This window comes from Merdimmobilis hominis, from assembly GCF_900104615.1.
In the GTDB taxonomy this organism is placed as follows: Bacteria; Bacillota; Clostridia; order Oscillospirales; family Ruminococcaceae; genus Merdimmobilis; species Merdimmobilis hominis.
Genome location: NZ_LT629939.1, coordinates 1,514,628 through 1,559,215, shown reverse-complemented (window position 1 = coordinate 1,559,215; position 44,588 = coordinate 1,514,628). Strand labels below are relative to the sequence as shown.

The window sequence follows — 44,588 nt, the reverse complement described above, 5'->3', positions numbered from 1 at the left end:
TTCTCATGCCACTTCTGGCACTGTTTCAAAATGTCCATATCAGGGTCCTCCTCGTCCTCATCCGATTTCCAGTCTTTGATCTGCTGGAACACGCCGTTCTCATCCCGCTCAAAGGCGCAGGGGGCGGGGGTGTTCAGCAGAGGGATGATGTCGGGATCGTCGTTGCAGATTGTGTTCAGCTTGTAAATCCCGGCGTTGTTGGGGTCGTCCATGTACGCCTCGCTCTCATCCCCGGCGGTGAAGCGCCAGCCGCTGTCCCAGCCGCCGTCCGGCTCCTCCCGGTAGCAGTAGCCAACCTTGCAGCCCTCCACCGTGATGCGGTTGGTGGCAATGCAGCCATCGGCACCTTCCCAGTCGGGAAGCAGATGTTTCACATCTTCCGCCTTTACATGGTAATCCCGGTTGCGGCCAGCTGCCTCGTACAGCTCCCTCCGCAGGGCCTCCACATCCCGAGCCATCTCCTGGATCTCCTCGTCGTCCATCATCTCACTGAGGTCATATTCCAGCGGGTTCTGGGTAAAATCCTCCAGAGCCTTGTTCATGGCGTCGTGTTCCTCTGGCGTGGCGGTGATGCGGATGCGGCGGGAGGGGGTGTTGTACTCGTCCAGATCGTGGAGGTTCACACTGCCGCTGACGCTGCACTCCAGCAGGATGGCGGCCAGGTCGGTGACCACATCAATGGCGAAGTGGAAGTCCATCTCCACGCCATTGGAGTGGGTGAACTCCAGATACTCCACGGTCTGGCGGAAGTCCCAGTTCTGTTTGTCCAGTCCGATTTTGGCGAAGATCTCGCTGAGGGGGATTTCCTCCTTTTTCTGATCCTCTAAAAATGCCACAAGGTTCAGGCTGTCATCGGAACCTCCAATAAAGTTGCCCCAGTATTTTTTGATATACATTCGTCACGCCTCCTTTTATTCCGGCCACTCATCGCCGTCACAGCGGCTGATGAAGTCATAGTGCAAACTCTCAAAATAGTCGTTGGAATAGGCTTCACCGTCCTGATGAAGCTCCAAACCATCCAGATCCATCATTTTATTGATATAAGCAAGGGCAGTATGGATACCCGCAATATGTTCGTCCTGAAGCATCTCGGCTATTATACCTTTCTGTTCTGGGGTCAATGTGGCGAGAAGCTCGTTTTTCGCCTTATTGTCCTCCGTCTTGGGGAAACCATCGCCCTTGACCCACCGGGCTGTCATACTGTCTTTCCGCTCCACAAGACCGTCAATAAATATCTTATATAGTTCAAGTTCCTTACTCATGTTAAATCCTCCATTCCCAAGTAATAAAATTGGCTCTCCCAATTGGCCTCAAATTCCGCTTTCTCTATGACGCAGGCGTGGAATTCCTCGCCCCAGACATGGGCGTTCAGTTCCTCCACAGTGGGGACGGGCGTGATCTCGATGGCACCGTCGTAAAGGTCGGGGATATTGCGGGTGCGTCCATCTGCAAAGATGTCGATGGAGCGGAGGGCCAGCCGCTCATTTTCGGTATCCACTTCATAGAGGATGACCGGTGGTTCTCCCTCTGGTGCGCTCTCCCAAAAGAGTTTGATGTACTCGATCATTCCATTTCCCTCATTTGAACCAATGCCACCCCGTCATGGTGCCGGTTACCTCATCTATCTGTATTGCAATATCATAATTGCCACGACAGCCCAGCAAGGCCGCGAGATGATTGTTTTCCATAAACAAATCACAAAACTCAACCGCTATACCTTGGAATTCCTTTGGAATCTCCAGCGCGGCAAAGAAATCCACTGACTGAGCATTTTGGAAAAATTCAATGGCCGTTTTACTGCATTTTACTATAATCCCTGTTTGAGTGGTCAACTCTTTCATGCTTTCGCTGCCTCGCTCATGTTCAGATACATCCCCATCGTTTTTTCATCGGCACAGGCCGCCCGGATCATTTTGGCCAGCATCATCAGGTCGTCGATATATTGGGAGTAGACACAGAACACATCCTCGTCGGAGTCGAAGTGAAACAGATCCTCGCCGCTGTTGCCTTCCTCGAACTCCCGGATCACACCCCGGGCCAGCCGTTCCCAGTCTCCGCTGCTGCCGGTCAGCCCCAGCCGGCAGAATTCTTCTACCCGAAATCCGTCGCTGATTTTCAGCAGAAGGGAGATGGCATAGGGGTGGTGGGGAATGAGAAAGAATGGCGCGATCTGCTCCGGCTTCACCCAGATTTTGAAGGGCGGGCGCGGATCAGGTATCCAGAGCAAGATTTCCCATTCGTCCTCCGGCCGGTTTCCGTATTGGCAAAGGTCTTTCATAGTGTTCTCCTCATTCAATGTCGCTTAGTTCTTCTTTCACATCCAGTGGAGCACCGTCCAGAGATGTGATCTGTGCCAGCTCTGTTTTAGTCAGATTTTTCAGGAAAATGCAGTATTCGTCCGGGTGGCCTCCCACAAATTCCATTTTAGGCATCTCGATCTGCTGTGGGTCGGTGATCCACAGGCAGGGCTCTCCCGTTGCCCAAAAGTGAGTCAGAGTAAGAATTTGGCCGTTATAAATAACTTTCTGCTCCGTCCTCAACCCTCCTGTAACTTCTTCAGCAGCTTCACGATCTGCTCCCGGTTTTTTGCGGTTTTCATGAAGGTGGGGAGATGGTCGGCCTGAGTCTTTTTCGCTCTTCCCGGCGGCTTTTCCCGCAGGTCGGTGCTGAGATAGCCGATTAGATAGGCAAGGTGCTCCCGGTTGAGTGCCCAGACCGGCTTGCCCTGGAAGGAGGTCAAAAACCACAGCTCCAGGCCAAAATAAGGTTCCCGTCCGTTCTGAATCTCAGCAGTATAGGAAAATGCTTCAGCTGTTTTATGAACTTCTCCCGACATGGTTGTCCCACAATAGGGACAGGCCACATGGAGAACGGAAAAGTGCTGCCTTTCCTCATCTTCAATATCCACCCGATAGTATCTGCCGCAGTTTTTGCACTGGTTATGGACATCATAGCGGTAGATCGTCCGGTCGCGGGTCTCCTGATGGCCGCAACTCAAACAGCGGAAATAGGCGTTATCCTCATCCGCTGTCACCACACCCGCGCCGTGGCACTTGGGGCATTTCACCTGAATGCCGGAGGTCAGGGCGTTGTATGCACTGTATGTAAAGTAGGGTTTATCGACGATTCGGCTCATGCGCCCACACACTCCTTTCATCCGTCTTTCTCTAAATAAAATCCCCATACGCAGTTGGAGAACTCTCCAGTAGCAAAGCGGTGGATCTGCCCATCAATCTCTACCTGCCAGACCTCGAAGGTATGGTCTTGGTGATAGATGGGGTCTTTGATTTTTACCCGCTTGCCGGTGGTTTGCCAGTCGTAGTCAAAGATGTTCACACCGAACAATTTGCATTGACCGTCCGGGCCAAAGGTTTCATATTCCCAAGCCATGTGATGCCTCACAATTCCGTGCGCTGCCAGCCGTTCAGCCGCTCCTGCACCGCATCAATCTTCCAGCCTTCGCCCACACGCTTCATAAGAAAGCGGCGGTCAAAGCCGGTGTGTTTCTCTCTGGTGTAGATGTAGAGCTTGTTCTTGGTGATCTGCTCCGCGTCCAGGAACTGCTCCCCCTTGTAGGTGCCCTGGGCACTGTACGAGAGGCCCAGGGGCCGGTAGCCCGGACGGGGCTTTTCACTCACATACTTCTTCCAGATCTCCAGCAGGCGGGGCGTAGCCTCGGCATCTTCAAACTCAACCTGCTCCATGTACTGCTCCCATTCTGTCATCTCGGCAAAGAAAGCGGACAACACCCTGCGGCATTCCTCCGCAGCCTGCTCGTTCAGCTTGGCGGGCTTTTTGGCCCTTTCCCGCTGGATTTGGGAGAAGTATTCCATCTGCTCCTTGGTGAATTGCACATGGGCCACCGGCTTGATGTAGTTGTTGCCGGCGATGGCCAGCAGGCCCTCATAGGTAACAGCGGTATGGTCGATCTGGATGTGGGAGAGTTTGGGGATGGAGGCCGCCTGGAGAAGACCGGCATCGTCCAGCCCGGTGCGGTTGAGGGTCAGAAGGTCCAGCTTGCAGCCTTGCAAGGCGGACAGACCGCTGCCGTGGATGGCGGCATTGCCGTCCAGCAGCAGATAGCGCAGCTTGGGCATAGCGGAAAAGACGGGGAAACAGGCGTCGGTGAGTGCGCCGTTCTCCACGCCGAAGTTGGCCATGCTTTTGTGCCCGGCAAAGGGGGCAAGCAGTTCATCGGTCACCGGATAACCTTTCACATGGAATCCCACCAGGGTGTAACCGGCCAGCCGCTCCATGAGTTCCATGGTCAGCTCTGGGATCTCAAATTTCTTTTCTCCGTCTAAGGTCAGGACACCGTTTTCCCAGTCCGCTGTCCGCGCCCGTTTTGGCCATTCCATCGTTGTAAGTCTTCCTTTCCAGGGATGTCATCTCTGCTCCACAAAGTGAACAGGCGTTCCTCCGATTTCAAATTCCAACTTTACGCCATAATCATCCGCCCAGGGCTGGCACTTGCTGAGTAGCTCCACCACCAGCTGGTCGGGTTCTTCATCAAAAGTGACCCGCAAAATTACAGACCATTTCCCATATTCCTTCTGAAATTCTTCGCTCTGTGTATGATTTAGGTAACCTTCCATCTTGTCCAGCAGGGCCTTTTGCGTTTCCGGAGAGCCGTCAATAAAGCCATTGCAGACCAAAACCATTAATACTTCATTGCTTTCGCGTTTCTCCGCCAGAATGTCGATCTTGTGCAGATCCCCGAGCATATCTTCAATCGTCATTGTTATTACCAGTCCCTTTCCCGAATAGCCTCCTCGGTGTCAATGGGGATGCCAAACCACTCCAGAATATAGGCCACGGTTGACGCGATACATTCCCGTGCCACCGTTTCAATCTCACTGTCGTTCTCGTCAAACTCCTCCTGGAGATCATTGATACCGCAGACCGCCTCATCCAGCGTTGCCTGTATCACTTCGGTATCGGTTTCGCCGCTCTCCAGCAGGCCGATGACCTTCTGGAGTTCGTCCTTTACCTTGTCCACCAGAAAATCGGGGTAATAGCCGTCCTGGTACATCTCGTCCAGCAGCTTATAATTGGGGTCAAATGTTTTCATCGTGATTTCTCCTTTCTCATTCAAACATCAAACCGTATGATTCGGTCAGGCTTCCGTCGTCCTCGTGAAATATACACTGATACAGAGGCTCACGCTGGGTTGCTTTGCGGAATCGCTCCAGAACCAGAGCCAGCGGCTCACCGGTAGGGATACCAAGCGCATCAGACACCCGCCGCAAGCTGTCCACATCCATATCTTCCAAGTTGGTGTTACGCTGTCTCTGCCCATATTCCTCCAGTGTTTTGGAATCCACATACTCCTTTGCATCACAGCAGTCGTGCCAGCAGATGCAGCTCACGATCAGTGAAAAAAGGTCATCCATGCTCTCAGCCAGACGGCCTGTCTCACCTTCGCTGCTGTAATATCCAATGGAGCCATCTTCCAACAGGTGGTATTCTCCGCCGGAGCCATCTCTGGCAAACGCCATGCCGGGCAGGGAGAAGGTGCATCGGCCTTCTGCGTCATCCCGCGGGGACAACTCATTCAGCAGGAAGAAGTCAAACAGCGAATCAAATTCCTCTGCCAAATCAGGGTTTTCATGCAATATCTTCAAATAGTCCATAGCCGTTTTCCTCCGTTTACGGTTCTTGGGTCATTTTGCGCAGCTGTTCCAGCCACTGTGTTTCTTCCATTATCTCATCGTTCTGGTAAAAGTGGTCTTTATCGCGGGCCAAATGGTCAGCGAGCAGAGGTGCGTCCAACGGGGTGCAGACTGTGAAACTGTCCCGATCCGCCCCCTTGATCTCACGGTTGAGGTAGTACACTCGTTTGGCATCGCGGGAATACCAGTGCCCAATCAGTTCCCAGGAAGTCAGCTCTGCTTTGGGAAGCTGCTTGCCGTAGGCATAGATCCGTTTCTCATCTCTGGCAAAATAGGTGTCGCCCAATGAGCGGAAAGAGGAAACTTCCGCGCCCTTGATGATCTTCACCTTGCCGTCTCCGTTGTGGAAGTAGACTTGCCGGCTGTCCTTTGCATATCCCTGGGGCGCACCCGAATCGTTCTGGCCGTTGTCTAATACCTGGAAGGCTGCCAGCTCTACATCTGGGATTCTCCCGCTGGTGGTGTAGACGGCTGTTTTGTCCATCGCGTAGGCATAGTTTAACACCCGAAACGATGCCGGGTCTGCTCCACGCAGGCGAATCCCACCGAGAAAGCAAGCCGTAGAGGATTTGCCCCAGTAATGCCAGCAGCAGAAGTCTTTGGGCGCAACACCCTTCAAAAGGCCGTTTTCATATAGGCCGGAGAAGTAAACCGCTCCATCCTTGAGGAAAAACTCGTTGTCCACCGGCTCTGTGTTGGTGATCGGTTGGAGCATTTCTTCGTGCTCGGCTGTGATGCTAAACTCGATCTCATCGTCGCTGTAAATTAAGTAGAGCCCATGATGGGATTTCCCACCGAAATGCAGTTCAATGTCATGGTATTTGAGGATCAAAGGCTTCCCGCCGCTTCTCATGGTGGAAACGGCATCGGGATTCCCGAAGATCTCTATGACCTCATCCTGCGATATTCCGAATTTCAGCGGTGAAATGTCCCGCGGATTCTGCAATATTTGATTGCGCCAAATAGTAAAGTCCTGTTTCATAGTTTTCCGTCCAGTGCCTCCACAGTTTTCATGGCAGCGGAATCAAAGTTGCACTGCCGCAGTTCCCGTTCGATCAGGGCAAACACATCGGGAAAGCACTCGATCTCGTCCTGATACTCATATTTCGCATACAGTTTCCCGTGCTCTGAGATCCAGACCTCTGCCGGGTAGTAGTAGCCGATATGGCCGATGGGCTGGCACTTCTGACCAGCTGTCTGCTCAATTTCCGCCAGCTCACAGCCGGACATATCCCGGAAATAGGCGTCCTCCAAATGGTTTTTGATTCCATTGACCAGGTAAGGAAACAAAGCAAACTCAAAGTCAGCCGCCCATTTCAGCTTTTTCTGCGCCAAGTACCACTCACAGCACAGGCCGAAATATTTGCGGTAAAACCGTTGGGTGGTCTTCATCATCGGGACGTCATGGTCGGCGTAATATTTCTCCGCAATGGAGATGTCCACTTTTCGCCCTTCCTGCCACCCGGCGTACTCCATCAGCTGCTTGACCTTGCTGCCCAGATCGCCGGAGATGAGGATGCGTTCTTTCGTCATGGGGTACCACCTCAGCTCTCATGAGTAATACAAAAAATCTCCTTCTTCAAATCAAAGTAGATTACCATCAGCTCGTCGGTAATCTCCGGGTTGAAGGACAGATCCAGAATGAAAACTTGCTGATTCATCTCGCTATCCACCAGACTGCCGAACCGCTTGAGCTTCAAAAAGTCCACCATCTCGGCAAAGGACAGCTTGGATGGATCGGTTCCCGGAAAAAGTTCCGCCGCAATATCCGGGCCTACATCGTCCCGGTGGAACTCCATGAAAAATGTCACAACGCTATGGTAGCGGCTGTCCTCGTCCGCCAGCGCCGCTTTAATGGCGGATTTGGCCTTTTCCGCCAATTTCTCCGCCTCATCCAGCATTTCTCCCACCGCATCCATGGCAGCAGGATCGCCGGTCAGTTCTTCCTCTACATCGAAGATAAAGGGCAGTCCCGATTCCTCGGGAAAGTTGAAGATTTCCTCGCCGGGTGTATATATAAAATCAATGCGTTTACAGTTCAGCTTCATCTCTGCTCCTCCTTACTCATGCCAGCTCCGCGTCCAAGATCTGGACTGGTTTTCCTTTCTCGTTCACATAGTAAAGGGCGATATAGTCGATGCCGTCCCGCTTGACCTGTTCCCACGGCATCCGTTCACCGTTGATCAGTTCCACGGTATCCGCCTCGTCCGGTTCGAAGTCCTCTTTTTCGTCCTCATAGTCAACGCTGTACCCCAGCTCCAGCACCAGTTTGGAGGCAGGGATCTCATACCGCTTGAGGGGACGGTGCTCCAGTTCGGCTGGATCGTGTTCATCGCAGAACATATTATCGTAGCCATGCCGTCCACCGTCAAAGATGATGAACTCCTCGCCGCTCTCCGGGTCACGGGCTGTCACCAGTCCGGGAGCCGCATCGCCATCTACAATATAGGATTGGGGCTCTCCTTTCACCGTGAGCAGATCTCCATAATACCAAACCTCCAGCAGTTCATTGCCGGTGGTGGAACAGAGTGTCACAGTGGGCAGACGCTTCTCCGCCCATTCTTTCACATGGCCGGTGAGCCAGGTGGGATATTTCTCAGTCATCATAGTCTTTCTCCTCCTATTTCAATTTCAGCACAAATCCCCAGATGCTCACTACAATCAGGAGGACACCCAACAGGAAGAAAAGCACACGCCGGTATCCTCTGCTGTGACGGTGGGCATCCCGCGTACCAGTGGGGTTACAGAGCCAGCTCCAGTTACGGATCGCTCCAAGCAAAATCGCTGTGCCAATCATCACCGAGGCAATATACCAATGCTCCTGTAAAAAAGCCGTGATCTGCTCGCTGTTCATTTAGGTTTCCTCCTCTGCTTATCCCTGTATATCAGCGTCAACGGGACCTTTTTTCAGTGTCCCATCCACAGTGACCACATGGCCCCAGAACATATCGTCGTCCTCATACCAGACGGTAAATCGCCCGCCAGGAGATACTGTAAACTCGGTGAGTAGGATGCGCCGGGCGAACTCATCCTCAGTGATGGGGTCTTTCTCCGGGTTCCGGTCGGTCTGGTCATTGTCGGCCAGCCATTCGTTGGCCAGAGCGGTGAGCTTTTGGGCAGCCATCGCCCGCAGGGACTTGTCCCAGACTTCCTGATCTGCCAGCAGTTTCTTCATCACATTGGTGACACGAGTCCAGGACGCTTTCTTTTCAATCTCCACATCCAACGAAATCCGGACTTCTTTTCCCATCCACTTGCAGGTTCCATCGAATGTGCTCATCTCACGATCCAGGGTGAGGGTTCCCAGCACTGCATCTTCCAGAAGAATGGGCTTTGTGTATTCCGTCCAGATTTCCTCCAGTGCCGGGCAGGGGACACCTTCCTCCAGTACCTCCGTGACATACCACTGAGGTTCGCTGAAGGCATCACCTTTCCAGCCGCGGGCTTTGATTCGGTAGACCTGGCCCTTGGCAAACAGCTTGGAATAGTCTCCGGCTTCCCGTTCCTTGTCTGTCAGCGGCCAGCTCAGGTAGCAGTGGCCGGAGATTACCTGTCCGCTCTGGACATCCGCCATGGCGAGAGCATGGTTATGCGCCGTCCAGAAAGTATCCAGAAAGGTTTTGTCCGCGCTGGTGCCGCTTTGGATCAGTACCAGCTTTTCCTCATCTTCTGATGCGTAAAGGGCAATAAAGTCTTCGATTTTTCTTTTTTCATGGTGTCCTCCCTTAAACATTCAGATAACAAAAATGCCCCACGCCGCACTGTCATAAAGACAGGCTGACGCAGGGCATGAAGAAGCCGCGTTGAAGGAGCTACATCTACCGGCAGATGCAGTTTCTTCAACAATCAAAATCTTTTTTTCGCATCTTAAAACAGCAAGGTGCTGTCCAATATATTTGTTCATAGCGACACCATTTGTTCTGAGCATAATTAGAATTTTATTATATCACAACGCACCTTCAATGAAAATATTTTGTGTAAAATGCAAAAGGAAATTTTTTATGAATTTGTTCCAAGAAGGGTTGTGACTTCCATGTTAGGTCGGGTGTGGGATCACCTCGGGAACGCCAACCAAAAACCTCAATGCACAAGCTGCGGTCGGGGCTTTCGCTTTAATCGCGGCTTTGCACCCGCATTTACCACAGGCATCTTTTCCCCGCTTGGGGAAATTTTTCCTATCGCAACACAACCCATCCCGCGATGAATCCACTGCATGCAGATCTGTCCACTGTGTCCGATCCTGGTGATCCAATAAAGCCCAGCTGCCATCCCAACCGGGAACCCCACCGAAGCAAAATTTGCTTTTCTCCCCCAGAAAAAGGGGTGTTCCGTTGACAATTTCCCCCCTTTTTTGTTAGTATGAAAAGGAAGCTGTACCTTGCCCAAAAAGGGCGATTCAGCCGCCATTTTCTGAGCCCCATATCTCCGGATTTCCCCGTCGGGAGGCGATGCCTCGCCCAGAAAACGGGCACACTATACCAAGAAGCCTGCTGGGAAAACTCCGGCGCTGCCAGTGGAATGCGGCCGCGGAAAAAATTCCGGCCGGACGGGGACAGGCTCGTCCCAAGCAAGATAAGGCTATCCCCATGGGTTGTTTTTATCAGCCTTTACAATATATTTTACGGGAGGAATCGCACCATGAGCAACATCCAGATCTCCGACCACGTGCGGTACATCGGCGTGGACGACAAAACCATCCAGTTGTTTGAAAGCCAATACGACGTCCCCAATGGCGTCTCCTACAACTCCTACCTGATTCTCGACGACAAAATCGCCGTCATGGACACGGTGGACGCCCGCGCCACCGAGGAGTGGCTGGCCAACCTGGAGGCCGCTTTGGATGGCAGAACCCCCGATTACCTGGTGGTCCTCCACATGGAGCCGGACCACTCGGCCAGCATCCACAGGGCGGCGGAGAAGTACCCGGAGATGCAGATTGTGGGCAACGCCAAAACCTTCCCCATGATCGCCCAGTTCTTCCCTCTGTGCCTGGAGGGCCGCACCGTCGTGGTCAAAGAAGGGGACACCCTTTCTCTGGGGAACCACACCCTCCAGTTCTTTATGGCCCCTATGGTCCACTGGCCGGAGGTGATGGTCGCCTATGAGCAGACCGAAAAACTCCTCTTCTCCGCCGACGGGTTCGGCAAGTTCGGCACCCTGGACACCGACGAACCCTGGCTGGAGGAATCCCGCCGGTATTACATCAACATCGTGGGCAAATACGGCGCCCAGGTCCAGGCCCTTCTCAAAAAGGCATCCGGCCTTGACATCGCCAAAATCTGCCCTCTTCATGGCCCCATTCTGGACAAAGACCTGGGCTACTACCTGGAGAAATACGATACCTGGAGCCGCTATGAGCCAGAGGACAAGGGCATCCTCATCGCCTGCGCCTCCATCCACGGCCACACCATGATGGCCGCCCAGAAACTGGCGGAACTCCTGCGGGAGAAAACCAGCCTTCCGGTGGTGGTTGCCGACCTGTGCCGGGACGACATGGCCAAGTGCGTCTCCGACGCCTTCCGCTACAGCCATCTGGTCGTGGCCTGCGCCACCTACAACGGGGGCCTGTTCCCGCCCATGGAGGCTTTCCTCTCCCACATCAAGGCCAAGAACTATCAGAAGCGCACAGTGGGCATTGTGGAAAACGGCACCTGGGCCCCCACCGCTGCCAAGCAGATGAAAGCCGCCTTTGAGGGGATGAAAGAGATCCGCCTGGCACAGCCTGTGGTCTCGGTGAAATCGGCCATAAACGACGCCTCCATTGCGGAGTTGGACGCCCTGGCCCAAGCGCTGCTCGCCGAGTAAACAATATTAGGGCAAAGGAAGGGGAACCCCCGGCTGGGGGTTCCCCTTTTTGTTCCCCTCTGTCCAGAAAATAGTTCCAGCCCTGTGCTGACCCCTTGACAAAATTGGTTGGCGGGGGTGGGGCCCTATTTCCTTTCTGTGGAAACTCCAACTCACTGCCAAGGCTGGAAATTTTTTGTCATTTCTGTAACAAACATTGTTAAACAGAAGACCGAATCGCAAAATTATATCTTTTTAGCGGAAGAATTTTCTAAAAATATTTTTGAATTAATCACCAAAAATGGGGTGTGATCTTCTCCGAAATCAAAATTTCTTCGTCGGAATTCCGGCAAAACTCGGGGTGATGTTGGATAGTTCTCCTAGGTTCGTCTAGGAAATCACAAGCATTGCCGTTTCTTTGTCAAACCCCCTGGTTGACAACATTTTGGTTGTTGGCTATAATGCAGGTACAAACGGGGCATCCTCTGGATCGCCTTGCATATATTGCGGTTGAAGGATCCGGGAGAGGTCAACACAACAAGATATTGTGTTGGAGCCAAAGGGGTATGCGCAAAAAAACTCTCAGGCAAAAGTACCGGATCTGGACGGAACTCTGGAGAGTTGAGACCTCCTTTTGGCAGGTGCCTCAACACCGATGAAGCAACTTGGCCCAAACGGCGGGTCGGGGAATCTTTCAGGTATCGCAACAGAGGCGCGCTCTTACCGGCGTGCCTCTGTTTTTTATAAGCAGCCACAGGCGAACTTATAAAATGTCCATCGGGGCCTTCCCCCAGAATCCTGTTGCAGCAAAGCCATTTTACGGCTATTTTGACCCACTTTGGAAAGGAGCGTATTCCATGGAACTGAAAACCCCACTTTATGATTGCCACGTAGCTTTAAACGGAAAAATTGTCCCCTTTGCCGGCTATCTGCTCCCGGTGCAGTACGACACCGGCGTCATCGCCGAGCATATGGCGGTGCGCACCAAGGCTGGCCTCTTTGATGTCTCCCACATGGGCGAAGTGGTTTTCTCCGGCCCCGACGCCCTCAAAAACGTCCAGCACCTGATGACCAATGACTTTTCCAACATGGTGGCAGGCGATGTCCGCTACAGCCCCATGTGCAACGAAAAGGGCGGCGTGGTGGACGACCTGATCGTCTATTGCCTCAAAGAGCCCACCGATTACCTGGTCGTTGTCAACGCAGCCAACCGCCACAAGGACGCCGATTGGATGCGCAGCCACCTGATCGGGGATGTCACTTTTAAAGACATCTCCGACGAGGTGGCCCAGGTCGCCCTCCAGGGACCCCAGTCCCAGGCCATTCTATCCAAACTGGCTGACGAGAGGGACATCCCAACCAAATACTACAGCTTCTGCCAAACCGGCAAGGTAGCCGGGGTGGACTGTCTGATCTCCAAGACCGGCTACACCGGCGAGGACGGGTTCGAGCTCTATTGCGCCCCCGACAAAGCTGCTGAGCTGTGGAACGCCCTGCTGGATGCAGGCAAAGAGAACGGCCTCATCCCCTGCGGCCTGGGCGCCCGGGACACCCTGCGGTTGGAAGCCGGTATGCCCCTCTACGGCCACGAGATGACCGACGACATCACCCCCAAGCAAACCGGCCTTGGCATGTTCGTCAAGATGGACAAAGAGGACTTCATCGGCAAAAAAGCCATGGAGGAGATGGGCGCCCCCACCATCAAACGGGTGGGCCTGAAGATTCTGGGGAGGGGCATCGCCCGGGAGAACTTCCCCGTCTACGCCGGCGACAAATTGATCGGCCACACCACCAGCGGCACCCACTGCCCCTACCTGGGCGGCGCTTACGCCATGGCCATTGTGGAGAAGGAGCCCGCACCCTTGGGCGCCACCGTCCAGGTGGAGATCCGCGGCAAGAAGGTGGACGCTGAGGTAGTCAAATCCCAGTTCTATAAAAAAGCTTAACTTCCGGCTCTTCCTTTGGGAGGTCGCTTTCCCTCCCCCCCTTTGGGCGGCCTTCCCAATAGAGCTGTTTCCCCATTGTCCCAAACGGCCGGGGCCACTGCCCCACGCCCGAAACTATACAACATTAAACAGAATCAATAGGAGGAATGCAACATGAAAAATCCAACCGATCTGCTGTATACAAAATCCCACGAATGGGTCAAGAAACTGGACGATGGCACCGTGAAGGTGGGTCTAACCGATTACGCACAGCATGAGCTGGGCGACCTGGTGTTCATCAACCTTCCCCAGGAAGGGGATGAAGTCTCGGTGGGCGAGACCTTTGGCGACGTGGAATCGGTCAAAGCGGTCTCTGACGTGTACAGCCCTGTCTCCGGCACCGTCACCGCCATCAACGAAGAACTGCTGGACCACCCCGAACTGGTGAACAAAGAAGCTTATGAAGCTTGGTTCATCCAGGTGGGCGAAATCTCCCAGGAGGAAGAGCTGCTCTCGGCCGAGGCTTATGAGGAGCTTCTTGCAAAGGAGGAGGCGTAAATGGGCTCTTACGTTCCAAACACCCGGGATGAGCGCCAAGGGATGCTGGAAGCGGCCGGCTTCTCCAAGATGGAGGACCTGTTCGCCCACATCCCCCACGAGGTGCTGCTGAACCGCCCCTTAGACATCCCCGCCGGCAAATCCGAACTGGAAGTCAGCCGGGTGATGGCAGAAATGGCAGGGAAAAACACCATCTTCCCCTCCATCTTCCGCGGTGCGGGCGCCTACGACCACTACATCCCCGCCATTGTCAAGAGCGTCACCTCCAAAGAGGAGTTCCTGACCTCCTACACCCCTTACCAGGCGGAGATCAGCCAGGGCGTCCTCCAGTCCATCTTTGAGTACCAGACTATGATCTGTGAGATCACCGGCATGGATGCTTCCAATGCCTCGGTTTACGACGGGGCCACCGCCGCCGCCGAAGCCGCCTCCATGTGCCGGGAGCGCAGCCGCACCGTCACCTATGTGTCGGCCGCCTGCAACCCCTCGGTGCTGCGGACGCTGAAAACCTACTGCTTCTCCTCCGGGACTGAGCTGGTGGTCGTCCCAGAAAAAGACGGCGTCACCGACCTTTCCGCCATCGAAGGCGAGCTGGACGGCAAAACCACCGCTTCCCTGTACATTGAACAGCCCAACTACTACGGCTTATTGGAGGATGTGGAAAAAGCCGCTGAGGTCATCCATGCCGCAGGCGGCAAGCTGATTGTCGGCTGCAACCCCATCTCCCTAGGCATCCTGAAAACCCCCGCCGAGTGCGGTGCGGACATCGCTGTGGGCGAAGGCCAGCCCTTGGGCATGCCCCTTTCCTTCGGCGGCCCCTACCTGGGCTTTATGGCCGCCAAATCGTCCATGACCCGCAAGCTGCCGGGGCGCATCGTGGGCGAGACCACCGACCTGGACGGCAAACGGGCCTATGTCCTGACCCTCCAGGCCCGGGAACAGCACATCCGCCGGGAGAAAGCCTCCAGCAACATCTGCTCCAACCAGGCCCTATGCGCTATGACCGCCGCGGTCTACCTGGCTGCCGTAGGAGCTGACGGCCTCCAGAAAGCCGCCACCCTCTGTATGTCCAAAGCCCATTACCTGGCTCAGGAGCTCTCTAAAATCCCCGGCTTCGGGCGCAAACACCAAGGGGAATTCTTCCACGAGTTTGTCACCGGCTGCCCCATCTGCCCCCACAAGCTGATGGCCGAGCTGGAAAAACACGGCATCCTGGGCGGCCTGCCCCTCACCGGGGCCTATGAGGGCTCGATCCTGTGGTGCTGCACCGAGAAGAACACCAAAGCGGACATCGACCGTCTGGTGGCGATTGTAAAGGAGGTGGCTGCCCAATGAAACTGATATTTGAGAAGAGCCAGCAAGGCAGAGGCTGCTCCATCCTGCCGGAGTGCGATGTCCCCGTGGCGTCCATCCCCCAGGGCAAAGAGCGCAGACAGCCGCTGCATCTGCCCCAGATGGCGGAGAACGACCTTTCCCGCCACTACACCCAGCTGATGAAACGCACCCACGGCGTCAACGACGGGTTCTACCCCCTTGGCTCCTGCACCATGAAATACAACCCCAAAGTCAATGAAGAGGCCGCGGCCCTGCCCGGGTTCCAGAAGATCCACCCCCTGCAGCCGGAATCCACCGTCCAGGGCGCCCTTGAAGTGCTGTGCACCGCCGAGCAGCTGCTGTGCGAGATCACCGGCATGGACAACATGACCTTCCAGCCTGCGGCGGGCGCCCATGGAGAGCTGACCGGCCTTCTGCTGATCAAAGCCTACCACGCGGCCCGGGGCGACACCAAGCGCACCAAGATCATCGTCCCCGATTCCGCCCACGGCACCAACCCCGCCAGCGCCGCCATGGCCGGCTTCCATGTGGTCAGTGTCCCCTCCTATGAGGACGGCTGCGTCAATGTGGAAAAACTGCGGGAAGCAGTCGGCGACGACACCGCCGGCCTGATGCTGACCAACCCCAACACCGTCGGCCTGTTTGACAAGAACATCTTAGAGATCACCAAGATCATCCATGAGGCGGGCGGCCTGTGCTACTACGACGGCGCCAACCTCAATGCAGTCATGGGCATCGTCCGGCCCGGCGACATGGGCTTCGACGTGGTCCACCTCAACCTGCACAAGACCTTCTCCACCCCTCATGGCGGCGGCGGCCCCGGCGCAGGACCTGTGGGCTGCAAGAAGATCCTCACCCCCTTCCTCCCCTCCCCCATGGCAGTAAAGGCTGAGGACGGCTACCATCTGGATTATGACCGCCCCCAGAGCATCGGCTCGGTGAAGGACTTCTACGGCAACTTCCTGGTGGTGGTGCGGGCCCTGACCTACATCCTCACCCTGGGCAAAGAGGGCATTCCCGAGGCGGCCCAGAACGCCGTCCTCAACTGCAACTACCTGATGAGCCAGCTCAAAGACGTCTATGACATGGCCTTTGACACCGGTTGTATGCACGAGTTTGTCATGACCCTCTCCCGGATGAAGAAGGAACACGGCGTCTCCGCCATGGATATCGCCAAAGCCCTTCTGGACAACGGCATCCACCCGCCGACGATGTACTTCCCGCTGATCGTCGAGGAGGCTCTGATGGTAGAGCCCACCGAAACCGAGTCCAAGGAGACTTTGGACGAGGCGGTGGCGGTGCTCCACAAAATCTACCAAGAGGCGGTTTCCAACCCCGAAGCCCTCCACGAGGCTCCCCTCACAACCCCCGTCCGCCGTCTGGATGAGGTTGGCGCGGCCCGGAATCCCCGCCTGCGGTATCAGTTCGCAGAGTAGGTTTTGACCCTTCACAACTAAAAAAGGCTGAAAGACCAAAAAGGCGCCTCCCCCGCCTTGGTGTGGGGAACCGGACAACACAAAAGGACGGTTCCCCCCGGCGGTCTTTCAGCTTTTTCTTTTTCACCGTTTATCCACCCGATCTGTAAAGGAGATACTTATGGCTTTTAAATCCGATATCGAAATCGCCCAGGAGACGAAAATGGACCACATCCGCGACGTGGCCGCCGCGGTTGGCATTGATGAAAAATATGTGGAACAGTACGGCAACTACAAGGCGAAGATCGACTACAACGTCCTCACCGAGTGCGCCGGAAAACCGGACGGCAAGCTGATCCTGGTCACCGCCATCACCCCCACCCCCGCAGGCGAAGGCAAGACCACCACCACCGTGGGACTGGCAGACGGCCTGCGCAAGATCGGCAAAAAAGCGGTAGTCGCCCTGCGAGAGCCCTCCCTGGGCCCGGTGTTCGGCGTCAAAGGCGGTGCAGCTGGGGGCGGGTATGCCCAGGTCGTCCCCATGGAGGACATCAACCTCCACTTCACCGGCGACATGCACGCCATCGGCGCGGCCAACAACCTTCTGGCCGCCATGCTGGATAACCACATCTACCAGGGCAACGCCTTAAACATCGACCCCCGCCGCATCACCTGGAAGCGCTGCGTTGATATGAACGACCGCCAGCTGCGGTTTGTCACCGACGGCTTGGGCGGCCGGGTCAACGGCGTCCCCCGGGAAGACGGGTACGACATCACCGTGGCCAGCGAAGTCATGGCGGTGCTCTGCCTGGCCACCGACCTCATCGACCTGAAGGAGCGGCTGGGCCGGATCATCGTGGGCTACACCTACGACGACAAACCGGTCACCGCCGGCGACCTGAAAGCCCAGGGCGCCATGGCCGCCCTCCTGAAAGACGCCCTGAAACCCAACCTGGTCCAGACCTTGGAACACACCCCCGCCTTCATCCACGGCGGCCCCTTTGCCAACATCGCCCACGGCTGCAACAGCATTATGGCCACCAAGATGGCCCTGAAGTTCGGCGATTACGCCGTCACCGAGGCGGGTTTCGGCGCCGACCTGGGGGCGGAGAAATTCCTGGACATCAAATGCCGCATGGCGGGCCTCCGCCCCTCCGCCGTGGTCATTGTCGCCACCGTCCGCGCCCTAAAACACCACGGAGGGGTGGCCAAAGCCGACCTGGGCAATGAGAACCTGGAGGCCCTGGAAAAAGGCCTGCCCAACCTGCTGCAGCATGTAGAAAACATCACCCAGGTGTTCCACCTTCCCGTAGTGGTGGCCATCAACCGCTTCCCCACCGACACCGAGGCTGAGCTGGCCCTCATCGAGGAAAAATGCCGCGCCCTGGGGGTCAACGTGGCCCTGTCCGAAGTGTGGGGCAAGGGCGGCGAGGGCGGAAAGGCCCTTGCGGAAGAGGTTGTCCGCCTCTGCGAAGAGGAGAGCAGCTTCACCAACTGCTACGACTTGGACCTTCCCATTGAAAAGAAGCTTGACGCCATCGTCACAAAAGTTTATCATGGCGATAAAGTGGAGCTGACCGCCGGCGCCCGGAAACAGATGAAAAAGCTGGAGGAGCTGGGTTTTGGGAACCTGCCCATCTGCATGGCCAAGACCCAGTACAGCTTCTCTGACGACCAAAAGCTCCTGGGTGCGCCCCGCGGCTTTACCGTACAGGTGCGCAACCTGAAAGTCTCTGCCGGCGCAGGCTTCATCGTGGCCTTGACCGGGGATATCATGACCATGCCCGGCCTGCCCAAGGTCCCCTCCGCCGAGAAGATCGACGTGGACGCCACCGGCAAAATCCAGGGCCTGTTCTAATGGGCAAAGGAGAATGACTATGGACTTTACCACACAAAGCTGCCGGGACTTCGTCACCGTCCTGGCTTCCAAAGCGCCGGTGCCGGGCGGGGGGGGAGCCTCCGCCCTGGTGGGCGCTATCGGCACCGCCCTGGGCAACATGGTGGGCAGCCTGACCGTGGGCAAGAAGAAATATGCCGCGGTGGAAACGGACGTGATCGCCCTCCAGGAGAAGGCCACCGCCCTACAAAACGACCTGCTCGCCCTGGTGGAGCGGGACGCCCAGGTGTTTGAACCCCTCTCAAAAGCCTACGGCATGCCCAAGGCCACCGAGGAAGAAAAGGCGGAGAAGGCCCGGGTTATGGCCGTCGTTTTGAAGGAGGCCTGCCAGGTCCCCTTTGAAATCATGGAGAAGTGCTGCCAGGCCATCGACCTAATGGACGGCTTTGCCAAGATGGGAAGCGCCATCGCCCTGTCGGACGCCGGGGTCGGGGTCGCCTTCTGCAAGGCGGCACTGCTGGGCGCCAGCCTCAATGTGTTCATCAACACCAAATCCATGGCCGACCGGGCCTATGCCGAAGAGATCAACCAAAAAGCCAACGCCATGCTGACTGCCTACACCGCCCGGGCGGATGCCATCTACCAGTCGGTGCTGGAGCGGCTGCAATAGGAGGGGAAACACCTATGGCAACCATCCTCAAAGGCGCGGCGGTGACCGCCGCCCTAAACCAATCCCTTACAGAGAGAACCAGCGCCCTCAAAGAGAAGGGCATCCTCCCCACCCTAGCCATTGTGCGGGTGGGGGAGCGGGGGGACGACATCTCCTATGAAAAAGGGGCCATCAAGCGCTGCGAGAAGATCGGCGTCGGGGTGAAGCAGTTCCTCCTGCCCGCCGATGTCCCGGAGGAAACCCTGTTGGCCACCATAGAAGAGATCAACGCTGACCCTGCCATCCACGGCTGCCTCCTGTTCCGCCCGCTGCCGGGGCACATTGACGGGGAGCGGATCCGCCGGGCCCTCGCCCCCCAAAAGGATGTAGACGGCATCACCGACGGCTCCCTGGCCGGGGTATTCTCCGGCTCCGGGGAAGGCTATCCCCCTTGTACCGCCCAAGCCTGCATGGAGATTCTGGACCACTACGGCTATCCGCTCCAGGGCAAAAAAGCGGTGGTCGTCGGCCGCAGTCTGGTGGTGGGCAAGCCTGCCGCCATGCTGCTGCTCCAAAAAAACGCCACCGTCACCGTCTGCCACACCCGCACGGCGGATATGCCTGCCCTCTGCCGGGAGGCAGAGGTTCTCATCGTCGCCGCTGGCAAAGCCGGCGTGGTGGGGAAGGAATACCTCTCCCCCGGCCAGGTGGTCATCGACGTGGGGATCCACGTCCTGGAGGACGGCAAGCTGACTGGAGACGTGAAGTTTGAAGAGGCGGAACCCATTGTGGAGGCCATCACCCCGGTGCCCGGCGGCGTGGGCACCGTCACCACTTCGGTGCTGGTGAAACACGTGGTGGAAGCCGCGGAAAAGGCGTCGAAATGAGCCTGTTCACCCCGGCCCAGACGCTGGAAAACTACTGTGCCACCGGCTGCGCCAAGGCAGAGCGCGCCCCTCTGCCCGCTTTTTTGCTGGCGGTTTTAGCTGGTGCGCTGATCGCCCTGGGGGGCGCCGCCTCAGCCACGGCCACCTACGCGGTGGCCAACCCCTCCCTGGCCAAGCTGATCAGCGGCCTTCTGTTCCCCTTTGGCCTTGCCATAGTCATCCTGTCGGGGGCGGAGCTGTTCACCGGCAACTGCCTCATCACCCTTTCGGTGCTGGACCGCAAAACCTCCCTGGGCAGCATGCTGCGCAGCTGGGCCATCGTCTACCTGGGCAACTTTGTGGGGGCCGCGGCTGTCGCCGGGAGCTATGTCTACTTTGGCCGGCTTCCCGCCGACCTGGCTGCCGCCATGGCCCGCACTGCCTCCGCCAAATGCAGCCTCACCTTCCCCCAAGGGGTGGTGCTGGGTCTTTGGTGCAACATCCTCGTGTGCCTGGCGGTGCTTTTAAGCCTCTCCGCCCAGGATTTAAGTGGCCGGGTGATGGGCGCTTACCTACCGGTGGCCTTCTTCATCTTCTGCGGGTTTGAGCACAGCGTCGCCAACATGTACTACATCCCCGCTGGTTTGTTTGTTGGGACCCTTCCCCAATACGCTTCGGCGCTGGAGGGGCTCTCCCTCCCGGCCCTCAATTGGGGCAATTTCTTCTTCGCCAACCTGTTGCCGGTGACCCTGGGCAACATCCTGGGCGGCGCACTGCTATCCTATCTGCTGTTCCGCAGCCACCTGGGCGCACCGGCTCCTCAGCAGTCCCGAACCTAACCCTTGGGAGGAATCCGTTTATGATCAAGACCTTGTACACCTGTATGGGCACCGGCTTCAACCCCTATGAAAACCTGGCCCTGGAGGAAATGCTCCTCACCCATGTGCCAAAGGAGAGCTGCATCCTCTACCTGTGGCAGAACCAAAAGACGGTGGTTATCGGCAAAAACCAGAACGCCTGGAAGGAATGCCGGGTCAAAGAGCTGGAGGAGGACGGCGGCTTTTTGGCCCGCCGCCTCTCCGGGGGCGGGGCGGTGTTCCACGATTTGGGGAACCTCAACTTCACCTTTTTGATGAACAGCCCCGATTACGATCTTTCCCGCCAGCTGGATGTTATCCTGCAAGCGGTGGCCTCCCTGGGCATTTCCGCCCAAAAGTCCGGCCGGAATGACGTCACCACCACCGATGGGCGGAAATTCTCCGGCAACGCCTTTTATCACCATGGGGGAAAGTCCTACCACCATGGCACCTTGATGCTCCAGGTAGACAAGGATCTGGTAGCCCGCTACCTCAATGTGTCCGCAGCCAAGCTCTCCTCCAAAGGGGTGAGTTCGGTGAAATCCCGGGTGGTCAACCTGGTGGAATTGCAGCCGGAACTGACGGTGGAGGCTATGAAAGAAGCCCTCGTCTCTGCGTTTGAACAGGTGTATGGCCTCCCTTCCCTCCCCTTCCCGGTGGAGGAGCTGAACGGGGATAAGACCGCAGCCCTCGCCGCCCGTAACGCCTCCTTTGACTGGCGCCTGGGCCGGAATATCCCCTTCGATTGGCAGGGGGAGTGCCGGTTCCCCTGGGGCGGTATCGAATTGAAACTGCGTGTGGAGAGCGGCCGGGTGCAGGAAGCCGCCCTGTACTCCGACGCCATGGACGGGGACTTCATTCCCCGCATCGCCCCTCTCTTTACCGGCAAAATATTTTCCTCCCAGGAGCTGGGCGAGGCCCTTTCCCCCCTCCTTTTAGAGGATATCGGGCAGCTTCCCCGGCAGATGGTAGAAGACCTGCGGGATTTCATCCGATCCCAGGAATTTTAACAGAACCAACAATCCCCACAGCAGAAATGGAGGATGAATATGAACGAATATCAGCTGATTGTCATTGGAGCCGGCCCAGGCGGTTATGAAGCCGCTATCCGGGCTGCCCAGCTGGGCCTTACCACCGCTTTAGTGGAGAACCGCCAGGTGGGCGGCACCTGCCTCAACCGGGGGTGCATCCCCACCAAAGCCCTGCTCCACGCTGCCGCCCTGTATCGGGGTGTCCAAGAATTTGAATCGGTGGGCCTTTGTGCCCAAGGGGTATCCTTTGACATCCAAAAAGTCCACCACCGCAAAAACCAGGTGATTGAACAGCTTCGCTCCGGCATTGAACAGCTGATCAAAGCCAATAAGATCGACCTGTACCAGGGCACCGGCACCCTGACCGGCCCCCACAGCGTCACTGTGGCCACCGGGGAGGGCCCGGTGGAACTGGCCGGCGAAAATATCTTGGTGGCCACCGGCTCCAAGCCCTCCCGGCCCCCCATCCCCGGCCTGGACCTGCCCCATGTGGGCACCAGCGATGAGTTCCTCTTTTTGGAGGATAAGCTGTACGAGAACCTGATCATCATCGGCGGCGGGGTCATCGGGGTGGAGTTCGCCTCGGTGTACCAGAGCTTTGGATGCAAGGTGACCATTGTGGAGGCCATGGACCGCATCCTGCCCCCCATGGACCGGGAGATCTCCCAGAACCTTGCCATGATCCTGAAAAAACGGGGGGTCGCCATCCACACCGGCGCCATGGTGGAGCGGCTGGAGGAGACCCCCGAAGGCATCGCCTGCCACTTCACCCAGAAGGGCAAGGAACAGGTGGTCACCGCCGACGGCGTATTGGTGGCCATTGGCCGCCGCCCCAACACCGACGGTCTCTTTGCCGAGGGTTTCTCGGTGGAGATGGAACGGGGCCGCATCGTCACCGACGAGGCGTTTAGGACCAACGTGCCCTCCATCCGGGCCATCGGTGACGTCACCGCTAAGATCCAGCTGGCCCATATGGCATCCGCCCAGGGCCTCACCGCCGTTGAACTCATCGCCGGCAAGGAGCCTTCCATCTGCCTCACTGCCGTCCCCGGCTGCGTCTACACCGACCCGGAGATCGCCACCGTCGGCCTGACCGAAGAGGAGTGCAAGGAGAAGGGCATCGCCGTGCACAAGGGCAAATACATCATGTCCGGAAACGGCAAAAGTATCATCGAACAGGCGGACCGGGGCTTTATCAAGCTGTTGTTTGATGAAAAGACCGATGTCCTGCTGGGCGCCCACCTGATGTGCTGCCGTGCCACCGACCTGATCAGCGAACTGTCCACGGCCATCGTCAACAAGCTGACCTCTAAGGAGCTCAGTTCGGTGATCCGCCCCCATCCCACCTTTACCGAAGCGGTGACCGAGGCGGTGGAGAGCGCTCACGGCATGGCCATCCATCTGGCTCCGGCCAAAAAATAAAGCTGCATCAAAAAGCGGCCCTTTTCCTATAGGGAAAAGGGCCGCTTTTTGCGCCTTGAAACAAAAAAGTCTCCGTTAAAATGAGAGAAAATCCTCCTTGCTGCCCAAAATTGTGCTACAATGGTCGCAAGCGGCCATTGGGGAAGAAACCGCTTCCCTGTTTCATACATATCCCAATTGATTGGAGGCCCCCTCATGAAACGAACCATCTTTTGGCGCCTGCTTGCCTTCCTGCTGTGCGCCCTCTGCATCTATGCCGCAGCTGTGTCTGTTCTTCAAGGAATGGCTCCCCCCTTTGACATCCTGCTTCCCCTGGCGGCCACCTTTCTGGCCTGCCTGCCCCTGGCCGTCCTTTTCTCCCGGAAGATCGCCGGCACCGTGGCTGACCCCATCCAGCGGATCACCAACCATCTGGAGATGATCCAGCGGGGGAACTACAACCTCCACATCGATTACCCCTATGACGATGAACTCTCCCCCATTATCGGGGCGATCAACCAGCTCACCCAAAACATCTCCCACACCCTGGAGGATCTGACCTACGAAAAAGAAAAGGCGGAATACATCCTCAACAACATGGACGGCGGGCTGGTGCTGGTGGACGCAGGGCGGCGGATTTTGCAGCACAACAGCGCCATCCACAAATATTTTGACATCGGAGATGAAATTGTGGGCCAAGCCATCACCTCCCTCACCGACAACCCGGATATCCTGAGGTCGGTGGATAAGGCGGTAGAGAACCAAATCTCCTCGGTGTTCGACGTCAACCTGATGGACAAATCCGGCACTGTGGTGTCGGTGCGCGCCATCCCCACCCAAGGAGCCTGGACGGACAGCGGCCGCAGTGCCTCAGCCATCCTCATCTTTACCGATGTCACCCAGATGCGCCAGATGGAGCGGATGCGCAGCGAATTTGTAGCCAACGTCTCCCACGAGCTGAAAACCCCCATCACCTCCATCAAAGGCTTTGCCGAGCTGCTGGATTCCGGCGTGGTGCAAGACCATGCCTTGGTGGAGAGCTACCTTCGGCGCATCCGGGAGGAATCGGAGCGGATGACCAATTTGATTGAGGACATCCTGCGCCTATCCAGCCTGGAGAGCGGCCAGAGCCAGGAGCAGCGACCGGAGCTGGTGGATTTGCGGGAGATGGCGGAGGACATCCTCTACAGCCTCACCCCTCAGATCAGCAAACGAAATATTACAGCCCAGGCGGAGGGGGAGGGCTGCTGCTGGGCAGTTCCCGACGACATGCGGCAGCTTTTGAAGAACATCATCGAAAACGCGGTAAAATACAACACCGACGGCGGTTCGGTCTCGGTGGTCTGCGACCAGGGGGATGAAACTTGCAGCGTCACCGTGTCGGACACCGGCATCGGCATCCCCATGGAGCATCAGCCCCGCATCTTCGAGCGGTTTTACCGGGTGGACAAAGGCCGTAGCAAGCGGGAGGGCGGCACCGGTTTGGGCCTTTCCATCGTCAAGCACGTGGCCGCCAAATACGGCGGGCAGATCACCCTGACCAGCCGCCCTGATGAAGGCACGGTCATCCAAGTGCGGCTGCCGGTGGGGGAAAACCCCGCCCGCTGCCGCAATCAGGAGGAACCATCATGACTGTCAACAAAATCTCCCTTGTCTATTTCAGCCCAACAGGGACTACCCGGCAGATGGTCCGGGCTATAGCGGAGGCGCTTCCCATGCCGGTGGAGGAATACGACTCACCTTGGGGATCCCTCCAATCCCCACCTTCCTGCCGGAGGACTTTGTGATCCTTGGGCGTCCCAGCGTACAGTGGGCAGGTACCCAAACCGGCCCTGGAACGGTTTGCCGCCCTCCACGGCCAGGGGACGCCCTCCAACAGAATTCCGGCTGCTTTGGCCCCCCTCTAAATCACAAAATAACCAGCGATATCTCCCTCACCCCGAGGGCGCAAAAAAGCCAGGGACACGCCCTGGCTGCGAAATTGATTCAAAAGATGCGGGGGAAACGAATCGTTTCTAGGTCTATTTTATTTTATACTCGTGGAATTATCCGTTTTTCCAAATCATTTTCGGTTTTTTGATACGAAGCTGCACTAAAATCTGAAATACAAACCTGTTACGCGGTATGAGAGAGGGTGCCCGGCGCGGCAAAAGCCCTCATTCCCGGGAAAACTGCCTCCATTGTACCACCAAGTCCATCAATTTGCTGCGGACATGGCCCTCTGTGATGGAAAACCGATCCGCAATTTCTGAAACCGAAGCGTTCCCCAGCACCATTTGAAACATTTCTTGTTCCGCCTTGGTAAGGCTCGCCTGAAAACTTGCGGTTTCCTGCTGGTTTTCCCAACGCCCCATACCTCCGTCGTCGCTTCCGGCCAGGAGGTCGTATAGGGATACCTCCTCATCCTCTGCCTTACGGATCCTATCGGCGCTGAATCGCTCATTGGCGGCGGCCGGCGTATACCTTTTGTTGGCCGACAGCAGCCAATCCCGGACAAACTCCCTGGCGTGTTCTTCAAAAGTACACAGAGCCGGTTCATAGCGGAAAACCGCTTCAATCAGCCCTAATTTAGCCTCTTCCCGAGAGGATTTTTTCTGGTCTTTGTAGATGGAGGCAAGCAGTTTTTCATCGGGGATCTGCCGCAGTTTCCCGCGCCAGATCTTCCCCACTGGCACATGGCCCACCTCAAAATACGCTGGAAGTTCCACGCCGCACCGGTGCAGTTTCCGCGAGAGGGGCAGAAGCTTGACAAAAGTTTTTCCCATGCGGATCCCCCCGTCTTCCAGGGTGGATTCCCGCAGGAGAAGCTCCTGATTCTGCGGGGAATAGGACAGCTGGAAGTAGGGAGGCAGCAGTTCCTGGAGTGGTTTGTTGATTTTTAGACAACCGTTTTTGGTGATTTGCACCATGGGCAACCTGTGCCTAGATTGACTTCCGATCCATTCCTGTTGTGCCTCCTCGCCTTTGGGTGTCTCTGTCCATATTGTCTTCATCATCGGCCGCTCCTTCTCCATGTAACTGGTGCGAATTTTCTAAATTTCGACAAAATACTACTGGTTTATCCGTTCTTCTGCTTTATAACTTATTATAGCGTAAATTTTTCGGAACGCAAGATAGCCCCGTTGCTTTTTTAGCTTTTTTTTGATAAGATATGTGTAAAAAGAGGGGGGATTCTATTGTCTACAGTCAAACTTGAAATTCATGTGAACGGCCAAGGCGCCACCATCCATATTGATGGGGAGGCGAACGATGTTCTATCTTTTTATGACAAATTGTACAGCAGTGGTCTCTTAACCCCGTCTTCTTTTGGCAGCTGCGAGACCATTGAGGCGATCAATTCTCCCGTGCTTTCATCAGGAGAAGCCTCCCTTATCAAAGAGGAAGGAAAAGAACCTCTATCCGCCCAAAAAGAAAATGGCACAGATTCTGATACGGAAGTCCCTCTTTCGGCGCTGCCGCAGGACAGCTCCACGGAGGGGGAATCCTCCCCCCTATCCGATGAGACGGCCTGGACTCTGGCTTCGATCATAGAAAAAGATCCGCCTTTTTCCCCTGCGGAATGGCTGATTGTCCATCTGCTGTTCGCGACACAGGATGGGGAAAAACCGGTCAGCCGGATCTCCCTCACCAATATTTACCGGGAGTATGGCCAGTTTACCTCCAAATGGCAGAAGGGGCTTTCCTCTTATCTTTTCTCCTTTCAGAGGCGGGGGTGGATCTCCCTGGAAAACACCTTCATCACCCTTCTTCCCAAAGGGTCTTTCGCTGCCCGCCAGCTGCTGGACTCCCTATCTACCCCCTCTTCGGAGCCGTCTAGAAGTATCCCCTCTTTCCCTGCATTTGCAAAAGGGTATAACTTGTCGGCCAATGTCAATTATGCGCTTGCGATCCTGTATTATCTGGAGAAGGTTTTGGGGGAAAGCAATCGCTCTGCTGCACGGCTGTGCGAAATTTGGGAAGCGTCTGGGCGTCCGGCTCCCCCAAAATATTCCGTTGTCTTCCAGCATATGCGGGACAAACGGGCCCCCTACGCTGGGATAGACAGCGATAGTAACTATTTTCTTCTCCCCCGGGGGGTATCCCATATAATTGAGCTTCGCAACGCTGCCCAATAAGGCTACAAAACAAACAGCCGGACGAAAAAATCGTCCGGCTTTCTCTTTGCCCTTATGCCGCGATTTGTTTACAAATCCTTGCTTTTTCAGGTGGGGATTTGTGATACAATGATCGCAGAGCGATCATTGGGGAAGAAATCCCTTTCGGGCGGAACGCCCTCCCGCCGCATAGCGGCATCGGGATTTTTCCGGCTTGCAGAGACTTTTGGGCACCGTGATCGCAGAGCGATCATTGGGGAAGAAATCCTCTCTCCATTGTTACAAGCACCGCTTGTAACATGCGCAAAATTGCTTTTTGCCGTACAGCGGCAATGCAATTTTGAGGGGCTGCCCTCCTGCCGCTCTACAGGGCTCGTTCCCAAGGGCCGGGGCAATCCTATACCGGCCTCCGGCTTTACCGCTCATTTTCGTAACATATAATAACGGAAACTCTGTGTTCCGGTGACAATCCACTGCAATCGCCAAGAAGAATCGATTTCCCATCGTTCGATCCTTCTTTGGAAGGAAGGTTACAATTTCTATGCTCTACAATACCCAAAACTTTTCCCCTTACCAGCGGGATCCTTACAATACCTCCAAGGAATTTACCTATATCCACGGCTATGGGTTTACCCCGCCGCCGCCGCGGGTCAGTGAACAGCATTTGATCCGCTCCTACGCCAATGCCATTGGCCTGGCGACGCTGCTTATGCTGTTTCTCAGCTCGATTCTGCCTCAAATATTGTTTAACATGCTTTCCATGTTCTTGCCCTCGGTGCGGATTCTGCGGTTCCAATATGTGGCCCCGCCTGCCATCTTCGAGCTGATCGATGGCTTGACCTATTCCCTGTCTATGTTGATCCCCTTTTTCATCTACATCGCATTTGTCAAGATCCCATTGCACAGCGCTGCTCCCATGCGCCGCCCCAACCTATCCATTGCCCTGCCCGGCATCGCTGTGGCCATGGGGGTCTCGGTGGTGGGGATTGTGGCTTCCAACCTTATTTCCATCCTCTTTTCCACCTTTGGGATCATCCCTGTCGCCCCTCAATCCAGTCCGGATACCACCGATGGGTTGGCCATGCTCCTATACGCCATCAATGGGATGATCCTCCCCGCCTTCATCGAGGAAATCGTCTTCCGGGGGGCGATTTTGCAGTCTCTCCGCCGCTTCGGCGACGGGTTTGCCCTCCTGACCTCCTCCATTTTATTTGCGGTGATCCACGGCAATTTTGTCCAGGCTCCCTATGCCTTTTTGATGGGGCTGGTCATCGGTTATTTTGTCCTGCGCACCGGCTCCCTGTGGACAGGTATCTTCATCCACCTGTTTAACAACGGAATTTCCATCCTATTCACCTTCTTGGACCCCTATCTCAGTGACCGGATGTACATCCTCATAATGTTCACCCTCTACGCCGCATACATTCTGGCGGCGGTGGTGGCCTCCCTCTATCTGGTGCGGCAGGACAGCGAGATGTTTCAGGTGCGGGAGGAAAAGTGCCCGCAGCTTAACCAGCACAAATACCTGTTTTTCTTTGGTTCCGCGGGGATGATTGCCTGTTTGTTGTTTATCGGGTTTTTATCCTCCCAGTATTTTGAGGTGCTGTGATGGAACGAGAAGAACGGTTTATGCGCCTCGCCCTCCAGGAGGCGGAACAGGCCATGGCTTTGGGGGAAGTGCCGGTGGGTGCTGTCATTGTCCGCGGGGATGAGGTGGTCTCTATGGGCCACAACCTGCGGGAGACCGGCAAAAATGCCCTTGCCCATGCGGAGATCATCGCCATCAACCGGGCATGCCAAGCTCTGGGGGGCTGGCGGCTGCATCAATGCGAGCTTTATGTCACTTTGGAGCCCTGCCCGATGTGTTCTGGGGCGATCATCAACTCTCGGATTCAGCGGGTAGTTTATGGCGCAGCAGACGACAAAGCCGGATGCATGGGCTCGGTCGCGGACTTCTGTGCATACCCCTTCAACCACAAACCCCAAGTGGTCCGCGGGGTGTTGGAAGAGGAATGCCAGGCCTTGCTTCAGCAGTTTTTCCAATACCTACGGGAAAAAAGAAAAGCTTCCCAGCGGTAGGCTGTTCACAATTTGTTCACCATTTAGCCAGGTAAAAAGGATATAATGATTGCGGAAACGAATTTGTTTCCGGTCAATCCCCCTCCTTTATTTTATTTCCAGTTTTCCTTATTTTGAGACGGGCCCGGTTGCTCGTCTATTTTTTTGCCCTTTTTCCCCTAGGAAATCATTGCGGCAAAAACATCAGGCTTTCCATGCAGGTGCTGAATTCTGGGGGGATTTGCTATCCTGCCACTTTTGCTGGCATTCTTCCCACATTTGTTTTTGTCAGATTTTATGGACTTCCATTCTCCGGGAAATGGCGGTTTCCCTGCAAAAATGTCCTCTTTCCACCGGATTCTGGGAATTTTTTCACAGCTTTGCACGGGTTGTCCGCAAAAAATTTCGGTCATGTTGTGGAAAACTCCGTTGAAACTGTTTAAAAGATCATATTCTACTCCAATTTTACAAAGGGTATACGCCTTTACACCGCCAATTGTGGAAAAATACTGGAGCATTTGTAATCAAACAAATTTAATATACGATTTGTAAAATCAGTTGCACTTTCTCACCCGAAACACCGCATCAAATACCCATTTTTTTCTGCTGTGAAAACCCTTGTTCTCCTCCAAGTTTTCCCCAGCATGCGGGAAAACTTGGCTGAAAATTCGGTGGAAAATGTGGAAAACCTTGTTTTGCCCCTCCCCTTTCTCCAACAAAAACCCCTTGGCTCCCTTTTATTTAGAGAGAGCCAAGGGGCCGCTGTGACAGTAAAATCGGCAGGTTTCAAGATCTCCTAAGGCGTGTTTATCCGATATAAATCTTTTTTGAAATACTATTTGCAAATTTTTTGATAATTAGAACTGATTGTATATTACAATCTCCTCCAGTGGTTTGCGCTGGGTGTGCTGGGCACTGGGCTTGCATCCCTTGGCAGGATACCCTACCGGGAAAACCGCTACCGGCTCCAAATTCTCCGGCACATGGTAGGCCTCCCGCAAGGCTGATGGGTCAAAGTAACCCACCCAGGTGCTCCCCAGACCCAGAGCCACCGCTTGAAGCATGATATGGGTCCCGACGATGGCGGCATCCACCTCGGCGGCGTCCTTGCCATCGTATTTCCTCTTCCAGGATGTGGCGTGATCCGCCAATACCACCAAGGCCAGCGGCGCGTCAAAATGATACCGGGTACAGTCTTTCAGCTTGGAAAGAGCCTCCTGCTCCTGAAGAACCAAGATGCGGTAAGGTTGAAAATTTACTGCCGTGGGGGCCGCTTGGGCCGCTTGGAGCAGCAGATCTACCTTCTCCTGCTCCACAGGCTGAGGCGCGAAGCTGCGCACCGAATATCTTGTTTTGGCAAGCTCTAAAAAGTCCATAAAACATCCTCCTTGCAGCGTTGTACTCTTCTCTGCTGGGGAGGTGGAGCGGTTCCTCTTTACAGACCAGCTGTGCTGTTCCCGCACTTCTCCCCTTTGCTACCAGAATACCAAAGGAGAACTGGCGGCGCAAGTAGGCCAAGAAAAGTTTCTCTCCTGCACAGGTGGCTGAGAACGGCAAAAAACGGACGGATCTATGGATCCGTCCGTTTTTCTCTTTTGATTACAGCTCCACCACCACCGGGGTTTTGGAGGGCAGGGAGGCCGGCAGGTCGATGATCCGCTGGTTGCGGCTCCCCCGGAAATGAAGGGTCAAATCCCGCTGTTCGTGGACATACCGCCCATCGATCAGGTATCGGCAAAGGCCCAGCAGCTCCCACAGCTCGGGTTCCGTTTCGCAGCGCTTCATCAGCTCCTCAAAGGTGTACCCACTGAAGATCACATTGTACTTGCCATCCTCCACCACGGCCCGGGCGATGGGGACCAGCTCTTTGGCCTGGAGGGTGGGCTCCCCGCCGGAGAAGGTGATCCCGGAGAGGAGTGGGTTCTTCCGGTATTCCTCCAGAATCTTCCCCTCCTCAATCAGGTACCCACCTGTAGGGTCATGGCTCTCCGGGTTGTGGCAGTGAGGGCAGTGGTGGGGGCACCCTTGGGTAAACACCACAAACCGCAGGCCTGGGCCATCCACAATGGATTCCCGGACAATTCCAGCGATCCGCAGCATTAAATGCGCTCCATGGGGGAGGTGACCGAATGCTTCACCCGATCCCGCTCTTCCGCCCGTTTGGCGTTGTTGAACCGATCCAAGGTGCCCACCAGGTAACCGGTGATCCGGCGGATCCGCTCAAAGCCGACGCCTTCACCAATCATGATTTCTTCTTCATTGTATTGTGTGGTTTGCATAACAGGTTCCTCCTTCAAAATGGATGAATATAGATACTATTTGTTGAATAAACAATAATTATTACACTTTGTTGGGGATTCGGTCGGCCTCCTCATGGGGGTCTCCATGGTAACCGATGGTGTCGGCATTGTAGTTTTTATAGGCGCCAATCCGTTTCAGGTGGGCCACACTGACCCCTTCCCCTTCCCGGCGGCCACAGCGGGGGCAAACATCGTCGATGATGCCAGTGTAACCGCAGACCGGGTCCCGGTCCACCGGATGGTTCACCGAGCCGTACCCCACTCCGGCTTCCTTCATACAACGGACAACCGCTTCGAAGGCTTCCAGGTTTTTGCTGGGGTCGCCGTCCAGTTCCACATAGGTGATGTGCCCGCCGTTGGTCAGGGCATGGTAAGGGGCTTCCAAGCGGATTTTATCAAAGGCGTTGATCTCATAGTACACCGGAATGTGGAAGGAGTTGGTGTAGTATTCCCGGTCGGTAACCCCGGGGATGATGCCATACCGCTTTTTGTCGATCCGCACGAACCGGCCGGAGAGGCCCTCGGCAGGGGTGGCGATCAACGAATAGTTGAAGCCGGTTTTCTGGGATTCCTCATCCATCCGTTTGCGCATGTAGCCGATGATCTCCAAGCCCAACTTCTGGGACTCCGCCGACTCTCCGTGGTGGTAGCCGGTCAGCGCCTTGAGGCACTCAGCCAAACCGATGAAGCCCATGGTCAAGGTGCCGTGTTTGAGCACTTCGCCCACCTCGTCGTCGGGGGAGAGCTTATCGGAGTCCAGCCAGACCCCCTGCCCCATGAGGAAGGGGTAGTTGCGCACCTTTTTAGAGGCTTGCAGGCGGAAACGGGCCATCAGCTGGTCGATGACCAGGTCGATCTCATGATCCAGCATCTCAAAGAACAAATCCACATCGTGGTTGGCTTTGATGGCCAGACGAGGCAGGTTCACCGAGGTAAAGCTCAGGTTGCCCCGGCCAAAGGTGGTCTCCCGGCTGGGGTCGTGGACGTTAGCCATAACCCGGGTGCGGCAGCCCATATAGGCGACTTCGGTATTGGGGTCGCCGGGCTTGTAGTACTGGAGGTTGAAGGGTGCATCCAGGAAAGAGAAGTTGGGGAACAGCCGCTTGGCAGACACCCGGCAGGCCAGCTTAAACAGGTCATAGTTGGGTTCGCCTTCGTTGTAATTGATCCCCTCTTTCACCTTGAAGATGTGGATGGGGAAAATGGCGGTCTCGCCGTTGCCAAGGCCAGCCTCGGTGGCCAACAGGATGTTCTTAATGACCATCCGCCCCTCGGGGGAGGTGTCGGTCCCGTAGTTGATGGAGCTGAAGGGCACCTGGGCGCCAGCGCGGGAATGCATGGTATTCAGGTTGTGAACCAGCGCCTCCATGGCTTGGAAGGTGGAGCGGTCGGTCTCCTGTGCCGCACTCTTGTGGGCGAACTGCTGGCAGTGTTCCGCCAAAGCTGGGTCCATCATCTCGCCCAAGCGTTTGGCTTCCTCTTCCCGATAGCCATTGTCATCAGCCAGGATGGGGTACAAGCCGGTTTCCTCCTGGATGGCGTTCATCATCCCTTTGATGGTCTCCTCGGCGTTTTCCATGCCGCACAGCAATTCACAGGCTTTTGCCAGGTTTTTACGGTACAGCTTACGGAAGGTCTTTACCACCCCGTGGGCCATCCCATAGTCGAAGTTAGGGATGCTCTGGCCGCCATGCTGGTCGTTCTGGTTGGACTGGATGGCAATGCACCCCAGGGCGGCATAGCTTTGGATGTCATTGGGCTCCCGCAGGAAACCGTGGCCGGTGGAAAAACCGCCGCGGAACAGCTTTTCAATGTCAATCTGGCAACAGGTGGTGGTCAAAGTGTAGAAGTCCATGTCGTGGATGTGGATATCCCCATCTATGTGGGCTTTGGAATACGCAGGGTCGAGGATGTACATCTCACAGAACTGCTTGGCGCCCTCGGACCCATACTTCAGCATGGTTCCCATGGGGGTGTCCCCGTCGATGTTGGCATTCTCCCGTTTGACGTCGTTGTCCTCCGCGTCCTGGAAGGTCAGATCTTCATAGATCTTCATCAACTTCGTGTTCATCTCCCGCACCCGGGTGCGCTGGGCGCGGTACAGGATGTACTCCTTGGCGGTGCGGCTGTGGCCATTTTCGATCAGGGTGTGTTCTACGGCGTCTTGAACCTGTTCCACGGTGGGCTCTACCTCACCGTACTGCTGTTCCAGGTAGAGGACAACCTGATGGGCCAAGTCCTGGGCCATCTCGTAGTTGTCGCCCCCCAGCACTTTCGCCGCCTTGAAGATGGCATCTGCAATCTTCTTTTCGTCGAAGGGAACGGTTCTCCCATCGCGCTTCACAATCTGCCTGATCATATCTCTTCCTCCGATTTCCTATTTGTATAAAAGGCCATATATCATTGATATTGTATAGTCGACAAAATATGAGCACAATATCTTGTATGCTCCTGTGACACAAATACTATGATATAGCATCTGGCGGGTAAAGTCAATCGTCAATGGTACTAGTTCAAGGGCCATTATTTTTCCGTTTTTTTATCGGATAGAAAGAGACGGCGCCTAACTGTTTAAAATATACAAAATAACTCCATTTTCGACCTGCAAAAGAGGCGCCTTAGGCTGTCTCCAGCTTTTTCGGCGCCTTTTTCTCAGCAGATTACAGAAGGTGGATGCCGTTTTCATCACAGCGGCGGATCATATTCTCCGGCCAGACAGCCGCCTGAACCTCGCCGATGTGCGCTTTTTCCAAGAGATACATGCACAGGCGGGATTGGCCGATGCCTCCGCCCATGGTCAGGGGCAGTTCCCCCGCTAAAAGCTGTTTGTGGAAGGGAAGTTCCCGGCGGGATTCACATCCTGCCAGCCGCAGCTGTTCCTCCATAGCCTTTTCGTCCACCCGGATGCCCATGCTGGACAACTCGAAGGCGTGGCCCAGGATGGGGTACCACACCAGCAGGTCGCCGTTGAGTTTCCAGTCGTCGTAGTCCGGGGCACGGCCGTCGTGGGGCTTGCCGCCTTTGAGCTTGCCACCGATCTGCATCAGGAACACGGTACCGCATTCCTTACAGATGGCGTCCTCCCGCTGTTTGGGGGTGAAGCCGGGGTACCGGTCCTCCAGCTCCTGGGAGGTGATAAAGGTGACGTCCTCTGCCACCTTGGGGGTGTAGGCCGGGTAGGCGGCGATCAGTTTCTCCTCGGTGAGGCGCAGGGCGGCCACAATCTTGCGGACCGTCTCCTTCAGGAACTCCACGTTGCGCTCCTCCCGGTTGATGACCCGCTCCCAATCCCACTGGTCCACATAGATGGAGTGGATGTTGTCCAGCTCCTCATCCCGGCGGATGGCGTTCATATCGCAGTACAGGCCGCTGTCCAGGGGGAAGTGGTAGCGCTTCAAGGCTTGGCGTTTCCATTTAGCCAGGGAGTGGACGATCTGCACATCCTCCCCCATGTCTTTGACATCAAACTGAACCGGGCGCTCCACCCCGTTCAGGTCGTCGTTGAGGCCGCTGCCCGGCAGTACAAACAAGGGGGCCGACACACGGGTCAAATTGAGCTGATTGGCAAGCTCCCTCTCAAAAGTATCCTTCAGCAGTTTGATGGCGATTTCGGTTTCCATAATGTCCAGCTTGGGCTGGTACCCTTCTGGAAGTTGCAATCTCTCCAGTGACATCGGCAATACCCTCCTTACAGTGTTGGTTTGTGTTTGTAAAAACAATGCTCTAATAGTATCACGATTCTTGCAGATACGCAACCCCCTACAGGACATTTTTTCCTCTTTTTCGGTGTATTTCATCATTTGCCACAGATTTTTTGCAGGATTTTTTTCTATTCCTGCAAAAACTTATCGGAGATTTCCTGTTTTCCCCCTGGGGAAACAGGCCTTTCATCCCAAAACTTCCTTGACCGAAAGGCTAACAGTTGTTACAATGGGTGCAAAGAGTTCCCACCTATAAAATTGGATGAAAAAGGAGGCATTGCCATGCTGGATTCCTGCCGCTGGATCGCGCTGGGGTACAACGTCCCCATCGAACCTTCCCGAAACCGGGTATATGTTTGGCGCAAGCTCAAAGAGTTTGGCGCGGAGTATTTCCGTCCTGGCGTGGCCATCCTCCCCAACACCAAGGACAGCCGTTCCCAATTCCAGGCACTGGCGGCCAAAATCCGAGAGATGGGAGGCGATTCCACCTTGGTGGAGCTGCGCTTTGTGGAGCAGAAGGACGAATCCGCCATGATCGACCGGTTCCGCCGGCAGTCGGAGGCGGAATATCAGGAGCTGCTGGAGGACTGCCGCAACGTCTTGGCCGCCCTGAAAAAGCAGGTTACCCTCTCCTCCATGGAACGGTATGCAGATGAGGTCAAAAAGATGATGCGCCAATACCGCAAGGTCAAGTCCCGGGACTATTTCGCCGCCGAGCTTTCCAAGGACATCGAGTATGGTTTTTCCCAAATCATCGAGGCGTTCCGGGGCGCTGCCACCGATTTCTCCACCCAGCTGCGCCGCGCCCTGGAAAAGAAATAATCCTGAAAGGAGTCTTCCCCCTATGAAACTGACCGCTCTCATCGAAAACGAATCCCCACGGGAGGATCTTTTTGCCGAACACGGCCTCTCCCTCCTCATCGAAGCGGATGGGCGGCGCTACCTCATGGATACTGGCGCCAGCGACGCTTTCCTCCCCAACGCCCGGACCCTGGGGTTTGACCTTCGGGGGCTGGATGGGGTAATCCTTTCCCACAACCACAACGACCACACCGGCGGCATCCGCCAGATGGCGGAACACGACCCCCAAGTGCGGTTTTTCTTCAAGAACGCCGCCCACAACCGCCCTTATCAGGTGAGCGAAGAGCCTCGCATCTATCCTGGGGAGCAGGTGGGCCTCCGGGAGCGGTACATCGGTGAGCCGGAGGGCTTTTTTTCCCGCATGGGGGACCGGATCACCTGGGTGGAGGAATCCTTCCAGCTCTCCAACCGGCTGTACCTCTGCTCCGCTGCCGGAATTGACCCCCATTTTTCCTGTAAAGACAGCACCCTCTGCACTTTGGCGGATGGGGTGATGGTCCCCGACGACTTTTCCCACGAGATGTTCCTGGTGGAGGCGGGGGACAAAGGCCTCGCCATCGTCAGCAGCTGCAGCCACAACGGCATTGTGAACATCGCCCGGTCGGCCATGGCCCAGTTCCCCGGAAAGCCCATCCGGTACATTGTGGGGGGGTTCCACCTGGGAGGGTCCTCCCGGCTGGTCTGTCCGCCGGAATTTGTGGAAGAAACCGCCAGCCAGCTGCTGGCCCTGGGCTGTGAGGCCATCTACACCTGCCACTGCACCGGCCGCCTCGCCTACAGCACCTTAAAAGAGCGGATGGGGGAGGTTCTCCACTACCTGCAAACCGGCGATACCCTGGCGCTGGAATAAAAATGGAGGAGTTCTATGCGAAAACAGCTTCTATCCTTGGCTTTCTTTGTCTGCCTGCTCTTTTCCTCCTGCGCCGCCCGCGCACCCTTGGGAGACACCCAGCCCTCTGAAGTATCATCTTCTTGCTCTGAGCAGTCATCACAGCATTCCGAAACTGCCTCGCTTGCAGAAGCTGAAGCCGTCTTGATGTAATTCTATAAGCCAATGCTTATATGTTTTCCAAGCCAGATCAATACCGAAAATCCTCTTACCCCAGATGATGCCTATGGGTGTTTCCAAAGCTATGCACTTGCAGAGCGTATGAAAGGAAATAAATTTTATGATCGTTGGGAGAGCTGGCTCGTAGAAGGAGAGCAGCCGCTTGGTTATGATCAATACTATTTTGCCAATATTGTAGAGGACTTTGCCAAGGCCTATCTTTCCATCTCTGCTGAAGATATGCGTGAAATCTCATTTTACAACGCCAACCTAAATGCATATGAGGTTTCCATGTGGGGTGGTTCAAAAGATACTTCTACCTTAAAAATTACTGACCGCATCTGTAAAGATGATCGTTATACCTTTAACGGTATCTACGATTCCGGCTATGGACAAACAGGGGAGTTCACTATCACCCTGAAAAAAACAGAGACCGGATTTTGTCTGGAAGCCTTTGAAAGCAGTTTTTTTGAATGAAGAAAGAACGGGACTTTTGCCCCGTTCTTTCTTCATTCTTCTGTACAGATAGAAGCTGACTTATACTGTGTGGCATTGATTGCCCCCCCAGATCTCCAGGAGGATTTCCCCATGGGATTTGCCCTCATACCGCAGAAGCTGCTCTATCTCCTGCCTTGTATAGCCATGGCTTTCCACGTAGCGCAGCCAGTTTTCCCAGCCCAGGATAGAAGGAACCTCCCCTGGCGGGATGCGCCTCCAGTCCTCCATGTTGTCAAATAGGCTGTAGAGAAGATACCCTTCCCCCGCTTCCCGGTCAATGAGGGAATCCACCCAGGCTTGGTCTTGGGGAGGCAGTCCGTCGTACCATTCATCAAACCCAATGCCATCTTGAAAGCCGCAGAACAGTTCCAGCAGCTCTTCATCGGAAAAGGAGAGGACCTGTTCCGGAGGATGGTAGCCCCGGTTGCTCAAGCTGTGGAAATCTTCCTTGGTGATCCTCCACCTGCGGATGGTCTCGATCTCCGCCTGGGTGTACCGGTAGGATTCCGGGGGCGAGAAATCCCGGCTCTGGTCCACGATATTCAGTAGGCCCATGGGGATGGGGACAAATTCCCCCTCCCTCCCAGAGTAGGAGGACAGGTGTGCCTCTTGAATAACCGTGCCGTCAGCGCTGAAAAGGAGCTTACCCGAGGGCTGAAGGCGGTTCCAATCCTCCCAGTCCCCCACCGTCCAGCCGGTGGTGTTCAGTCCTCTCTCTGCCCATATTGCCTGTTCTTCCGGCGAAAGGGGCTTCTCCCGCCGTGCTTTCCACTGCTCCCCATAGGTCCCCGACCAGTGGTGGACTTCCCCCATCTCCGGGTCATACCAGCATTCCTCCACCAGCACGTCCCGGTATCGCTCATAATAAGGATCGGGGAACGGCTCTCCCACCCGGATGCTGTAATCCTCCCGCCGGTACCGGGGAAACAGCTCCTGAACCCGAGCCATATCCACCTGGTATTGATCCCCCTCCCAGTGGTAAAAGAGGGAGGCATCCGCCACCGTCAGCTCCCCCAACGGCGAGAGAGCAAGGGGGGCTTCCCCCTGTCCCCCCAACACAACAAACAGAAAAGCAAAGGCCCAGGCAATCCATTTCATTTCTTCCCCTCCATCCTTCCAAAGACGCAGAGCCACACCGCCGGCGGCTGCGCTGAGGTGTAGGAGACCCGGTGTTTCCGGTGGGCGGGGAGAAACAGGGTATCCCCAGGCAGAAGGCGGTCCTCCTTTCCATCAGGGTAGGCTACACGCCCCTCCCCCCTTAGGAGCACCAGCCATTCGTCTTCCTCTTGATCGTACCAGAAGCTGGGCGGGGACACCTGCCCGGTGGACACGATCCGCTCCACCCGAAGGGATTCCCCTTGGGCCAATATTTCCTCCTGTTCCTCCGAAAGAGGGCCGGCCGGACATTGATATACATTCATAGGGATGCCTCCTCTTTGGTCCGCCTGGCAGGCCCCCGCAGTCCGGCGGATTTTCTTCGCCGTGTAGCGGGAATGGCCATGCTACAGGTCCAGCAGCAGGCAGATAGGGCAATGGTCGCTGCCGCTGACCTCCGGGTAGATAAAGCTGTCCTCTAAGCGGGATTCCAATTCCCGGGAAGCCAGGAAATAGTCAATCCGCCACCCGGTGTTATTGGCCCGGGAATTGTATTTATAGGACCACCAGGTGTAAGCCCCGGTCATCTCCGGGTAGAAATAGCGGAAGCTGTCCACAAAGCCGGATGCCAGAAGTTCTTCCATCTTGGCCCGCTCCTGGTCAGAGAACCCGGCATTTCCCCGGTTGGATTTTGGGTTTTTCAGGTCGATCTCCCACCGGGCCACATTCATATCCCCACATACCACTACCGGCTTTTTCTCTTTGAGCCCTGCAAGATACCCCCGAAAGGCGTCCTCCCAGGCCATGCGGTAATCAATTCGCACCAAATCCCGCTGGGAATTGGGGGTGTAGACATTGACCAGGTAAAATTTTTCAAATTCCAGAGTGATCACCCGGCCTTCGCTGTCGTGCTCCGGGATACCTATGCCGTATGCCGCCGATACCACCGGCAGCCTAGTAAACACCGCCGTGCCGGAATAGCCCTTCTTTTCGGCGCTGTTCCAGTACTGGGTATAGCCGGGCAGTTCCAGATCCGCCTGACCCTCCTGCATCTTAGTCTCCTGCAAGCAGAAGGCATCGGCGTCCGCCCTGTCAAAAAATTCAAGAAAGCCCTTGCCCAGACAGGCGCGCAGGCCATTCACGTTCCAAGAAACCAACTTCATCCCAAATACCTCCATATCCCCTGCTGGCGCTCATTTCTCCCTCTATTATGGGGGATAGGAACAGCCCTGTCAACCGAGCCTTCCCCAAAACAACAAAAAACAGGCAGGGCTTTATGCCCTGCCTGCAGTTGTTTGTTGAGATTACTTCGCGGAGCCGTAGCCCTTGATCAGTTCCACATAGAACTCCACGTTGTCGGCCAGGATGTCGGTGTCAATCCGCTCGTTGACCTGGTGGGCGCCGCCCCATTTGCTGTTGTAGCGCAGGCCGGTGAAACGGTACACGCTGTGGGTGGGGCAGATATCGCAGTAGTATCTGGCGTCGGTGCCGCCCAGCAGCATAGAGGGCATCATGGTGATGCCGGGGTATTTCTTCTCCACGATGGACTGGATCAGGCGGTAGCCAACCGTATCGGTGGAGGAGACGGTGGGCATGTTGTGGCCTTTGAGCAGCTTGACCTCGACCCCTTCGGGGACGATGCTCTCATAGAATGCCTGTAGGCTCTCGATGGTGTCGCCAGCCAGCAGACGGTTGTTGATCACCAGCCAGGAGCGCTCTGGCAGGATGTTGGCTTGGTCACTGCCCTTCGCCATGGTGACAGCAGTGGTGGTGCGGGTCATGGCGTTGAGGGAACGGTCCTTGGCCACGATGGGCTTCAAGGTTTCCCAGTTGGCCTCAGGGTCTTTGAATAGTTCAGCCAGCTCGCCGGTCAGGAAGGGAGCTCTTGCCTTCATCTGCTCAATAGCAGGGGCCTCCAGACGCTGGGGAAGAACGTTCTCCTCCAGGATGCAGGCAGTCTTGCCGATGATGCCCAAAGAGCTGTGCTCGCCGGGCTGAGAAGAATGGCCGCCGGGGTCTTTCATCGAGAACTCAAAGTCGGCGTAGCCTTTCTCAGAGGGGAAAATCTGGGCAACCAGCTTGTCGCCCTCCTGCATAATGCCACCGCACTCGTCGATCTCAAGACCCAGCTGGATGCCGCGGCTCTTGAGCAGTTCGGACAGGATGGCGCCGGCAGCACCAGGGCCGCCCATGATCTCTTCGTTGTAGCCGAATCCCAGGTAAATGTCATAATCCGGCACAAAACCGTCGGCGATCAGCGCTTCCAGAGCATCCATATACGCCTGGATGTTGCACTTGGAGTCGGTAGAACCACGGCCCCACAGGCAACCTTCTGCGATAACCCCTTCATAGGGAGGGTATTTCCACATGGAGTGGTCGCCCTCGGGGACGACGTCCTGATGGGCGGTCAGCATCAAAGGCAGCTTATCAGATTTGCCGGTGCCTTTCCAGTGATACAGCAGACCCACTTTGCCGAAGACCTCTTTGGTCATGGTTTTATGTACCAGAGGGTAGGTCTCCTCCAGGTATTTATGGAACGCTAAAAACGCCTCAGTGTCGATCTTTTCCGGGTCAACACTGGAAACGGTGGGATACTTGATCATGCCTTGCAAGTGTTTGACGTACAGATCATTATCCAATTTCATGATAGCTCTCTCCTTTATTGGTGAAAATAAATATAAATGGCGGCTGCGCCTAAAAAACACAACCGTCCTTTGTACCGTATTTGCGCAATATACCGGTCAGCGGAATAGAAAAGAAAAATAGCTAAATCGTTGTAGTGAATTGAAAAAAATACTATTGTTTCTGACCATGTTTTTATTCTATCACACTTTGCAGGGCAGTGCAACCTTTTTGCCTGCACCCCAATAATTCTTGTGACAGAACGAAAAAAGGCAGAATGGATTTTGGCCATTCTGCCTTTTTGTTAGCTGGGGAGTTCGGTTTTGCGCTGTTTGAGAGGGGTGCGGCTCCCATCCGGCCGGACCACTACCGTGGCGTCCAGCTGGGCCTTTAGATTGCTGCGAAACGCGGCAATATACTCCTCCCGCAGGGCTTTCTGTTCCGCCTTTTCCTCGGGGGTCAATTCCCGTTCCCGGCTCTGGCGGGCCAGTTCGTTGATACGCTGGATCTTTTTGTCTTCCATGGAATATCTCCTTTTTCCTCGGGCCGAGCCCTTTGGTATCCAGTATACCAGAAATTCCCCTAAAAATACAGCCTGGATGCCCGATCTTCTCCGTCCCGCTCTGTGGAGGAATACCGCCGGCCCATCAGACGGTCGTAGGAGAGGATGACCAGCTTGTCCCGCATCTCCTGGGCGGTGGCCGCGTCCCCTTTGGTCACCTCCAACCGGGCGGAAAGCACCGGCAGGCTTTCCCGGCAGTCGGTCAGGAAATTCATGTAAGCGGTCTGGGGAAGGTCTAGGTACCGGGTGAAGACGGTCATCAGGTAGAAGGCGGAGATCCGCTCCCCATCCGCGTCGCATTTTTGGCTGGGGAGGGTGTCAGCAAAATTGGTGTACATGGCGAACTCGGTGGTGAGATTGTCCAGGTTGCTGTAGACGTCTTCCCCTTCCTTGGTAGCTAGGCGTTTGCATCCGTCCAGAAGGGGCTGATGGTCTCCAAAAAAGAGAAGGGCAGTGGGTTTTTCCCGCTGATCAATATAATCCAGCAACTCCCCTAATGCCTTGTCGGTGTCGGCGATGCCGTTGGCGTAGGCATTGATATTCTCCAGCTCCTCGTCGGACAGCTGGTCACTGGTGACGATCTTCCGGTCGCTGTCGGAAAGCATCACATAAGGGGAATGGTTCTGCACCGAAGTGGTGTAGATAAATTCCGGTGTGGTGGTGTTCTCCTCCAGCAGCTCCCGCACCTGGCGGAACAGGTTGTAATCGCTCATGTGGATGTCCCGGGGATAGGGTTCGGGAGTGATGGTCAAATCCCCCTCAAACATCAGCCGGTCAAAACCCATAGCAGTAAAGGCTTTCTCCCGGTTGTAAAAATAGCTTTTATATGGGTGGACAAAATTGGTGTGGTACCCCAAACTGGAGAAATAATCCTGGAAAGTCCACAGGTTTTTGCCATCCCCTACGTAGTTGTAAGGGGCCTTGGTGTTGTTCTGGGCCCTATTGCTGGTGCCGCTGAGCACTTCAAACTCGGTCGCCGAGGTACCGCCGCCGTAAGCGGGAACCACAATGCTGCCGCCGGTGCCCTTCTGCTGCATCCGTTTCAGGTTTTTGTAGATATCCTCATTAAGGGTGAGACCGGGCACCCGGTTCAGGTCAAAATAGGATTCGCTCATCACCACGATGACGTCGGGCAGTTCCCGGCTGGCAGGTACCGACCCGGTGGGCTCATAGCCGTCCAGAATGGCCTTCACCGTGTTGTAATTGTAATCCAGGTCGCTTTGGGGCGGGGTGGTATCGTAATACAGGGACCCGATCAGGCAGTCCACCACCCCAAGGGGGGAGGAATTCTCCTGGTGGGTAGCCGCTTCGCCGTAACCGCTGATCTGGGGCTGAAAGACGGCGTACGCCAACTGGGGCACCAGAAAAGGGAGGCAGAAAACAGTAGCCATGGCAGCACAGACTGCCCGGCGGGTGCCTTCGCCGATGGGCAGGTGGACTTTTTCCTTCCACAGGAGGGCCACATAGCCGGTCAGCGCGGCAAATGTCAGCCAGAACACCGGCTGAATGGCCATCCCCGCCCCTTGTCCGCCCCGGGGGCTCCACAGGTCGGCGATGTTAAAGACCATCTTCAGATCGTCCATGGAGATGCGGACCCCCAAGCTGTTTTTCTTAAAGCAGTCCGCCAGGGAAACCACGTAGAACACTCCCCCCACCGCCGAAGCAGTGATCCAGGGCTTGGGGAAGAGGGTGGTCACAAGGGCGTAAAGAATGGTCAGCAATCCAGTGGACAATGCGAACTGAACCAGGACACGGGGGCTGAAGCTCCAGTCCACCTGGCCACTGGAAAAAATGACGTTACAATACAGAGCAATATTTAACAAGAGTGGAAAACCAAAAAATAAGAGGGCATTTTTTTCGTGGACATTTTGTTTCTGCGGCAGTGAAAGTTTCATTGGAGCGCCTCCTTTCTCCCGGCGCCATGGATAGGCAGATGGGATTTTCTCTATTACCAGTAAACCACAGATTTGTGAACATTCAAATGTGGTTTTTCTTTCTGTTTTCTTACAAAAGGTGGGCAATTGACCGGCGGTTTATTCCATCGTATAATAAGGAAACAGCCTTTCCGGGATTTTTTGACCATCCGGCCTGTAAAACCATACCCTTCCCTCGGGGAAGCGCATAACGCAGAACCGCTGTTGGCCAGCACATGCTTCTGCACAGCCAGGCCCTTTCACAAAATAGGAACGAACCCCAGCACCCCCTGAAGAGCCGCCTAGAACTTAAGGGTCGGGGAACCCGCTTGAGGATTTCTGCGGGAAATAGCACCGGTTCCCCTTGAATTGTATGCTCCAAACCACCGGTTGTCAAATGGGTTTCACCCCAACTCCACGGGGAAAACCGGTGGATTCGGCTGGTTTTTCCCCTTGGGGGAATCCTGCTCTCCCGGGGGCTGTTTTTTCCACCCGCAGCGGCTCTC

Annotated in this window: 49 protein-coding genes and 2 riboswitches; of the genes, 19 read left to right on the top strand and 30 right to left on the bottom strand. The window is 55.6% G+C overall.

Translation table 11 applies throughout. The annotated features are described in order from the left end of the window. The 18 genes from BQ5353_RS07625 to BQ5353_RS07540 all read right to left on the bottom strand — a co-directional run. Positions 1-896, bottom strand: an 896-nt coding sequence (locus BQ5353_RS07625) for an immunity protein Imm33 domain-containing protein (protein WP_074026319.1), incomplete at its 3' end; no start/stop codon positions are given. Between the two features lie 15 nt (positions 897-911). After that, on the bottom strand, positions 912-1,262 hold the full coding sequence (locus BQ5353_RS07620; RefSeq protein ID WP_054331400.1) for a DUF6547 family protein: 351 nt from the start codon (positions 1,260-1,262) through the stop codon (positions 912-914). Beyond that, complete coding sequence (locus BQ5353_RS07615; RefSeq protein ID WP_054331399.1) at positions 1,259-1,567, bottom strand: DUF6881 domain-containing protein; 309 nt, start codon at positions 1,565-1,567, stop codon at positions 1,259-1,261. The genes BQ5353_RS07620 and BQ5353_RS07615 overlap by 4 nt, the downstream gene beginning before the upstream one ends. A 10-nt stretch (positions 1,568-1,577) precedes the next feature. Next, on the bottom strand, positions 1,578-1,841 hold the full coding sequence (locus tag BQ5353_RS07610; protein ID WP_054331398.1) for a hypothetical protein: 264 nt from the start codon (positions 1,839-1,841) through the stop codon (positions 1,578-1,580). Continuing rightward, positions 1,838-2,278 carry an immunity 51 family protein gene (locus BQ5353_RS07605; protein ID WP_054331397.1) on the bottom strand — a complete coding sequence of 147 codons (441 nt, stop codon included), beginning with the start codon at positions 2,276-2,278 and terminating at the stop codon, positions 1,838-1,840. The genes BQ5353_RS07610 and BQ5353_RS07605 overlap by 4 nt, the downstream gene beginning before the upstream one ends. 10 nt (positions 2,279-2,288) lie before the next feature. Then, positions 2,289-2,540 carry a hypothetical protein gene (locus BQ5353_RS07600; protein WP_054331396.1) on the bottom strand — a complete coding sequence of 84 codons (252 nt, stop codon included), beginning with the start codon at positions 2,538-2,540 and terminating at the stop codon, positions 2,289-2,291. After that, on the bottom strand, positions 2,537-3,136 hold the full coding sequence (locus tag BQ5353_RS07595) for a hypothetical protein (protein ID WP_071427636.1): 600 nt from the start codon (positions 3,134-3,136) through the stop codon (positions 2,537-2,539). Before BQ5353_RS07595 ends, BQ5353_RS07600 begins: the two co-directional genes overlap by 4 nt. Positions 3,137-3,153: 17 nt before the next feature. After that, the gene (locus tag BQ5353_RS07590) at positions 3,154-3,390 is read right to left on the bottom strand and encodes a hypothetical protein (RefSeq protein WP_054331395.1); all 237 of its coding nucleotides are present in this window, start codon (positions 3,388-3,390) and stop codon (positions 3,154-3,156) included. 8 nt (positions 3,391-3,398) lie between these two features. Then, on the bottom strand, positions 3,399-4,358 hold the full coding sequence (locus BQ5353_RS07585; protein ID WP_071427634.1) for an NTF2 fold immunity protein: 960 nt from the start codon (positions 4,356-4,358) through the stop codon (positions 3,399-3,401). Between the two features lie 27 nt (positions 4,359-4,385). After that, a complete protein-coding gene (locus BQ5353_RS07580; protein WP_054331394.1) occupies positions 4,386-4,739 on the bottom strand; it encodes a DUF6572 domain-containing protein in 354 nt (117 codons plus the stop codon). Positions 4,740-4,744: 5 nt separating this feature from the next. Next, positions 4,745-5,071, bottom strand: coding sequence for a DUF5713 family protein (locus BQ5353_RS07575; RefSeq protein ID WP_054331393.1), 327 nt, complete (start codon positions 5,069-5,071; stop codon positions 4,745-4,747). Positions 5,072-5,087: 16 nt separating this feature from the next. Then, positions 5,088-5,633 (bottom strand): hypothetical protein, encoded by a 546-nt coding sequence (locus BQ5353_RS07570; RefSeq protein WP_054331392.1) that lies wholly within the window; start codon positions 5,631-5,633, stop codon positions 5,088-5,090. Positions 5,634-5,649: 16 nt separating this feature from the next. Continuing rightward, complete coding sequence (locus tag BQ5353_RS07565; RefSeq protein ID WP_054331391.1) at positions 5,650-6,654, bottom strand: DKNYY domain-containing protein; 1,005 nt, start codon at positions 6,652-6,654, stop codon at positions 5,650-5,652. After that, positions 6,651-7,205: an SUKH-3 domain-containing protein gene (locus BQ5353_RS07560; protein WP_054331390.1), complete on the bottom strand. Its 555-nt coding sequence runs from the start codon at positions 7,203-7,205 to the stop codon at positions 6,651-6,653. Before BQ5353_RS07560 ends, BQ5353_RS07565 begins: the two co-directional genes overlap by 4 nt. Positions 7,206-7,216: 11 nt before the next feature. Continuing rightward, positions 7,217-7,720, bottom strand: a complete 504-nt coding sequence (locus BQ5353_RS07555; RefSeq protein WP_054331389.1) for a DUF2004 domain-containing protein — start codon at positions 7,718-7,720, stop codon at positions 7,217-7,219. A gap of 16 nt (positions 7,721-7,736) precedes the next feature. Further along, positions 7,737-8,279, bottom strand: a complete 543-nt coding sequence (locus tag BQ5353_RS07550) for a hypothetical protein (protein ID WP_054331388.1) — start codon at positions 8,277-8,279, stop codon at positions 7,737-7,739. 13 nt (positions 8,280-8,292) lie between these two features. Next, positions 8,293-8,526, bottom strand: coding sequence for a cytochrome D ubiquinol oxidase subunit II (locus tag BQ5353_RS07545; protein WP_054331387.1), 234 nt, complete (start codon positions 8,524-8,526; stop codon positions 8,293-8,295). Between the two features lie 18 nt (positions 8,527-8,544). Continuing rightward, positions 8,545-9,405, bottom strand: a complete 861-nt coding sequence (locus tag BQ5353_RS07540) for a DUF2262 domain-containing protein (RefSeq protein ID WP_071427632.1) — start codon at positions 9,403-9,405, stop codon at positions 8,545-8,547. Between the two features lie 905 nt (positions 9,406-10,310). On the opposite strand from BQ5353_RS07540, the gene BQ5353_RS07530 reads away from it, so the two are divergent. The 13 genes from BQ5353_RS07530 to BQ5353_RS12745 all read left to right on the top strand — a co-directional run bounded on the left by BQ5353_RS07530 (position 10,311) and on the right by BQ5353_RS12745 (position 25,117). Beyond that, positions 10,311-11,477: an FprA family A-type flavoprotein gene (locus BQ5353_RS07530; RefSeq protein WP_071427630.1), complete on the top strand. Its 1,167-nt coding sequence runs from the start codon at positions 10,311-10,313 to the stop codon at positions 11,475-11,477. Between the two features lie 489 nt (positions 11,478-11,966). Continuing rightward, positions 11,967-12,064: riboswitch (glycine riboswitch) on the top strand. Positions 12,065-12,067: 3 nt separating this feature from the next. Then, positions 12,068-12,168, top strand: a riboswitch (glycine riboswitch). A 145-nt stretch (positions 12,169-12,313) separates the two neighbouring features. Next, positions 12,314-13,402 carry a glycine cleavage system aminomethyltransferase GcvT gene (gene gcvT / locus BQ5353_RS07525; protein ID WP_054331556.1) on the top strand — a complete coding sequence of 363 codons (1,089 nt, stop codon included), beginning with the start codon at positions 12,314-12,316 and terminating at the stop codon, positions 13,400-13,402. A 153-nt stretch (positions 13,403-13,555) separates the two neighbouring features. Then, positions 13,556-13,939 carry a glycine cleavage system protein GcvH gene (gene gcvH / locus BQ5353_RS07520; protein WP_054331384.1) on the top strand — a complete coding sequence of 128 codons (384 nt, stop codon included), beginning with the start codon at positions 13,556-13,558 and terminating at the stop codon, positions 13,937-13,939. Then, positions 13,940-15,274 carry an aminomethyl-transferring glycine dehydrogenase subunit GcvPA gene (gene gcvPA / locus BQ5353_RS07515; protein ID WP_054331383.1) on the top strand — a complete coding sequence of 445 codons (1,335 nt, stop codon included), beginning with the start codon at positions 13,940-13,942 and terminating at the stop codon, positions 15,272-15,274. After that, positions 15,271-16,710 carry an aminomethyl-transferring glycine dehydrogenase subunit GcvPB gene (gene gcvPB, locus BQ5353_RS07510; protein WP_054331382.1) on the top strand — a complete coding sequence of 480 codons (1,440 nt, stop codon included), beginning with the start codon at positions 15,271-15,273 and terminating at the stop codon, positions 16,708-16,710. Before gcvPA ends, gcvPB begins: the two co-directional genes overlap by 4 nt. Positions 16,711-16,870: 160 nt before the next feature. Further along, on the top strand, positions 16,871-18,547 hold the full coding sequence (locus tag BQ5353_RS07505; protein ID WP_054331381.1) for a formate--tetrahydrofolate ligase: 1,677 nt from the start codon (positions 16,871-16,873) through the stop codon (positions 18,545-18,547). A 19-nt stretch (positions 18,548-18,566) separates the two neighbouring features. Continuing rightward, on the top strand, positions 18,567-19,196 hold the full coding sequence (locus tag BQ5353_RS07500; RefSeq protein ID WP_054331380.1) for a cyclodeaminase/cyclohydrolase family protein: 630 nt from the start codon (positions 18,567-18,569) through the stop codon (positions 19,194-19,196). 14 nt (positions 19,197-19,210) lie between these two features. After that, positions 19,211-20,062: a bifunctional 5,10-methylenetetrahydrofolate dehydrogenase/5,10-methenyltetrahydrofolate cyclohydrolase gene (locus BQ5353_RS07495; RefSeq protein WP_071427629.1), complete on the top strand. Its 852-nt coding sequence runs from the start codon at positions 19,211-19,213 to the stop codon at positions 20,060-20,062. Continuing rightward, positions 20,059-20,880, top strand: a complete 822-nt coding sequence (locus BQ5353_RS07490; protein WP_071427627.1) for a formate/nitrite transporter family protein — start codon at positions 20,059-20,061, stop codon at positions 20,878-20,880. The genes BQ5353_RS07495 and BQ5353_RS07490 overlap by 4 nt, the downstream gene beginning before the upstream one ends. A gap of 20 nt (positions 20,881-20,900) precedes the next feature. Continuing rightward, on the top strand, positions 20,901-21,908 hold the full coding sequence (locus BQ5353_RS07485) for a lipoate--protein ligase (protein ID WP_071427625.1): 1,008 nt from the start codon (positions 20,901-20,903) through the stop codon (positions 21,906-21,908). Between the two features lie 39 nt (positions 21,909-21,947). Then, positions 21,948-23,351, top strand: a complete 1,404-nt coding sequence (lpdA, locus tag BQ5353_RS07480; RefSeq protein WP_071427624.1) for a dihydrolipoyl dehydrogenase — start codon at positions 21,948-21,950, stop codon at positions 23,349-23,351. Between the two features lie 195 nt (positions 23,352-23,546). Beyond that, on the top strand, positions 23,547-24,962 hold the full coding sequence (locus BQ5353_RS07475; protein WP_071427622.1) for a HAMP domain-containing sensor histidine kinase: 1,416 nt from the start codon (positions 23,547-23,549) through the stop codon (positions 24,960-24,962). After that, positions 24,959-25,117 (top strand): flavodoxin family protein, encoded by a 159-nt coding sequence (locus BQ5353_RS12745; RefSeq protein ID WP_143117186.1) that lies wholly within the window; start codon positions 24,959-24,961, stop codon positions 25,115-25,117. Before BQ5353_RS07475 ends, BQ5353_RS12745 begins: the two co-directional genes overlap by 4 nt. A 369-nt stretch (positions 25,118-25,486) precedes the next feature. Here BQ5353_RS12745 and BQ5353_RS07470 read toward each other — a convergent pair whose 3' ends face one another. Continuing rightward, the gene (locus BQ5353_RS07470; protein ID WP_071427621.1) at positions 25,487-26,239 is read right to left on the bottom strand and encodes a helix-turn-helix domain-containing protein; all 753 of its coding nucleotides are present in this window, start codon (positions 26,237-26,239) and stop codon (positions 25,487-25,489) included. 267 nt (positions 26,240-26,506) lie between these two features. On the opposite strand from BQ5353_RS07470, the gene BQ5353_RS07465 reads away from it, so the two are divergent. The 3 genes from BQ5353_RS07465 (at position 26,507) to tadA (ending at position 29,503) form a co-directional block, all read left to right on the top strand. Further along, positions 26,507-27,445, top strand: a complete 939-nt coding sequence (locus tag BQ5353_RS07465; RefSeq protein ID WP_054331375.1) for a hypothetical protein — start codon at positions 26,507-26,509, stop codon at positions 27,443-27,445. 520 nt (positions 27,446-27,965) lie between these two features. Next, positions 27,966-29,033 (top strand): CPBP family intramembrane glutamic endopeptidase, encoded by a 1,068-nt coding sequence (locus BQ5353_RS07460; protein ID WP_054331374.1) that lies wholly within the window; start codon positions 27,966-27,968, stop codon positions 29,031-29,033. Next, entirely contained in the window at positions 29,033-29,503 is a 471-nt protein-coding gene (gene tadA, locus BQ5353_RS07455; protein WP_054331373.1) for a tRNA adenosine(34) deaminase TadA, read from the top strand. Before BQ5353_RS07460 ends, tadA begins: the two co-directional genes overlap by 1 nt. 836 nt (positions 29,504-30,339) lie before the next feature. On the opposite strand, the gene BQ5353_RS07445 is transcribed toward tadA, so the two are convergent. The 5 genes from BQ5353_RS07445 to asnA all read right to left on the bottom strand — a co-directional run bounded on the left by BQ5353_RS07445 (position 30,340) and on the right by asnA (position 35,450). Beyond that, on the bottom strand, positions 30,340-30,858 hold the full coding sequence (locus BQ5353_RS07445) for a nitroreductase family protein (protein WP_054331371.1): 519 nt from the start codon (positions 30,856-30,858) through the stop codon (positions 30,340-30,342). 223 nt (positions 30,859-31,081) lie between these two features. Next, positions 31,082-31,582, bottom strand: a complete 501-nt coding sequence (gene nrdG / locus BQ5353_RS07440; protein ID WP_054331370.1) for an anaerobic ribonucleoside-triphosphate reductase activating protein — start codon at positions 31,580-31,582, stop codon at positions 31,082-31,084. After that, positions 31,582-31,761 carry an anaerobic ribonucleoside-triphosphate reductase gene (gene nrdD / locus BQ5353_RS07435; RefSeq protein ID WP_054331369.1) on the bottom strand — a complete coding sequence of 60 codons (180 nt, stop codon included), beginning with the start codon at positions 31,759-31,761 and terminating at the stop codon, positions 31,582-31,584. The genes nrdG and nrdD overlap by 1 nt, the downstream gene beginning before the upstream one ends. A 61-nt stretch (positions 31,762-31,822) precedes the next feature. Further along, positions 31,823-34,141: an anaerobic ribonucleoside triphosphate reductase gene (locus BQ5353_RS07430; protein ID WP_071427618.1), complete on the bottom strand. Its 2,319-nt coding sequence runs from the start codon at positions 34,139-34,141 to the stop codon at positions 31,823-31,825. 301 nt (positions 34,142-34,442) lie between these two features. Continuing rightward, on the bottom strand, positions 34,443-35,450 hold the full coding sequence (asnA, locus tag BQ5353_RS07425; RefSeq protein ID WP_082398585.1) for an aspartate--ammonia ligase: 1,008 nt from the start codon (positions 35,448-35,450) through the stop codon (positions 34,443-34,445). Positions 35,451-35,765: 315 nt separating this feature from the next. Between asnA and BQ5353_RS07420 the strand changes: the two genes are divergently transcribed. The 3 genes from BQ5353_RS07420 to BQ5353_RS07410 all read left to right on the top strand — a co-directional run bounded on the left by BQ5353_RS07420 (position 35,766) and on the right by BQ5353_RS07410 (position 37,869). Next, the gene (locus BQ5353_RS07420; RefSeq protein WP_054331367.1) at positions 35,766-36,305 is read left to right on the top strand and encodes a Chromate resistance protein ChrB; all 540 of its coding nucleotides are present in this window, start codon (positions 35,766-35,768) and stop codon (positions 36,303-36,305) included. Positions 36,306-36,327: 22 nt separating this feature from the next. Continuing rightward, positions 36,328-37,194: an MBL fold metallo-hydrolase gene (locus BQ5353_RS07415; RefSeq protein WP_071427617.1), complete on the top strand. Its 867-nt coding sequence runs from the start codon at positions 36,328-36,330 to the stop codon at positions 37,192-37,194. 204 nt (positions 37,195-37,398) lie between these two features. Then, entirely contained in the window at positions 37,399-37,869 is a 471-nt protein-coding gene (locus BQ5353_RS07410; protein ID WP_143117183.1) for a hypothetical protein, read from the top strand. Positions 37,870-37,929: 60 nt separating this feature from the next. On the opposite strand, the gene BQ5353_RS07405 is transcribed toward BQ5353_RS07410, so the two are convergent. The 6 genes from BQ5353_RS07405 to BQ5353_RS07380 form a co-directional block, all read right to left on the bottom strand. Continuing rightward, entirely contained in the window at positions 37,930-38,988 is a 1,059-nt protein-coding gene (locus tag BQ5353_RS07405) for a hypothetical protein (RefSeq protein ID WP_071427613.1), read from the bottom strand. Further along, the gene (locus BQ5353_RS07400; RefSeq protein ID WP_054331362.1) at positions 38,985-39,311 is read right to left on the bottom strand and encodes a cupin domain-containing protein; all 327 of its coding nucleotides are present in this window, start codon (positions 39,309-39,311) and stop codon (positions 38,985-38,987) included. Before BQ5353_RS07400 ends, BQ5353_RS07405 begins: the two co-directional genes overlap by 4 nt. Before the next feature lie 81 nt (positions 39,312-39,392). Further along, on the bottom strand, positions 39,393-40,148 hold the full coding sequence (locus BQ5353_RS07395) for an exodeoxyribonuclease III (RefSeq protein ID WP_071427611.1): 756 nt from the start codon (positions 40,146-40,148) through the stop codon (positions 39,393-39,395). A gap of 141 nt (positions 40,149-40,289) precedes the next feature. After that, on the bottom strand, positions 40,290-41,630 hold the full coding sequence (locus BQ5353_RS07390) for a M20/M25/M40 family metallo-hydrolase (protein WP_071427609.1): 1,341 nt from the start codon (positions 41,628-41,630) through the stop codon (positions 40,290-40,292). A gap of 281 nt (positions 41,631-41,911) precedes the next feature. Next, entirely contained in the window at positions 41,912-42,130 is a 219-nt protein-coding gene (locus tag BQ5353_RS07385; protein ID WP_054331358.1) for a DUF896 domain-containing protein, read from the bottom strand. 59 nt (positions 42,131-42,189) lie between these two features. Beyond that, entirely contained in the window at positions 42,190-44,064 is a 1,875-nt protein-coding gene (locus BQ5353_RS07380; RefSeq protein ID WP_054331357.1) for an LTA synthase family protein, read from the bottom strand. Positions 44,065-44,588: the final 524 nt, after the last annotated feature.

Excerpts from the sequence above, each read along its gene's own strand:
- BQ5353_RS07620 (WP_054331400.1), bottom strand. The coding sequence starts at position 1,262 with ATGAGTAAGGAACTTGAACTATATAAGATATTTATTGACGGTCTTGTG.
- BQ5353_RS07615 (WP_054331399.1), bottom strand. The coding sequence starts at position 1,567 with ATGATCGAGTACATCAAACTCTTTTGGGAGAGCGCACCAGAGGGAGAA.
- BQ5353_RS07610 (WP_054331398.1), bottom strand. The coding sequence starts at position 1,841 with ATGAAAGAGTTGACCACTCAAACAGGGATTATAGTAAAATGCAGTAAA.
- BQ5353_RS07605 (WP_054331397.1), bottom strand. The coding sequence starts at position 2,278 with ATGAAAGACCTTTGCCAATACGGAAACCGGCCGGAGGACGAATGGGAA.
- BQ5353_RS07595 (WP_071427636.1), bottom strand. The coding sequence starts at position 3,136 with ATGAGCCGAATCGTCGATAAACCCTACTTTACATACAGTGCATACAAC.
- BQ5353_RS07590 (WP_054331395.1), bottom strand. The coding sequence starts at position 3,390 with ATGGCTTGGGAATATGAAACCTTTGGCCCGGACGGTCAATGCAAATTG.
- BQ5353_RS07585 (WP_071427634.1), bottom strand. The coding sequence starts at position 4,358 with ATGGAATGGCCAAAACGGGCGCGGACAGCGGACTGGGAAAACGGTGTC.
- BQ5353_RS07580 (WP_054331394.1), bottom strand. The coding sequence starts at position 4,739 with ATGACGATTGAAGATATGCTCGGGGATCTGCACAAGATCGACATTCTG.
- BQ5353_RS07575 (WP_054331393.1), bottom strand. The coding sequence starts at position 5,071 with ATGAAAACATTTGACCCCAATTATAAGCTGCTGGACGAGATGTACCAG.
- BQ5353_RS07570 (WP_054331392.1), bottom strand. The coding sequence starts at position 5,633 with ATGGACTATTTGAAGATATTGCATGAAAACCCTGATTTGGCAGAGGAA.
- BQ5353_RS07565 (WP_054331391.1), bottom strand. The coding sequence starts at position 6,654 with ATGAAACAGGACTTTACTATTTGGCGCAATCAAATATTGCAGAATCCG.
- BQ5353_RS07560 (WP_054331390.1), bottom strand. The coding sequence starts at position 7,205 with ATGACGAAAGAACGCATCCTCATCTCCGGCGATCTGGGCAGCAAGGTC.
- BQ5353_RS07555 (WP_054331389.1), bottom strand. The coding sequence starts at position 7,720 with ATGAAGCTGAACTGTAAACGCATTGATTTTATATATACACCCGGCGAG.
- BQ5353_RS07550 (WP_054331388.1), bottom strand. The coding sequence starts at position 8,279 with ATGATGACTGAGAAATATCCCACCTGGCTCACCGGCCATGTGAAAGAA.
- BQ5353_RS07545 (WP_054331387.1), bottom strand. The coding sequence starts at position 8,526 with ATGAACAGCGAGCAGATCACGGCTTTTTTACAGGAGCATTGGTATATT.
- BQ5353_RS07540 (WP_071427632.1), bottom strand. The coding sequence starts at position 9,405 with ATGTTTAAGGGAGGACACCATGAAAAAAGAAAAATCGAAGACTTTATT.
- BQ5353_RS07530 (WP_071427630.1), top strand. The coding sequence starts at position 10,311 with ATGAGCAACATCCAGATCTCCGACCACGTGCGGTACATCGGCGTGGAC.
- gcvT (WP_054331556.1), top strand. The coding sequence starts at position 12,314 with ATGGAACTGAAAACCCCACTTTATGATTGCCACGTAGCTTTAAACGGA.
- gcvH (WP_054331384.1), top strand. The coding sequence starts at position 13,556 with ATGAAAAATCCAACCGATCTGCTGTATACAAAATCCCACGAATGGGTC.
- gcvPA (WP_054331383.1), top strand. The coding sequence starts at position 13,940 with ATGGGCTCTTACGTTCCAAACACCCGGGATGAGCGCCAAGGGATGCTG.
- gcvPB (WP_054331382.1), top strand. The coding sequence starts at position 15,271 with ATGAAACTGATATTTGAGAAGAGCCAGCAAGGCAGAGGCTGCTCCATC.
- BQ5353_RS07505 (WP_054331381.1), top strand. The coding sequence starts at position 16,871 with ATGGCTTTTAAATCCGATATCGAAATCGCCCAGGAGACGAAAATGGAC.
- BQ5353_RS07500 (WP_054331380.1), top strand. The coding sequence starts at position 18,567 with ATGGACTTTACCACACAAAGCTGCCGGGACTTCGTCACCGTCCTGGCT.
- BQ5353_RS07495 (WP_071427629.1), top strand. The coding sequence starts at position 19,211 with ATGGCAACCATCCTCAAAGGCGCGGCGGTGACCGCCGCCCTAAACCAA.
- BQ5353_RS07490 (WP_071427627.1), top strand. The coding sequence starts at position 20,059 with ATGAGCCTGTTCACCCCGGCCCAGACGCTGGAAAACTACTGTGCCACC.
- BQ5353_RS07485 (WP_071427625.1), top strand. The coding sequence starts at position 20,901 with ATGATCAAGACCTTGTACACCTGTATGGGCACCGGCTTCAACCCCTAT.
- lpdA (WP_071427624.1), top strand. The coding sequence starts at position 21,948 with ATGAACGAATATCAGCTGATTGTCATTGGAGCCGGCCCAGGCGGTTAT.
- BQ5353_RS07475 (WP_071427622.1), top strand. The coding sequence starts at position 23,547 with ATGAAACGAACCATCTTTTGGCGCCTGCTTGCCTTCCTGCTGTGCGCC.
- BQ5353_RS12745 (WP_143117186.1), top strand. The coding sequence starts at position 24,959 with ATGACTGTCAACAAAATCTCCCTTGTCTATTTCAGCCCAACAGGGACT.
- BQ5353_RS07470 (WP_071427621.1), bottom strand. The coding sequence starts at position 26,239 with ATGGTGCAAATCACCAAAAACGGTTGTCTAAAAATCAACAAACCACTC.
- BQ5353_RS07460 (WP_054331374.1), top strand. The coding sequence starts at position 27,966 with ATGCTCTACAATACCCAAAACTTTTCCCCTTACCAGCGGGATCCTTAC.
- tadA (WP_054331373.1), top strand. The coding sequence starts at position 29,033 with ATGGAACGAGAAGAACGGTTTATGCGCCTCGCCCTCCAGGAGGCGGAA.
- BQ5353_RS07445 (WP_054331371.1), bottom strand. The coding sequence starts at position 30,858 with ATGGACTTTTTAGAGCTTGCCAAAACAAGATATTCGGTGCGCAGCTTC.
- nrdG (WP_054331370.1), bottom strand. The coding sequence starts at position 31,582 with ATGCTGCGGATCGCTGGAATTGTCCGGGAATCCATTGTGGATGGCCCA.
- nrdD (WP_054331369.1), bottom strand. The coding sequence starts at position 31,761 with ATGCAAACCACACAATACAATGAAGAAGAAATCATGATTGGTGAAGGC.
- BQ5353_RS07430 (WP_071427618.1), bottom strand. The coding sequence starts at position 34,141 with ATGATCAGGCAGATTGTGAAGCGCGATGGGAGAACCGTTCCCTTCGAC.
- BQ5353_RS07420 (WP_054331367.1), top strand. The coding sequence starts at position 35,766 with ATGCTGGATTCCTGCCGCTGGATCGCGCTGGGGTACAACGTCCCCATC.
- BQ5353_RS07415 (WP_071427617.1), top strand. The coding sequence starts at position 36,328 with ATGAAACTGACCGCTCTCATCGAAAACGAATCCCCACGGGAGGATCTT.
- BQ5353_RS07410 (WP_143117183.1), top strand. The coding sequence starts at position 37,399 with ATGCTTATATGTTTTCCAAGCCAGATCAATACCGAAAATCCTCTTACC.
- BQ5353_RS07405 (WP_071427613.1), bottom strand. The coding sequence starts at position 38,988 with ATGAAATGGATTGCCTGGGCCTTTGCTTTTCTGTTTGTTGTGTTGGGG.
- BQ5353_RS07400 (WP_054331362.1), bottom strand. The coding sequence starts at position 39,311 with ATGAATGTATATCAATGTCCGGCCGGCCCTCTTTCGGAGGAACAGGAG.
- BQ5353_RS07395 (WP_071427611.1), bottom strand. The coding sequence starts at position 40,148 with ATGAAGTTGGTTTCTTGGAACGTGAATGGCCTGCGCGCCTGTCTGGGC.
- BQ5353_RS07390 (WP_071427609.1), bottom strand. The coding sequence starts at position 41,630 with ATGAAATTGGATAATGATCTGTACGTCAAACACTTGCAAGGCATGATC.
- BQ5353_RS07385 (WP_054331358.1), bottom strand. The coding sequence starts at position 42,130 with ATGGAAGACAAAAAGATCCAGCGTATCAACGAACTGGCCCGCCAGAGC.
- BQ5353_RS07380 (WP_054331357.1), bottom strand. The coding sequence starts at position 44,064 with ATGAAACTTTCACTGCCGCAGAAACAAAATGTCCACGAAAAAAATGCC.